This is a genomic window from Pediococcus pentosaceus (assembly GCF_001437285.1).
Classification (GTDB): domain Bacteria; phylum Bacillota; class Bacilli; order Lactobacillales; family Lactobacillaceae; genus Pediococcus; species Pediococcus pentosaceus.
Genome location: NZ_JQBF01000005.1, coordinates 1 through 57,671 on the forward strand (window position 1 = coordinate 1; position 57,671 = coordinate 57,671).

Annotated in this window: 51 protein-coding genes and 1 tRNA gene (1 of these 52 running past the window's edge); 7 read left to right on the forward strand and 45 right to left on the reverse strand. The window is 36.5% G+C overall.

The window, feature by feature from the left end:
• Positions 1-157: 157 nt before the first annotated feature.
• The 3 genes from pyk to dnaE all read right to left on the reverse strand — a co-directional run bounded on the left by pyk (position 158) and on the right by dnaE (position 6,408).
• Positions 158-1,921, reverse strand: coding sequence for a pyruvate kinase (gene pyk / locus IV86_RS06165; RefSeq protein WP_002833398.1), 1,764 nt, complete (start codon positions 1,919-1,921; stop codon positions 158-160).
• Between the two features lie 72 nt (positions 1,922-1,993).
• Positions 1,994-2,962 (reverse strand): 6-phosphofructokinase, encoded by a 969-nt coding sequence (pfkA, locus tag IV86_RS06170; protein ID WP_002833399.1) that lies wholly within the window; start codon positions 2,960-2,962, stop codon positions 1,994-1,996.
• A gap of 122 nt (positions 2,963-3,084) precedes the next feature.
• On the reverse strand, positions 3,085-6,408 hold the full coding sequence (gene dnaE / locus IV86_RS06175; RefSeq protein WP_002833400.1) for a DNA polymerase III subunit alpha: 3,324 nt from the start codon (positions 6,406-6,408) through the stop codon (positions 3,085-3,087).
• A gap of 126 nt (positions 6,409-6,534) precedes the next feature.
• Here dnaE and IV86_RS08615 point away from each other — a divergent pair, with 126 nt between their 5' ends.
• Entirely contained in the window at positions 6,535-6,708 is a 174-nt protein-coding gene (locus tag IV86_RS08615; RefSeq protein ID WP_002833401.1) for a YjzD family protein, read from the forward strand.
• A gap of 44 nt (positions 6,709-6,752) precedes the next feature.
• On the opposite strand, the gene clpB is transcribed toward IV86_RS08615, so the two are convergent.
• The 14 genes from clpB to rpsU all read right to left on the reverse strand — a co-directional run bounded on the left by clpB (position 6,753) and on the right by rpsU (position 21,665).
• Positions 6,753-9,344: an ATP-dependent chaperone ClpB gene (gene clpB, locus IV86_RS06180; protein WP_002833402.1), complete on the reverse strand. Its 2,592-nt coding sequence runs from the start codon at positions 9,342-9,344 to the stop codon at positions 6,753-6,755.
• Between the two features lie 19 nt (positions 9,345-9,363).
• Entirely contained in the window at positions 9,364-10,155 is a 792-nt protein-coding gene (locus IV86_RS06185; RefSeq protein WP_002833403.1) for a Nif3-like dinuclear metal center hexameric protein, read from the reverse strand.
• Positions 10,145-10,843, reverse strand: coding sequence for a tRNA (adenine(22)-N(1))-methyltransferase (locus tag IV86_RS06190; RefSeq protein WP_002833404.1), 699 nt, complete (start codon positions 10,841-10,843; stop codon positions 10,145-10,147). The genes IV86_RS06185 and IV86_RS06190 overlap by 11 nt, the downstream gene beginning before the upstream one ends.
• 95 nt (positions 10,844-10,938) lie before the next feature.
• Positions 10,939-12,078, reverse strand: coding sequence for an RNA polymerase sigma factor RpoD (gene rpoD, locus IV86_RS06195; protein WP_002833405.1), 1,140 nt, complete (start codon positions 12,076-12,078; stop codon positions 10,939-10,941).
• 17 nt (positions 12,079-12,095) lie between these two features.
• Positions 12,096-13,958 carry a DNA primase gene (dnaG, locus tag IV86_RS06200; protein WP_002833406.1) on the reverse strand — a complete coding sequence of 621 codons (1,863 nt, stop codon included), beginning with the start codon at positions 13,956-13,958 and terminating at the stop codon, positions 12,096-12,098.
• A gap of 247 nt (positions 13,959-14,205) precedes the next feature.
• On the reverse strand, positions 14,206-16,278 hold the full coding sequence (glyS, locus tag IV86_RS06205) for a glycine--tRNA ligase subunit beta (RefSeq protein ID WP_029258038.1): 2,073 nt from the start codon (positions 16,276-16,278) through the stop codon (positions 14,206-14,208).
• Positions 16,278-17,177: a glycine--tRNA ligase subunit alpha gene (gene glyQ, locus IV86_RS06210; protein WP_023440492.1), complete on the reverse strand. Its 900-nt coding sequence runs from the start codon at positions 17,175-17,177 to the stop codon at positions 16,278-16,280. The genes glyS and glyQ overlap by 1 nt, the downstream gene beginning before the upstream one ends.
• A gap of 273 nt (positions 17,178-17,450) precedes the next feature.
• Positions 17,451-18,212: a DNA repair protein RecO gene (recO, locus tag IV86_RS06215; RefSeq protein ID WP_002833409.1), complete on the reverse strand. Its 762-nt coding sequence runs from the start codon at positions 18,210-18,212 to the stop codon at positions 17,451-17,453.
• 2 nt (positions 18,213-18,214) lie between these two features.
• Positions 18,215-19,129 carry a GTPase Era gene (gene era, locus IV86_RS06220; RefSeq protein ID WP_002833410.1) on the reverse strand — a complete coding sequence of 305 codons (915 nt, stop codon included), beginning with the start codon at positions 19,127-19,129 and terminating at the stop codon, positions 18,215-18,217.
• A gap of 22 nt (positions 19,130-19,151) precedes the next feature.
• Complete coding sequence (locus tag IV86_RS06225; protein ID WP_036673029.1) at positions 19,152-19,541, reverse strand: diacylglycerol kinase family protein; 390 nt, start codon at positions 19,539-19,541, stop codon at positions 19,152-19,154.
• Positions 19,519-19,989 (reverse strand): rRNA maturation RNase YbeY, encoded by a 471-nt coding sequence (gene ybeY, locus IV86_RS06230; RefSeq protein WP_002833412.1) that lies wholly within the window; start codon positions 19,987-19,989, stop codon positions 19,519-19,521. Before ybeY ends, IV86_RS06225 begins: the two co-directional genes overlap by 23 nt.
• 5 nt (positions 19,990-19,994) lie before the next feature.
• Positions 19,995-20,963 (reverse strand): PhoH family protein, encoded by a 969-nt coding sequence (locus tag IV86_RS06235; protein ID WP_002833413.1) that lies wholly within the window; start codon positions 20,961-20,963, stop codon positions 19,995-19,997.
• An 11-nt stretch (positions 20,964-20,974) separates the two neighbouring features.
• Complete coding sequence (locus IV86_RS06240; RefSeq protein WP_002833414.1) at positions 20,975-21,418, reverse strand: GatB/YqeY domain-containing protein; 444 nt, start codon at positions 21,416-21,418, stop codon at positions 20,975-20,977.
• 61 nt (positions 21,419-21,479) lie between these two features.
• Positions 21,480-21,665, reverse strand: coding sequence for a 30S ribosomal protein S21 (gene rpsU / locus IV86_RS06245; protein WP_002830340.1), 186 nt, complete (start codon positions 21,663-21,665; stop codon positions 21,480-21,482).
• 198 nt (positions 21,666-21,863) lie between these two features.
• Between rpsU and IV86_RS06250 the strand changes: the two genes are divergently transcribed.
• On the forward strand, positions 21,864-22,673 hold the full coding sequence (locus IV86_RS06250; protein WP_002833415.1) for a pyruvate, water dikinase regulatory protein: 810 nt from the start codon (positions 21,864-21,866) through the stop codon (positions 22,671-22,673).
• A 62-nt stretch (positions 22,674-22,735) separates the two neighbouring features.
• Here the strand turns inward: IV86_RS06250 and IV86_RS06255 are convergent, their stop codons facing one another.
• The 6 genes from IV86_RS06255 to hisS all read right to left on the reverse strand — a co-directional run bounded on the left by IV86_RS06255 (position 22,736) and on the right by hisS (position 30,097).
• Positions 22,736-23,626, reverse strand: coding sequence for a deoxyribonuclease IV (locus IV86_RS06255; RefSeq protein ID WP_002833416.1), 891 nt, complete (start codon positions 23,624-23,626; stop codon positions 22,736-22,738).
• The gene (locus IV86_RS06260) at positions 23,623-24,834 is read right to left on the reverse strand and encodes a CDP-glycerol glycerophosphotransferase family protein (RefSeq protein ID WP_002833417.1); all 1,212 of its coding nucleotides are present in this window, start codon (positions 24,832-24,834) and stop codon (positions 23,623-23,625) included. Before IV86_RS06260 ends, IV86_RS06255 begins: the two co-directional genes overlap by 4 nt.
• Positions 24,827-25,984 (reverse strand): CDP-glycerol glycerophosphotransferase family protein, encoded by a 1,158-nt coding sequence (locus tag IV86_RS06265; RefSeq protein ID WP_002833419.1) that lies wholly within the window; start codon positions 25,982-25,984, stop codon positions 24,827-24,829. Before IV86_RS06265 ends, IV86_RS06260 begins: the two co-directional genes overlap by 8 nt.
• Positions 25,985-25,994: 10 nt before the next feature.
• Positions 25,995-26,873, reverse strand: a complete 879-nt coding sequence (locus IV86_RS06270; protein WP_002833420.1) for a YitT family protein — start codon at positions 26,871-26,873, stop codon at positions 25,995-25,997.
• A gap of 154 nt (positions 26,874-27,027) precedes the next feature.
• On the reverse strand, positions 27,028-28,809 hold the full coding sequence (gene aspS, locus IV86_RS06275) for an aspartate--tRNA ligase (protein ID WP_002833421.1): 1,782 nt from the start codon (positions 28,807-28,809) through the stop codon (positions 27,028-27,030).
• Positions 28,810-28,822: 13 nt separating this feature from the next.
• Complete coding sequence (gene hisS, locus IV86_RS06280) at positions 28,823-30,097, reverse strand: histidine--tRNA ligase (RefSeq protein WP_002833422.1); 1,275 nt, start codon at positions 30,095-30,097, stop codon at positions 28,823-28,825.
• Between the two features lie 342 nt (positions 30,098-30,439).
• Here hisS and IV86_RS06285 point away from each other — a divergent pair, with 342 nt between their 5' ends.
• Positions 30,440-31,309, forward strand: a complete 870-nt coding sequence (locus IV86_RS06285) for an N-acetylmuramoyl-L-alanine amidase family protein (RefSeq protein WP_029258041.1) — start codon at positions 30,440-30,442, stop codon at positions 31,307-31,309.
• Here IV86_RS06285 and IV86_RS06290 read toward each other — a convergent pair.
• The 7 genes from IV86_RS06290 to IV86_RS06325 all read right to left on the reverse strand — a co-directional run bounded on the left by IV86_RS06290 (position 31,279) and on the right by IV86_RS06325 (position 38,747).
• Positions 31,279-31,917, reverse strand: a complete 639-nt coding sequence (locus tag IV86_RS06290; RefSeq protein WP_002833424.1) for an HAD-IA family hydrolase — start codon at positions 31,915-31,917, stop codon at positions 31,279-31,281. The two genes, IV86_RS06285 and IV86_RS06290, sit on opposite strands and share 31 nt — an antisense overlap.
• 94 nt (positions 31,918-32,011) lie before the next feature.
• Entirely contained in the window at positions 32,012-32,461 is a 450-nt protein-coding gene (gene dtd, locus IV86_RS06295; protein WP_056979442.1) for a D-aminoacyl-tRNA deacylase, read from the reverse strand.
• Positions 32,462-32,470: 9 nt separating this feature from the next.
• Positions 32,471-34,702, reverse strand: coding sequence for a RelA/SpoT family protein (locus IV86_RS06300; RefSeq protein ID WP_056979443.1), 2,232 nt, complete (start codon positions 34,700-34,702; stop codon positions 32,471-32,473).
• A 451-nt stretch (positions 34,703-35,153) separates the two neighbouring features.
• Positions 35,154-35,891, reverse strand: coding sequence for a 16S rRNA (uracil(1498)-N(3))-methyltransferase (locus tag IV86_RS06310; RefSeq protein ID WP_002833427.1), 738 nt, complete (start codon positions 35,889-35,891; stop codon positions 35,154-35,156).
• Positions 35,892-35,900: 9 nt separating this feature from the next.
• Entirely contained in the window at positions 35,901-36,851 is a 951-nt protein-coding gene (gene prmA / locus IV86_RS06315) for a 50S ribosomal protein L11 methyltransferase (RefSeq protein WP_002833428.1), read from the reverse strand.
• Between the two features lie 73 nt (positions 36,852-36,924).
• On the reverse strand, positions 36,925-38,217 hold the full coding sequence (locus IV86_RS06320; protein ID WP_002833429.1) for a uracil-xanthine permease family protein: 1,293 nt from the start codon (positions 38,215-38,217) through the stop codon (positions 36,925-36,927).
• Between the two features lie 197 nt (positions 38,218-38,414).
• Positions 38,415-38,747, reverse strand: coding sequence for a hypothetical protein (locus IV86_RS06325; RefSeq protein ID WP_171030544.1), 333 nt, complete (start codon positions 38,745-38,747; stop codon positions 38,415-38,417).
• Between the two features lie 355 nt (positions 38,748-39,102).
• Here IV86_RS06325 and IV86_RS06330 point away from each other — a divergent pair, with 355 nt between their 5' ends.
• Positions 39,103-40,002 (forward strand): DMT family transporter, encoded by a 900-nt coding sequence (locus IV86_RS06330; RefSeq protein WP_002833431.1) that lies wholly within the window; start codon positions 39,103-39,105, stop codon positions 40,000-40,002.
• Between the two features lie 40 nt (positions 40,003-40,042).
• Here the strand turns inward: IV86_RS06330 and nfsA are convergent, their stop codons facing one another.
• Complete coding sequence (gene nfsA / locus IV86_RS06335; RefSeq protein WP_056979444.1) at positions 40,043-40,780, reverse strand: oxygen-insensitive NADPH nitroreductase; 738 nt, start codon at positions 40,778-40,780, stop codon at positions 40,043-40,045.
• A 196-nt stretch (positions 40,781-40,976) separates the two neighbouring features.
• Here nfsA and IV86_RS06340 point away from each other — a divergent pair.
• Positions 40,977-41,064 (forward strand) — tRNA-Ser (locus IV86_RS06340).
• Between the two features lie 470 nt (positions 41,065-41,534).
• Here IV86_RS06340 and IV86_RS06345 read toward each other — a convergent pair.
• Genes IV86_RS06345 through rnz form a run of 4 tightly spaced genes read right to left on the reverse strand, consistent with a single transcriptional unit; the run spans position 41,535 to position 46,119 of the window.
• Entirely contained in the window at positions 41,535-42,053 is a 519-nt protein-coding gene (locus IV86_RS06345; protein ID WP_002833433.1) for an adenine phosphoribosyltransferase, read from the reverse strand.
• A gap of 1 nt (position 42,054) precedes the next feature.
• Positions 42,055-44,376 (reverse strand): single-stranded-DNA-specific exonuclease RecJ, encoded by a 2,322-nt coding sequence (gene recJ / locus IV86_RS06350; RefSeq protein WP_002833434.1) that lies wholly within the window; start codon positions 44,374-44,376, stop codon positions 42,055-42,057.
• A gap of 13 nt (positions 44,377-44,389) precedes the next feature.
• Positions 44,390-45,175, reverse strand: coding sequence for an SDR family NAD(P)-dependent oxidoreductase (locus IV86_RS06355; RefSeq protein ID WP_002833435.1), 786 nt, complete (start codon positions 45,173-45,175; stop codon positions 44,390-44,392).
• A 17-nt stretch (positions 45,176-45,192) separates the two neighbouring features.
• Complete coding sequence (gene rnz / locus IV86_RS06360) at positions 45,193-46,119, reverse strand: ribonuclease Z (RefSeq protein ID WP_002833436.1); 927 nt, start codon at positions 46,117-46,119, stop codon at positions 45,193-45,195.
• 124 nt (positions 46,120-46,243) lie between these two features.
• Between rnz and IV86_RS06365 the strand changes: the two genes are divergently transcribed.
• Positions 46,244-46,534 (forward strand): hypothetical protein, encoded by a 291-nt coding sequence (locus IV86_RS06365; protein WP_023440509.1) that lies wholly within the window; start codon positions 46,244-46,246, stop codon positions 46,532-46,534.
• 74 nt (positions 46,535-46,608) lie between these two features.
• On the opposite strand, the gene obgE is transcribed toward IV86_RS06365, so the two are convergent.
• The 4 genes from obgE to IV86_RS06385 all read right to left on the reverse strand — a co-directional run bounded on the left by obgE (position 46,609) and on the right by IV86_RS06385 (position 52,058).
• Complete coding sequence (obgE, locus tag IV86_RS06370) at positions 46,609-47,901, reverse strand: GTPase ObgE (RefSeq protein WP_002833437.1); 1,293 nt, start codon at positions 47,899-47,901, stop codon at positions 46,609-46,611.
• Between the two features lie 58 nt (positions 47,902-47,959).
• The gene (gene uvrC / locus IV86_RS06375; protein ID WP_002833438.1) at positions 47,960-49,744 is read right to left on the reverse strand and encodes an excinuclease ABC subunit UvrC; all 1,785 of its coding nucleotides are present in this window, start codon (positions 49,742-49,744) and stop codon (positions 47,960-47,962) included.
• Positions 49,745-49,855: 111 nt separating this feature from the next.
• On the reverse strand, positions 49,856-50,599 hold the full coding sequence (locus IV86_RS06380; protein ID WP_002833439.1) for an amino acid ABC transporter ATP-binding protein: 744 nt from the start codon (positions 50,597-50,599) through the stop codon (positions 49,856-49,858).
• The gene (locus tag IV86_RS06385; protein ID WP_002833440.1) at positions 50,592-52,058 is read right to left on the reverse strand and encodes an ABC transporter substrate-binding protein/permease; all 1,467 of its coding nucleotides are present in this window, start codon (positions 52,056-52,058) and stop codon (positions 50,592-50,594) included. The genes IV86_RS06380 and IV86_RS06385 overlap by 8 nt, the downstream gene beginning before the upstream one ends.
• Positions 52,059-52,246: 188 nt before the next feature.
• Between IV86_RS06385 and IV86_RS08800 the strand changes: the two genes are divergently transcribed.
• Positions 52,247-52,390, forward strand: a complete 144-nt coding sequence (locus IV86_RS08800) for an SPJ_0845 family protein (RefSeq protein WP_011673516.1) — start codon at positions 52,247-52,249, stop codon at positions 52,388-52,390.
• Positions 52,391-52,433: 43 nt separating this feature from the next.
• Here IV86_RS08800 and IV86_RS06390 read toward each other — a convergent pair whose 3' ends face one another.
• The 6 genes from IV86_RS06390 to IV86_RS06415 all read right to left on the reverse strand — a co-directional run.
• On the reverse strand, positions 52,434-52,724 hold the full coding sequence (locus IV86_RS06390; RefSeq protein WP_002833441.1) for a nucleoside triphosphate pyrophosphohydrolase family protein: 291 nt from the start codon (positions 52,722-52,724) through the stop codon (positions 52,434-52,436).
• A gap of 1 nt (position 52,725) precedes the next feature.
• Positions 52,726-53,313: a ribosome biogenesis GTP-binding protein YihA/YsxC gene (gene yihA, locus IV86_RS06395; protein ID WP_011673517.1), complete on the reverse strand. Its 588-nt coding sequence runs from the start codon at positions 53,311-53,313 to the stop codon at positions 52,726-52,728.
• A 99-nt stretch (positions 53,314-53,412) separates the two neighbouring features.
• Positions 53,413-54,669: an ATP-dependent Clp protease ATP-binding subunit ClpX gene (clpX, locus tag IV86_RS06400; protein WP_056979445.1), complete on the reverse strand. Its 1,257-nt coding sequence runs from the start codon at positions 54,667-54,669 to the stop codon at positions 53,413-53,415.
• Between the two features lie 139 nt (positions 54,670-54,808).
• On the reverse strand, positions 54,809-56,116 hold the full coding sequence (gene tig / locus IV86_RS06405; RefSeq protein ID WP_011673519.1) for a trigger factor: 1,308 nt from the start codon (positions 56,114-56,116) through the stop codon (positions 54,809-54,811).
• 140 nt (positions 56,117-56,256) lie between these two features.
• A complete protein-coding gene (gene tuf, locus IV86_RS06410; RefSeq protein WP_002833446.1) occupies positions 56,257-57,444 on the reverse strand; it encodes an elongation factor Tu in 1,188 nt (395 codons plus the stop codon).
• Between the two features lie 183 nt (positions 57,445-57,627).
• Positions 57,628-57,671 carry the 3' end of a hypothetical protein gene (locus IV86_RS06415; protein WP_232625432.1) on the reverse strand. 832 nt of this gene lie beyond the right edge of the window, so 44 of the gene's 876 nt are visible here — the last part of the coding sequence; its start codon lies off the right edge, out of view; it ends in the stop codon at positions 57,628-57,630.

The window sequence follows — 57,671 nt, forward strand, 5'->3', positions numbered from 1 at the left end:
CTAAAAAGTCTAACTTTTTGGGGTCACTACAAAATTAGTAGTATCCCTTTTTTAGTTAAATCTAGAACCCTAACAGTCTAAATTCAACTTTCATTCTGCCAAACAAAAAACCCCAGAACATTATATGTTCTGGGGTTTAAAAATTTAAATTAAATTTTTATAGTGAGTTTGATGCACCATGGTAGATAATACCACGACGTGAGTCAACTGTAATCAATTCATCATCTGAAAGGATTGAAGTTGCGTTTTGTACACCAACAATAACAGGAATTCCCATTGAAATACCAACTACTGCAGCGTGTGATGTCAAACCACCATTTTCAACTACTAAAGCACTTGATTTTTCAATTGCTGGTAGATAGTCTTTGTCAGTTGTCTTTGTAACAAGTACTCCGCCTTCAACAGCTTTTTTGTTAGCTTCATCAGCTGATGTAGCAACAACTGCTTTACCAATAACTGTTTCATCACCAACACCTTGGCCAGAAGCAAGCTTTGAACCAATTAGTTGTAACTTCATGATGTTTGTTGTTCCACTTTCGCCAACTGGAACACCAGCAACAACAAGAATCAAGTCTCCTTCTTTAGCAAGACCAAGATCTACAGCTTTGTTAGCAGCTAGTTCAAACATTTCATCAGTTGTTGATGGACGGTCAGCGATGATTGGGTGTACACCCCAGTTAACCATCAAACCGCGACGAACACGTTCGTCGAATGTGATTGCAAGAATGTCAGCATCTGGACGATACTTAGAAATCATACGAGCTGTGTAACCTGATTGTGTTGCAGCAACGATAGTCTTAACACCAAGGTTCTTAGCAGCACGAGCAACAGCAGCACTAATTGTTTCTGTAACATCACTTTGATCAAATGTGTTGATTTGAAGATTTCCGTCTTCAGCCATAGCATTTTCAGCTTTTTCGTCAATCTTAGCCATTGTAGCAACAGCTTCAACAGGGTAGTCACCATTAGCACTTTCACCAGAAAGCATAGTAGCATCTGTACCATCCCAAACAGCATTAGCAACGTCAGAAGCTTCAGCACGTGTTGGACGTGGGTTTTCGATCATTGAGTCAAGCATTTGAGTTGCTGTGATAACAGGCAAACCAACTGCATTACACTTCTTGATCAATGTCTTTTGTACCAAAGGAACATTTTCAGCTGGAATTTCAACACCCATGTCACCACGAGCAATCATAATACCATCTGAAACTTTCAAGATTTCGTCTGTGTTGTCGATACCTTCTTGTGATTCGATCTTAGGGAAAATTTGAACATCTTCCATGTTCTTTTCTTCCAACAATTCACGAATTTCAAGAACGTCTTGTGGCTTACGTACGAAACTTGCAGCGATGAAGTTGATGTTCATTGATTCAAGACCAAAACGAATATCATCAGCATCTTTTTCAGTAATACCAGGTAAGTTAATTGAAACACCAGGAGCATTTGTACCCTTACGTGATCCAAGAACACCATTGTTAGTTGCATGAGCAACTAATTCGCGGTTTTCTTCATCTTTTTCGTCAATCTTAAAATCAAGAAGTCCATCATCAAAAAGAACGTGTCCACCAACATGAACGTCATCAAAAAGTCCATCATATGTAACAGCAATCTTTTCTTTTGTTGTTTCCAAAGTGTCATCCATTGAGATGCGAACCTTATCATTTGTGTGATATTCTTGGTTACCATCTTTTTGTGGAGTTGTACGGATTTCAGCACCCTTTGTATCAAGCAAAATACCTACTGACTTGCCAGTAATCTTTTCTGCTTCTTTAACCATGTTATAACGACCTAGATGTTCTTCATGGTCACCATGTGAAAAGTTAAAGCGGAATACATTAGCACCGGCTTCAATTAATTTAACAATTGTGTCAACAGAAGTACTTGCAGGACCAAGTGTTGAAACGATTTTGGTTTTCTTCATTACAGAATCTCTCCCTTGATTTTAAATTATAAAAGACTTCTTAAGTCATTTTATCCAAATATTAATAGAACTCTAGAATGATAAATCTTCACTTAATTGGTAAAGTGAATCATCTGCTTGATGTTTTGCATCAAACAAGTCAAGCATGTTATGAGCTTGAACCTTATTTTCTAAGATTCCAACTGCTAAACCACCCTTACCTTCAAGGAGTAGCTCAACAGCGTAAGCACCCATCTTACTTGCTAAAACGCGATCTTTAGCACTTGGAACACCACCACGTTGGACATGTCCAATTACAGTAGCACGTGCATCAAAATCGCCGTATTGCTTAAGCTGGTCAATGAATTCAGGAGCTGCATCTGAATTAGCATCACCTTCAGCGATGACAATAATTCCGTAGTCCTTACCGTTTGCACGGTTCTTTTTCAACTTGTTGGCAATTGCTTCAACGTCATAATCAAAACCAGGTGCGATAACCGCATCTGCTCCTGAAGCAACACCAGCCCAAAGAGCAATATCAGCAGCATTGCGGCCCATAACTTGGACAGCAAAGACCCGTTGATGACTCTTAGCAGTATCGCGAATTTTATCAATCGCGTCAACTGCAGTGTTTAACGCTGTATCAAAACCAATAGTGAAGTCAGTGAAAGGAATATCATTATCGATTGTTCCTGGAAGACCAATGGTGTTGTATCCATGTTCTGTCAAACGAAGAGCACCATGATATGAACCGTCTCCTCCGATAACAACCAATGCATCGATACCGAACTTCTTAAGTTGTTCAATACCTTTCAATTGGCTTTCTTCTTGTGCAAATTCAGGATAACGAGCTGAATAAAGCATCGTTCCACCTTGTGAAACCATATCGTCTAAATCTGCTGCCTTGAATTCGTGGATATCACCAGCAACTAGACCGGCAAACCCGTAGTTAATTCCGTAAGCTTCAAGACCAGAGCTTAGGGCCTTTCTTGCAACGGCGCGGATAGCCAAGTTCATCCCTGGAGCATCCCCACCACTTGTCATGATACCAATACGTTTCATCTTTTCACCTCAAACAGAAATATTGAGTTTTTTCAAAACTTCATTGTTGATTTTATCACTTTTGAAAACAGTTGTCTGTACCATTTTCTTAATTAATCGAATGTAAGTGCTTTATTCAAAATTTATTTTTTAATTAACGAAATATGTTGACTTCCTAGCAATTCTGCTAATTGCTCTTTTACTTCAGAACTGTCATTTAAATAAAATTTTTCAGACAACTCATTATGTTCATTAGTATCCTCATAAACTAAAATAACTGGAACTTTCCCATGATATTTTCTGAAAATATCAAATAGTTTGGTTTGGAATTCTGATGAATTATTTCGGCTAGGCACTTCTAATTTCCAAATTGCTGCTTGGACCTGTTTGTTTTGAGGGGCGGTAATTTCATTAACAATTAATTGTAAACCGTCGTTTCTTTTCTCAACCTTGCCTCGTAATTGTAGGACTCGTTTGTTTCTCAAAATTTTAGCATGCTGGTATATTCTTGGAAAGATAACTGCTTCGCTTTCTCCAGTAGGGTCCGTGATATTCGCAAAGGCCATTGACTCTCCTTTTTTAGTTCTGATCGTCCGAATACTTCTTATATATACAATCGTAGTCACTTGAGCTTCAACACTAAATTCATCGATTTTTTTAAACCCATTTTGTTCAATCAAGTTTGCATAGCGTTCAACTGGATGCGCAGAAATGTAAGTTCCTAATAATTCTTCTTCCCAATCCAGCTTTTCATCCAAATCCATATCTGGTCGATGTTTAATCGTAGGCATTAACTTTTCAAAAAGATCCACATTTTGCCCGCTAAAAGCAATACCTTTCAACAATTCAGGTAAAAAGTCACCTAATTCCGCTCGGTTATATCCAAAGGAATCTAGAGTTCCCGAAAAGATTAGTTTTTCAATAATCTCTTCTGTAATACCCTTATCCCGCATTCGACGTAAAAGACTGTCAACTGATTTAAATTCTCCATTACTTTGACGTTCTTCAATCAAATTACGGATGAAATCTCGCCTTAATCCTTTAATGGATAGAAAACCCATGATAATTTGTTGTTGATAAAATGCATATTGTAGTTGGCTCAAATTAATATCCGGTGCTTTAACTTTAATCCCTAAACGATTCAATTCTTGAATGTATTCTTTAGTTTTAGCCTCACCACCAATAACTGAATTAAGCAAGGCTGTATAAAAAGGACCTGGAAAGTACGTTTTTAAATAAGCCAGCTGAAAAGCTAGCTTGCTATAAGCTACGGCATGTGACTTATTAAAACCATAATTAGCAAAATTTTCGATATAACTATAAACTTGTTGGGCTAACTTGGCGTTATATCCCTTTTGCAATGCTCCATCAATAAAATTCGTCCGCATTTGTTCAATTACATCATGTTTTTTCTTACTCATCGCTCTCCGCAACAAATCGGCCTGTCCCAAACTCAGGCCCCCCATTGCTGAAGCAACTTCCATAACCTGTTCTTGGTACACTAAGATACCGAAAGTTTCACCTAAGATTTCCGATAAAACGTCATTAGGAAAAGAATAGTGTTCGCGATGTTCTTTTCGTTTTACAAATCGATCAATATTTTCCATTGGTCCTGGACGATAAAGCGCATTTACCGCAACTACTAAACCAAATTGATTAGGTTTCACTTTTCTCAATACATTCCGAATACCAGCCGATTCAAATTGAAAAATGCCACTGGTATCGCCTCGTTGGAAAAGTTCTAAAGTCTTTGTATCATTTAAATTAATGTTCTCGATGTCAAAATCGGGTTTAAGTTGATGGACTTGATCTAAAATATTAGCCATTAATGACAAATTTCTTAAACCTAAAAAGTCCATTTTTAACAACCCTACCCGCTCAACATAATTCTTGGAATACTGACTCATCAGCATTCCTTCATTTCCATCCTGAACAGGAGTGGTTTCGGTTAAATTATTTTCACTTAAAACAATTCCCGCTGCATGCGTAGAGTAATGACGTGGCAATCCTTCTAAGCGCCGCGCCGTTTCAAACATAAATCGATTTTTTTCGGAAGTTCTTATAAACTCTTGTAACTTACTTGAATTTTCTAAAGCACGCTCCAATGTGATATTTAGTTCACTAGGAATTAACGCGCTTATTTGATTAATTTTATTCGGCATTTCCCCAAAAACACGGGCAACATCGCGAATGGCTTGCTTAGCTGCTAAAGTACCAAATGTGATAATTTGCCCCACATGTTGATGTCCATATTTATCATGGACATATTTGAGCATCAATTCTCTTTTATCATCTGGAATATCTAAATCGATATCTGGCATTTGGGCACGTTCTGGATTTAAGAAGCGTTCAAATAGCAGTCCATATTCAATTGGATCCACACTAGTAATCCTGAGTAAATAAGCTACTAACGAGCCTGCAGCTGAACCACGTCCCGGTCCAGTCAAGATGTGATTTTGATGAGCAAATTGGACCACATCGTGAACAATTAAGAAGTAGTCCGCAAAACCCATGGATTCAATGACATTAAGCTCTCGATCCAATCTTTGCTGATATTGCAAATTTTGAGCATTTTTACTTTTTTCTAACTGTTGAAAGCATAATTCCTTTAAATATTGAATAGCCGATTGATTAGCTGGCGTGGGAAATTTTGGTAATTTGGGCTGGACAAACGGAATTTTTAGCTCGATTTGGCTAGTTAGCGTATCTAGTTGGTCTAATAAACCACTCAATCCGGCATCCCGATACTCTTTTTCAAATACATCTCGCGGTTTTAACCAATTATTCCCTTGGTCTTTTGCTAGGATTTCAGGATGCTTGATAACTTCCCCCGAAGCAATATCCTTCAAAACTTGAGTTGCAAAATGGTCTTCACTATTTAAATATTCCACGCTCGGTAAGGGTAAACAACCAAGACTGTGTTTTTCGGCAATTTGCATCAAGGTTTGACGCATAATATTAGTTTGCTTTAAATTAATTCCTAGATAAAGATCTTTATCACCAACAACTTGACGATAATTTTCTAAAAGCTCGGTTGCATCACCGGATAGCCCTCGCTCCAACAATTCAATCATTTCTGATCTTTGTGCTGGAACAATCATGATTAAATCATCTAGCAAATCTTTAATATCATCAAAAGCAAATTTTGGTGTACTACTCGTCATCTTGGCCGAACTAATCTGCATTAAATTACGGTAACCTTTAACACTCTTAGCTATTAAAACTAGCGCAAATTGATTGTCAATTCCCGTCGTGCTATCTAACCAAAGCGTTAAACCCACGATGGGCTTTAAATTGTTTTTAATACAAGCTTGATAAAATTCAACTGTTCCATACATTGTATTATGATCGGTGAGGGTCATCGCTTGATATCCACGATTTTTCGCCGTAGCAATTAAGTCATCAATTTTAATCGGGCTAGATAACAAACTGTAAGAACTTAATACTTGCAGTGGCACGAAAGCCATTCTTATCCCCTCCTGTTTTTTATAATTATACTAAATAAATTCCCCTTCTCCAAAAATATAGAGTTTAATTTATTTCCCCACGTAATTGTGCTAAAATTACTGTTGTTCAGAAAGGGGCCAAACGAAATGAAACAAATCGTAGTTATTTTTTGGGCATTTATCTTTGGTGAAGTTATTGGCTATATCGGAGGACAACTTGATGCCCTTCCATATACACCATTAGAAATTGGTATTGTGGCAGCTGTAGTAGCTCTTATTACTTCTAACATGATCCCACTAATTTCAAAACCTAAAAAATAAGGATGCAAGTCTTTGGTATTTTTACCAAAGATAGCATCCTTTTTTTATTTATTCTGGAAAACCAGTTGATCATTCAAAACGTCGATATTAACTGTTGAATTAGGACGAACACGCCCACTAATAATTTCTTTTGCCAAAGGAGTTTCAACATTTTTAGTAATGTAGCGGCGCAATGGTCGAGCCCCAAACGCTGGATCATATGCCTGTTCAACAATATAATCTTGTGCATCATCCGAAATGCTTAAACTTATTTCTTGATCGCTTAAACGTATAGATAAATTATGAATTAATTTAATCACAATTTGGCGTACATCTTGTTTACTTAATGGAGTAAACATAATGATATCATCAATCCGATTCAAAAATTCTGGTCTAAAGTATCCATGCAAAACATCTTGAACTTGGTCACGGATGTTGTCATCAATTTTATTTTCTGATTGATTCTTCAATAGCAAATCTGAACCTAAGTTAGAAGTCATAATTAAAATTGTATTTCTAAAGTTAACCGTACGCCCTTGCCCATCTGTTAAACGACCGTCATCTAGAACTTGTAAAAGAATATTGAACACTTCTGGATGTGCTTTTTCAATTTCATCAAATAGAACAATGGAATATGGGTTTCGCCGGACCGCTTCGGTTAATTGGCCTCCCTCTTCGTAACCAATATATCCTGGAGCAGCTCCAACCAAACGGGAAACCGATTCTTTTTCCATATATTCAGACATATCGATTCGGACCATATTATCTTCCGAATCAAATAACGCTTCTGCTAAAGCTTTAGACAATTCTGTCTTACCAACCCCTGTCGGACCAAGGAAGAGAAATGAACCAATCGGACGATTAGGATCCTGGAGTCCCGCACGGGAACGTAAAACCGCATCTGAAACGGATTGAACGGCTTCATCTTGACCAATTACTCGATTGTGTAATTTATCAGCTAAATGTAGCAGTTTTTCTCGTTCACCTTCCACCAACCGTGCAACTGGAATGCCTGTCATTTGACTAATAGTTTGGGCAATTTCTTTATCTGTAACGGATTCTTCTACCAACCAATCCCCATGATCACTTTCGGATTGATTTTCTAATTGTTCCAATTCTTTTTCCAAAGCTGGAATGGTTCCATGTTGTAAAATAGCCGCTTGATCGAGATCATAAGAACTTTCAGCTTCTTGTAAGTCATGCTTGGCCTTATCTAATTCATTCTTCTTATCACTGATCTTTTTAATTTCTTCTTTTTGGGCTGACCAACGTGATTCCAGCTTAACTTTTTCTTCTTTGGTTTCAGATAATTCTTTCTGTAAGTCCTTTAAACGTTTAACTGACTCTGCATCACTTTCATTTTTAAGTGCTCGTTCTTCAACTTGCAAACGCATCAACTGTCGTTTGACCTGATCGAGTTCAGTAGGATTGGAATTCATTTCCACTTTAATTTTTGCAGATGCTTCATCGATTAAATCAATCGCCTTATCTGGTAAATAACGATCCGTAATATAACGACTAGAAAGTTTAGCGGCTGCCACAAGAGCATTATCATGGATACGAACGCCATGATGAATTTCAAAGCGTTCCTTTAAACCTCTTAAAATACTGATAGTATCCTCAATGCTAGGCTCCTTAACCAGCACCCGTTGGAAACGGCGCTCAAGTGCCTTGTCTTTTTCAATGTTTTCGCGGTATTCATCTAATGTTGTTGCACCAATCAAATGGAGTTCACCACGAGCTAGCATAGGTTTCAAAAGATTTCCAGCATCCATACTACCTTCAGTCTTACCCGCTCCTACAATCGTGTGAATTTCATCAATGAATAAGATAATTTGACCATCTGACTTTGATACTTCCTTCAAAACTGCTTTAAGTCGTTCTTCAAAGTCGCCTCGATATTTAGCCCCAGCAATTAATGAACCCATATCTAGAGAAACAATGGTTTTATCAACTAAATTGCTAGGAACATCACCTTTAGCAATTCTTTGCGCTAGACCTTCTACAATGGCTGTTTTTCCTACACCAGGTTCACCAATTAGTACTGGATTATTTTTTGTTTTTCGCGATAAAATTCGAATAACTTCTAAAATTTCTTCATCACGTCCAATAACTGGATCTGGGTTTTCACTGTGGGCCCTTTTAACTAAATCTGTCCCATATTTTTCTAGCGCTTTATATCCACTTTCTTGTTCCTTTGATGTCACTCTTTCACCCCCACGAAATTCATCTACTTTGGCTAAAACCTGTTTTTGAGTTAGACCTTGTTGATTCAGGAATTTTTTAAACTGATTCTGATCTAAATTAAATAAAGCAATTAAAATAGTATCAATTGCAACATACTCATCCTGTAATTTTTTACGCTGTTGTTCTGCTTGAACTAATAATTGATTTAGTTCTGCTGAAATCGATTGACCGTAACTAACCTGGCTACCACTAACCACGCTAATTTGTTCAAGTTCTTGGTCTAACTCGGTTTGGACAAGGTTGTTATCAATCTTTAAGTCTGTTAATAGTGTCCCGACCAGTTGGTCTGGTTGTGTTAAAAATTTAAATAATTCTGGCACACCAATTTCTTGATGTTGACGATTTACAGCAATCTGCTGTGCTTCGCTAATTGCTTCTTGAAGTGCCGTAGTCATTTTCTCTGGATTCATTTAAATCGCCTCCCAATTTTTAGATAAATTGATAAGGATTGGTATTAACCGTCGATTCTATAATTTCAACTTCCCAATCATTATTAGCCTTCCATTCGTTGAATAAGGAAGCTAATTTAGGAATACATATTTTTTCAACGTTATGTCCTACATCGACTACATTAATACCATCTGCTAACATATCATGTCCTGTATGATAATAAACATCACCGGTTACAAACACATCTGCTCCCGCCTTGAGCATTTCAGGATAAAATTTACCACCATCACCACCTATAACTGCAACGTTTTTTACCATAGCTTTATTGTCATTTGCTACCAAGCGTAACCCCTCTAAGTTAAAAATTTTTTTCAAGGTTTTGGCAAATTCTTCAACAGTTACAGGAGTTGGTAATACTCCAATGCGACCAATATTGGTATCGTAATGGTTAGAATACACCATTTGGACATGATTTAACCCCATTGCTTCCGTCAACCAATCGTTCATGCCACCTTTAGCGACGTCCAAATTTGTGTGAGCTGAATAAACCAAAATCGAATTTTGGATTAGTTTAGCATACATTTGATTTTGCGGGTTGCTTAAATCTAAATTTTTAATAGGTCGAAAAATCAAGGGGTGGTGCGAAAAAATCATATCACAATTTTGTTTAATTGCTTCGTCAACCACTTCAGGTCGAACATCTAAAGTCACCATTACTCGTTTAATATCGTTATTAACATTTCCGATTTGTAAACCCACAGGATCATTAGTAAAAGCAATGGTTTTAGGCGCGAAGCTTTCAAAACGGTCAATTAATTTTTTAGCTAACATGTGAAAACATCTCCTCAATATCGCTAATTTGCTTAGTAACTTGGTCTAGTTTAGCTTGTCCATGGCTAGGATGAGCATTTAGATTTGCTTCAATTTTTCTCAACCGGTTTAATTCGCGCTGCCACTTACGTGTATATACCTCATTATGACTTTTCATTAAAATTGGTCCAAACATTTGCTCTTTCTCGGATAAAGTCATCTGTCCAGGTTCCGCCATGATAATTTCGTACAAGTGATGGTCCTCCGCCACGATATCTTCATGGGTAATTTTGAAATTATTACTAATTAACCATTCTCTTAATTCCAACTCTCCGACATTGGGTTGAAGAATTAATTTCTTAACCCCATTTAATTTTGTTTTTCCGTCATTTAAAATTTTTCGAATTAATTGGCCACCCATTCCAGCAATACAAATCACATCGACGGTGTCGGTATCTTGAATAACAGCTAATCCATCACCTAAACGTGCTTCAATTTGATCAACTACTCCATTCTTTTCGATTTCTTCTTTCGAATTAGAGAGCGGTCCAGGAGCGACTTCTCCGGCTATTGCATGGTTAGCAATCTTATTTTTAATTAAATTAATCGCTAGATACGCATGATCCGATCCAATATCCGCAATTCTTGAACCTTGTGGTACTAAACTAGCAACTATTTTTAGTCTTGGTGACAAATTATTCGAATTCATAAAATAAACCCCTACTATCTTTCGTAATTATAGTTATATCTTTCAAAAAAAGGTCCTGCACAAATCTACGACCTGCACGGAACCTCTTGGGTTAACTAATCTAGAAAATCTTTTAGTTGTTTTGATCTTGATGGATGGCGGAGTTTACGTAAAGCTTTGGCTTCAATTTGACGAATACGTTCTCTTGTAACTCCAAATACTTTACCAACTTCTTCAAGAGTTCTAGTACGTCCATCATCTAATCCAAAGCGCAAACGTAGTACGTTTTCTTCACGATCAGTTAGCGTATCGAGAACACCTTCAAGTTGTTCCTTTAGCAATTCGTATGCAGCATGGTCAGCAGGACTAGTTGCTTCTTGATCTTCAATGAAATCACCAAGATGTGAGTCATCTTCTTCACCAATTGGTGTTTCTAATGAAACTGGTTCTTGAGCAATTTTTAGAATTTCACGAACTTTATCAGATGGCATATCCATTTCAGCACCAATTTCTTCAGGCATTGGTTCACGACCTAAATCTTGGAGCAATTGACGTTGAATTCGAATCAATTTATTGATGGTTTCCACCATGTGAACAGGAATTCGAATTGTACGCGCTTGATCGGCAATCGCACGTGTAATGGCTTGTCGAATCCACCATGTAGCATACGTAGAAAATTTAAATCCTTTTTGATAGTCAAATTTTTCAACAGCTTTCATCAAGCCCATGTTACCTTCTTGAATTAAATCAAGGAATTGCATTCCACGACCCACATAACGTTTAGCAATTGATACTACCAAACGAAGGTTAGCTTCTGCTAATTCTTGACGGGCACGGGGATCACCCTTTTCAATTCTTAAAGCTAATTCGACTTCTTGATCAGCAGTAAGAAGTGATACACGACCAATTTCCTTAAGGTACATACGAACTGGGTCATTAATTTTTACTCCAGCAGGAGCCTTTGTATCATCTAATTCTTCCTTAGAAATTTCTTGAGCTTTCAAAGCTTTTTCACTTGGATCACCATTTTCATCGACAACACTAATTCCAGCATCTTCAATGCGTTGAATAAGATCATCAACATCTTCGTCAGTTAATTTAAACTTAGTAATCAAATCTTTAGTTAATTGTGTATATTTAACTTTCTTTTCACTCTTACGAGCTTTAATGATTTGATTGACAGCTTTTTTAAACTCAGGTGAAGAAATGATACTTTCACTCTTTTTCTTTTTTGTTTCAGTTTTTTTGTTTGCCATTTATGCTGATCCCCCTATTATTTTTGAAGCTGTTGTTGTTTTTGATATAGCGCGATAAGTTTTAAAGTTAGTTGTTGTTGTAATTCTTTGTTACCTAATCTAGTAGCTTCATCTAAATCCGATTTAACATTTGAAATTTGTTCACTTAAAGGAGCAAAATTTTCAATCACGCTAAGATAATCTTGAATTTCTTCTTCAGTAAATTCAGGGCTTAGGTTAATTGATTCAATATCAGCAACGACTGCTTGTAGCTCATCTTCTTTAAGATAATCCATAAAATCTGCAACATTATATTCATGATTTTTTTCTAAATATCCACTAGCCAAGACATAAATTGTTTCAAGCTTTTCATTTGGAAAATAAAAATTGGGTAGGCTCTGTAATTTTAGCCAAACATCATGATTATTTAATGCACGAGCTAGCAAACGATATTCCGAAATATCTATCTTAGATAACTTTTTTTGAATATTTTGATTGAATACGGGTTGATCTCCCATTTCCTCCGGTGGAGGTGGAGGCGTCGACGCTTCCAATTCAAACTGTTTGGGTGCATGCGCGATTCGATCTGCTACACTTTCTCTTAACTGGTCTTTTAAATCACGCTTATCAATCTTAAATTCATCTGATAATTGATTTAAATACAAATCTTGTTCTAGGGCATCTTTCAGACTACTAATTCGTTTTAAAGCTCGTTTTAAGTATTCTAATTGATCATTTTCATTAGCTAGATTTAGACCGGTTCGATCATATTTCAAAAGAAATGAAGTACTTGATTCTCCAGTCTGCTGCATCAAATTTTGAAATGCAGCTGTCCCTCTTTGATTCACATACTCATCCGGATCTAAATTATCAGGAATAAAAACCACACTAATTTGTAAATCACTAGATTGCCTCAATAACTCAATTGCTCTAGCAATTGCCTTTTGTCCAGGCGCATCCCCATCAAAACAGATTATTACGCGATCAGCCACCCGCTTGATAGCATTAATATGATCCTCAGTCAAACTGGTTCCCATCGTCGCAATTCCATTCTTTACAGCCGCTCGATGAGCAGCAATGACATCCATAAAACCTTCATATAATATGACTGTTTTCTGTTGGATAATTTCTGAACGAGCTTGAGAAAAATTGTAAAGCACCTTTCCTTTATTAAAAATGCTTGTTTCAGGGCTATTTAAATATTTAGGATGGTTCTTATCCTTAACCAAACTACGGCCCGAAAATGCAACGATTTTTCCATTTGTATCTTTAATCGGAAAAATAATACGGTTAAAAAATCGATCTCTTAATGTTTGATTTTCGGATTCAATAAACAATCCTGATTCAGCCATTAAATGTTGGTCAATCTTATGTTCTTTAAAAAAACTTAGCAGGAGATTGTCTTCCGGGGCGGCAAATCCAATATCAAAATTCTTGATATCATCCTCGGTCATTCCTCGTTTTTTCAAATACTGTAATGCATCTTCACCTAATTTGGTGTTCAATAGAATATGACTAAATAGCTCAGAAGCTTTCTCATATAAATCAATCAATGCACTTTGTTCAGACGTATACGACGACTTTTTAGTTGACTTGAAATAACTCTGATCTAACGGAATATTGCCAAATTCCGCTACTCTACGAACTGACTCAGGGAAACTAAGATTCTCTAAATCCATCAAAAATTTAAAAACATTTCCACCGCGTCCGCAACTAAAACAATGAAAAATTTGTTTACTCTCCGAAACCGAAAAAGACGGTGTCTTCTCATCATGAAATGGACAAACACCAAATAGGTTTTTACCCGCCTTTCTTAACTGGACATATCTACCAACAACATCAGCGATGTCAACAGATGTTCTAACATCATCAATTACATCTTCTGGAATCATTCCAGCCATACTCTCACCAGCTTTCGTAAGATAAACTCATACGTTAGTATGATACAGCAGTCAAGCAATAGAATCAATTAAAACGCCCTTGTTTTTAACACTTTTGTCAAGTCTGTACATTTTAATTTGCTGCTGTATCATTTTTATTACTTAATTTAGATATAGGAAGAAACAAGCCATTTAATCTCGTTAGACTAAATGGCTTGTTTTATTTATTAACTTTAAGCAGATCCAAATCATCCTTATAAAAACATTTTTATTTTACAAGTACGTTAGTTAGGTCCCCAATTTTTAGAATTAAATTAGCTAACCGACTCATCATATTCAAACGATTACGCTTAATATTTTCGTCTTTGTCCATGACCATCGTTGCGTCAAAGTACTTACTAATCGCAGGAGTTAACTCGCATAATCTAGCAAATAGTTGGCTCATTGTCAAATTATTTGCAGCTTCAATTTTAATAATTTGATCAAAAAGTTCGCCTTCAGAAGCATTATTAAATAATTGTGGATCTACATTAAGTTCTCCACTTTCTTCATTCTTTGTAGCAATTCTTTGAACTCGTGTTAAAGCTTCAATATCATCTTTAAATGTAGAGCTCGCTTTAGCATCTGCTAGTACTTGGGCAGCTTCGATAATTTCCGTAACATCATGATTATTACCTGTAAGCACCGTTTCAACGATATCATGACTAATCTTTTGATGATCAAGCAATTGTTTAATACGGTCATTAAAGAAGTTAAGTACTTGGTCAAAGTTTTGATCGACATCCACACCAAACGCTGTGCCATTCTCCGCTAATTCAGTCTTAACTTGTGATTTGAATTGATTTAAATCTAATTGCCAATCACGGCTATTTAAGATTCTAACAATTCCATATGCATGTCGGCGTAATGCATATGGATCGTTTGAACCACTTGGAATCATACCAGCTGAGAAAAAACTAAAGATGTTATCAAACTTATCAGCTAATGCGACTACCGCGCCCGTTACACTTTCAGGCAAATCACCTTCTGCGCTATTTGGCATGTAATGTTCGCGAATGGCTTGGGCTACTGCTTGGTTTTCACCATTAAGTTGAGCATATTTTTCACCCATCACCCCTTGTAATTCTGAGAATTCACCAACCATACCAGTTACCAAATCAAATTTATAAATCATTGTAGCGCGATCGATATCATCAAGTTCCGTTTGATTAAGATTTAAGGTGTTTCCAATAACTTTAGCAATAGAATTAACTCGTTGCATTTTTTCGTACATTGAACCAATCTTATCATGGAAACTAACCTTTTTAAGTCGGTCAACATAATAATTAATATCATGTTTTTGATCTTCTTCGTAGAAGAAAGCAGCGTCTTCTAAACGCGCAGTTAAAACTTTTTCATTTCCACGAACAACATTTTCAATAAATTCTTCATTCCCATTTCGTACGGAAATGAAGTTTGGCAATAGCTTTCCAGCTTGGTCGCGGACAAAGAAGAAGCGTTGGTGGTCACGCATTGATGTTATCAATACCTCTTCTGGAATAGCTAAATACTTTTCATCAAATCCCCCATTAAAAGCGGTTGGCCACTCAACCAAATTGTTAACCTCTTCTAAAAGACCTGGATTAGGGGTAACGTTCCAACGATTGCTTTCAGCAATTGCTTTAATTTGGTTTGAAATTAATTGTTTACGCTCGTCGGCATCAACAATCACAAATTGATCGTGTAATTTTGCTTCATATTCTTCAGCATTAGCCAGTTCGACAGCTTCACCTAAGAAACGATGTCCTTCTGTTCGGCGTCCCGCAGTTACGTCTAAGATACTAAAAGGAAGGACTTCTTCATCTAGAATAGAAACCAGCCAACGAATTGGGCGTACATATTTAAAATCAAAGTTAGCCCACTTCATCATTGTTGGGAAATTAATTGATTCAACAACTTCTTTTATCCCCGTAAGGATTTCCTTAGTCATCTTTCCTTTGATTAACTTATGGACGTATACATAGTCCGTACCTTTGATTGTTTTAAAAGTAATATCTTCAACCGTAAGACCTTGTCCACGTGTAAAGCCAATTGCAGCCTTAGTCCAGTTTCCATCAGCATCTTGAGCAATTTTACGAGCAGGGCCTTTAGCATCTTCTTCAATATCAGGTTGTTGGTCGCCTAACCCATTGATTCGAATTGCCAAACGACGAGGAGTTGAAAAATGATCAATTGAGTCGTATGTTAAGCGATTTTCTTTTAAGAAGGCTGTTACTTTTTGTACTAACTGTTTGATACTTGGAGTTACAACATGGGCCGGAATTTCTTCCAATCCAATTTCTAGTAAATAATTATGTGCCATTATTTTGCCTCCTCTTCGTTATTTTTTAATAATGGGAATCCTAATTTTTCACGTTCTTCCACAAATGCCCGTGCTACCTTCCGAGCCATATTACGAATACGGGATAAGAAACCAGCACGTTCTGTAACTGAAACTGTTCCTCGAGCATCTAATAAATTGAAGGTATGGCTACATTTTAGAATGTAATCATAGGCTGGATGTACTAGACCTTCTTCAATTAAACGATTAGCTTCAGCTTCAAAATCGTTAAACATTTTTTCCAGCATTGCTTGGTTAGATTCTTCAAATGAATATTTTGAATGTTCAAATTCAGGTTCTCTGAAAATATCACCATATGAAACTCCGTTACCCCATTCTAGATCGAAAACCGATTCCACGTCTTGAATGTATGATGACAAACGTTCCAATCCATAGGTAACTTCACTAGTTACAGGATTTACTTCTAAACCACCAACTTGTTGGAAATATGTAAATTGAGTAACTTCCATTCCGTCAAGCCAAACTTCCCAACCAACACCGGCACAACCCATTGAGGGATTTTCCCAGTTATCTTCAACGAAGCGGATATCATGTTCCAATGGATCAATTCCAAGGGCTTTTAAGCTACCTAAATAAAGCTCTTGGATGTTTTCAGGAGAAGGTTTCATTACTACTTGGAACTGGTGATGTTGGTATAAACGGTTAGGGTTTTCTCCATAACGTCCGTCCGCTGGACGACGTGATGGTTCAACATAAGCAGCATTCCAAGGTTCTGGACCAATTGCTCGTAAAAATGTGTATGGGCTCATTGTCCCGGCACCCTTTTCTGTATCATATGCTTCCATGAGCATACATCCTTGGTCTGCCCAATATTTTTGTAATGTTAAAATAATTTCTTGGACTGAAAGTTTCTTATTCATAAGTTCCTCCTTTTAATTTAGCGGACAAAAAAATCCCTACGCAGTGTACTAAAAATACACTACGTAGGGACGACAAGAGTCGCGGTTCCACCCTACTTCCAGCAATCGCTGGCAACTTAGTTTTACACGGACTCCAAATGCCCTGTAGACTTGTTTTAATCAGCTCCCACCATTCTGATCTCGCTTTGAAAACTTATAAGGCCTACTTCGTTCTTCACTGTCCTCTATTAACTACAATGATGATAGAAGAAATTTAGTTAATTGTCAAATCACTTAAATTTCCCATTTTTTCATTTGATCAATAAAGCTTCGACTTTTCAAATTAATTCCAACTTGATTTTTATAAATATCAGCTGTTAAATTCCAAATTTCTTGTTTGGTCTCTTTTGAAATGGAGATTTGTCCTAACTTAAAAATACTAACCGCACTTAAAATTCCGATTATTCGCGCACTCTTAGGTTTTAAATGCCAACGATGCTCATCTCGTTCCCAATGACTTTGACATAGCATTCCACCGAACGCTTCTGAATAGTCTAGAGGCAAATCGGTTCGCCCACAAATCACACAGTGATCCCAAGTGATTGATATCCCAAACGAATTTAATAATTGAATTTGGATTAAATCAGTTATAATTTCAGCATCATTTCCAGCATCAATTAAAATTAATGCGCGATTAATCCGCTCAAACCATGATGTGATTTTGACATTATCATCAAAAGCCGCATCAACTAAATTAAGAACAAAGGTTGCGTAAGCATTTAACGTGATATCTTGAAAAATATTTTCAAATTGCTGAACATCTAGTGCAGCATTAATATACGACAAACCGTTACTACGAATTAGCCCCGTATACTGACCATGACTAAATGGTAAAATCGCTGATCTTAACTTAAAATCTACTTTTTTGGCATTTCTAATGAAAAACATTCGCTTACCATGCTCTTTAGTTAGAAACTTAACTAACAAATCATTTTCGCGATGGCTTCGTTCAAACATTACAATGCCATTAAAATCAGCATTGGCGACTGTGTTCACTTTTAATACTCATCCTTTTTGTAACCAAATGATTGCAAAATTCCTTGTTTATCACGCCAACCTTCAGAAACTTTAACCCATAGTTCAAGATAAACACGGCTACCTAGTAAGTGTTCAATATCTAAACGGGCACGGCTACCAATTTCTTTAAGCATTTTTCCGCCTTTACCAATTACAATTCCCTTTTGTGAAGAACGGTCAACAATAATCGTTGCTTGAATGTTAACCAATCCCTCATCATTAGATTTCATCGTTTCAATTACCACCGCAACTGAATGTGGAACTTCCTGACGGGTCAATTGAAGTACTTTTTCACGAATTAACTCTGAAACAACAAAGCGTTCTGGATGATCAGTAACCTGATCATCAGGATAATACTTAGGTCCTTCAGGCATGTGCTGACTTAAAGTTGTCACCAATTCGTTAATATTATTACCTTGAAGCGCCGAAATCGGGAAAACTTCTGTCCAATCCATAGCATCTTTATATGAATCAACAATCGGTAATAATTCGTCCGGGTGCACTAAATCGATTTTATTGATCACAAGATAGACTGGTCGATCGGTAATTTTCTTTAGCCGTTCGATAATGTAATTATCACCAGCTCCTCGAGGTTCGTCAGCGTTAACCATAAACATAATTGCGTCTACTTCATTTAATGAAGACATCGCTGATTGCACCATAAAGTCTCCCAATTTATTATGAGATTTATGGATACCCGGCGTATCAATAAAAACAATTTGTTCTCGATCAGTCGTATAGATGCCTTGGATTTTATTCCGAGTTGTTTGAGGAACGTTACTCATAATAGCAACTTTCTGCCCGATCACGTAGTTTAAAAATGTTGATTTTCCTACATTAGGACGCCCTACAATAGCAACAAATCCTGAGTGAAATGCTTGATTGTTTTCTTCCATATTTTATATCCGTTTCTTTAATTTAGAATAACTTACTACCAAAAATTAATAACCCAGTTATGGCCGCAAATAGCGCTGTGACAAGCACACCACTAGCTGCAATATCTTTTGCTTGCTTAATTAACGGGTGGAATTTACCGTCAGCAGCTAAATCTGCTAATCGTTCAATGGCTGAATTTAAAATCTCAGCAACCAAAACTGCTGCAATGCATCCTAAAATCATAATCCATTCCAACAAATTCAACGCAAAAATAAATCCCGCAATAATAATGACAACCATAATCATCAAGTGATAACGGAAATTACGTTCAGTATTAAACACTTCCCTCAATCCATGGCCCGCGTGGCCTACAGATTGGAAGATTGAACGATTTTTTTTCGTTTGATGCTTATCGCTTGAGGCCATAGGCATTCATAATTTCTTTTTGAAGGGGGAACATCTTTTCTTGGTCTTCTTTTTCCATATGGTCATATCCATTTAAATGAAGGAAACCATGAACACATAAAAAGCCTAATTCACGCTCATAAGAATGACCTAAAAATTCAGCTTGTTCAGCAACTTTATCAACTGAAATCATCAAATCTCCGATGTTTGCCGGAATTTCCTCCGCCATTTCAGGATCCATAATAATATCCTCATCTGCATCGTTGATTGCAAAGCTAATTACATCAGTTGGACGATCAACGTTTCGATACTCTTTATTAATTTGATGTATTTCATCATTATGCATTAATGTTACTGAAATTTCCGTTTCTTCATCTAAATGCAAATAATTTCCAGCAAATTCAAGAATATCGGTAATTAATTCGAGATTTTTAGGATTTTCTTCCTTAGTATGATCAAATGTTTGAATATCCATCAGATTTATCCTTTCGCTTCTTTGTCATCGTAGGCTTGTACAATCTTAGCCACTACCGGATGACGAATAACGTCGTTAGCTGTAAAGTTAACGAATTCAATTTTATTGATTCCTTGTAAAACCAATTGTGCTTCTTTTAATCCACTTCGCGTACCACGTGGTAAATCAATTTGAGTAACATCCCCATTAACAATCATTTTAGAACCAAATCCTAAACGGGTCAGGAACATTTTCATTTGTTGATTAGTGGTATTTTGAGCTTCATCCAAAATTACAAAAGCATTATCTAACGTCCGACCACGCATATAAGCCAATGGAGCAATCTCAATGACTCCTCGATCTAACAAGCGTGTGGTATGCTCTGCACCAATAATTTGATACAAGGCATCATATACTGGCCGTAAGTAAGGATCCACCTTCTCTTTTAAATCCCCAGGTAAAAATCCCAGACTTTCACCCGCTTCAACCGCAGGACGTGTTAAGATAATTCGTTCTACTTCACCTTTCTTCAAGGCTGCAATGGCCATAACCACCGCTAAGTATGTTTTACCAGTACCCGCAGGGCCAATACCAAAGGTCACATCATTATCGTTAACGGATTGAACGTACTGCCTTTGACCAAAGTTTTTGATTCGAACTGGTTTTCCTTTAGCATCTTTAATCAAAATTGTAGAATACAAATCTGGAAGATAATCCAAAGTTCCCTTTTCAACCATTTTCATTGCACTTACAAAATCAGCGCTGTTTAATTGGACACCCGACCTTAAAATTTTTAATAAAGTCTTCAGTACTTCGTAAGTTTGTTCGACTGCTTTTTTGGAACCTTTAATTGTGATTCGTTCACCAAATGGTAATACTTTTACATTCATCCCTTCTTCAAGCACCGGGATGAAACGTTCCTGATTTCCCAATAGTGAAACTTCTAAATTTGGATCAGATAATATTAGATTTTTTTCAAATACTTCTTCGGTCACGTAAACGTCCCCTAACTTAAGGTATTTTTTACGATTTCATTGACTTTAGAACCGTCTGCTTTTCCCTTAACTTTTGGCATTAATTTAGACATTACTTTACCAAAATCAGCTTTAGAAGTAGCACCCGTTTCAGCAATCACATCACTGATAATCGTTTGGAGTTCTTCGTCAGATAATTGTTCTGGCATATACTTTTCAACAACTTTTAATTCTGCTTCAGTTTCTTGAACAAGGTCATCACGTCCACCCTTTTGAAACTCATTGATAGACTCTTTGCGCTGCTTGTAAGCACGATTGATAACCGCAGCAAAGTCTTCATCATTCAATTCGTGGCCAACTCGTCCTTGTTCATTTAAAATTTCAGATTTAATCATTCTAATCACGCTTAAACTAAGTTTATCATGCGCTTTCATAGCTGTTTTTAAATCATTATTAAGTTGTTCAGTAAAATTCATGTTTAAATCTCCCTTTTAAGTATACAAAAAAAGCTCCTGAAATTCAGGAGCAATGATCGGATTAGAAACGCTTCTTGTTCTTACGTTTTCTAGCAGCTTCCGATTTCAACTTGCGTTTTACGCTAGGTTTTTCGTAAAATTCACGTTTACGATATTCTTGTAGAGTACCGGACTTTGACACCGTACGTTTAAAGCGACGAAGAGCGTCATCAAGTGACTCGTTTTTGCGAACAACTGTTTTTGACAATGTGATTCCCTCCCTCCGAGCTTCGAAATAACAATTCGTACTAAGTACTCATGTTTCTTAAATATTATAACTGAATAAGTTATGACCGTCAACATAAAATAAATAACTGTGGCGATAATTATTTATTTATCAGAAAACGTTTTCTAACTTAAAGCAACTATGTTAATATCATACCAAAAGACTGAGGAGTTAAACAATATGGAAAAACAAAAAAAATCAATTAATATTTACATTCTTTCAGATTCTGTCGGTGATACGGGTGATCAAGTCGCTCATGCAGCAGCCGCTCAATTTCTAGATGTGGAATTTAATTTTGCTCGTCATCCGTTTATTCATACAATCTCTTTACTAGATAGTATTTTGAATAAAGCCGTCCGTGAAGATGCAATGGTTTTTTCCACCTTTGTAAATCCGGAATTGAATCAATATGCTGCCGATTTTTGTAACCAAAACACTTTAAAATATTTGGACGTATTGACTCCAGCAGTGAATTTATTTGCTGAAAAAACTAATCTCGCCCCTGAAAATAAACCTGGACGCACCCACTCACTAAATGCAAAATACTTCGATAAGATTTCGGCAATGGAGTTTGCGGTTACCTATGATGATGGAAAAGACCCTGCTGGCTTCTTAAAAGCTGATATTGTCCTCTTAGGGGTGTCTCGAACCTCTAAGACACCTCTTTCACTCTACCTTGCTAACAAGGGCTACAAGGTCGCTAATTTGCCTCTGGTACCTCAAACTCAAATTCCAGATGAAATTTGGCAGGTAGACTCTAATAAGATTTTTGGACTAACTACCACTAAAGAAGTTTTAAATAATATTCGTCGGCAGCGCATGATTGCTTACGGTTTAAATCCAGAATCGTCCTATTCTAATATGGATAGTATCAATAAGGAACTTCAATCTGCAGACGAACTCTTTAAAAAAATTGGTTGTTTAGTAATTAATACTGCTAATAAATCTATCGAGGAGACCGCCACAATTATTATGGAAAGTCTCGTATAAAACCAAAAAATGTCATAAGGCACCGAGATAAATATCTCGTTATCATTGCCCTATGACATTTTTTAATTATTGATGATTTTTTCAATCAATGTATCATAAAATTTACCACTCTTAAGCATTGCAAGCTCTAGTTGATATGGAGAATGCTTTTTAGCATCTGGATCTTTTACCCATGGTGTCTCTAAAATTTTAGGAACGTTTTGAAATTTATCAAAATTAGCAATATAATGTAGCGCCTCAAAGCCAATGGTTCCAAATCCAAGATTTTCATGGCGGTCTTTGTGACTGCCCATTTCATTTTTAGAATCATTTAAATGAATTACGCCAATTTTCTGCAAACCAATAATTTGGTCGAATTCATCCATTACATCATCGAAATGGTTTTTAACATCATATCCCGCATCATTCGTATGACATGTATCAAAACATACGGATAATTTTTCGTTGTGCTCTACTCCAGTAATAATTTGCTGAATTTGTTCAAAGTTAGTTGCAACTTCAGTTCCTTTTCCCGCCATGGTTTCTAACGCAATCTTCACATTTTGCTCTGGTGTAATAATTTGATTTAATCCCTCAGTAATTGACGCAATCGCAGCGTCGGGACCTGCTCCTACATGCGCTCCTGGATGTAAGACTAACTGGCTAGCCCCTAAAGCATCAGCCCGTTTAACCTCTTCTTTTAAGAATTCCACGGCGAATTTGAAACTTTCGGGTTTAAAAGTATTTCCTAAATTAACAATGTATGGGGCATGAACCACGACGTCTTTAAAATCATGTTCTGTAAGTAAGGCGCGTCCTTCAGGAATACGTAAATCTTCAATTGCTTTGCGGCGTGTATTTTGGGGAGCTCCTGTATAAATCATCAAAGCATTTGCCCCATTTTCAATACTCGTTTCAACGGAGCCTAAAAACATTTTCTTTCCACTCATACTGACGTGTGAACCAATAATCATTTTTCATCCCTCCGATAGTTAATTTTTTCTATGACTTGTTGAGCAGCTGTCCCTCTTTCCCAACTTACAAAACGCTTGGCAAATTTGTTAAAGCGCTCTGGATCAAGCTCCGCAAAATTATTTTGAAGAAGTTGATCAATTTCAGCTAATAAATGTGTTTCATCGGTAACAATGGGACCTGGTAGCTCAGTATAATAATCAAAATAAAACCCTCTCAAATCATCTCGGTAATATTCCAGGTCATACGCAAAAAATAACATTGGTCGTTTTAAAATAGCAAAATCAAACATTACAGATGAATAATCCGTCACCATTAAATCTGTAATCAGATAAATTTCATTCATATCAGTTGTTGAATCAATAACTACGCGATCTTCAAATCCCTTAATATCAATTCGATCTGTTACAAGGTAATGTGGTCGAATTAATAACATCACATCTTCAGGAAGTAATCCCATCATTTTTTTTAGACTAAAATGCCATCTAAAATGATAATGTCCAACACTGATAAAATCGTCTTCTCGCCATGTTGGCGCATATGTCACGACTCTTTTTTCTCCATTGCCAATGATTTTTTGCTTTAGTGCCCTAATCTCAGTTGGTTGATTTTTTTGAACTAATATATCATTACGCGGATAACCCGTTTCTAGAAATTGGTTTTTGAATCGAAAAGCTCGTTTGAAAATATCCTCTGAATATTGGTTTGCAGCTACTAGGTAGTCCCATCGTTTAGCTTCACTAACAAATTCTTTTAGGTACTTTTCTCGCGTGCTTCCGGGTAATTTCACCTGATCCATGTCTATCGCTAAATGTTTTAAAGGTGTACCATGCCATGTTTGAACGTATTTAGTATTCCGATTTTTTTTCCACCAAGTGGGCATTCTTGAATTAAAAATCCAATAATTTGCTCTTGCTGAAATCCAAATCCATTTTAATGACCATCTTTTTAAGATTTGAGCATTCGGATATTGTTGTACAATTTCATCATAAAATTGACCTTTAATTCCCCAATAAAGTAGTTTAGCAGTTTGATTATCCATCTCCAAAAGCTGATCGTAAATTGCCTTAGGGTTATCGGTTAATCCCTTACCATTAAAACTTTCAAATAAAACTACTCCTTTTTTAATGGGTAATAAAGTTAAAATATCGTTGATAACAATCAATACGTAGCGAATGATAATTTTTAGTTGTTTTTTTAAATTACTCATCTGTACATCTCTCTTTAACTTGCTTAATTAATCGGGCACTAGAATGACCATCATTCAATGTATTCCATTGTTGATTTAATTTATGAATCACATTCTTATCTGAATTGCCAAACAAAATTGCGTCATTAAGTTGTTCCACAGTATTTACCATTTGGTTTAGAAAGGCTGCCTTAAAGCTAGCCTGAATTCCTACCGTTCGTTCAAACTCTTCTAAGTCATAAGTGAAGAAAATTACAGAACGCGCATTATCTAATAGGCTAAAATCAAAAGCTATAGACGAATAATCAGTAATCAGAGTATCAGCAACACAGAGTAACTCCTGAGTTGAAATAAAATGGTCCACCATTATCACTCGATCAGGAGATGCATCAACAATTTGACGTTCCACATTAGCTAGGTGGGGATGTAAACGTACTATCAATACTGCATCCTGAGGTACCTTAATTTTGCGCCAGTCATCTGGAAGGCTAAATGAAACATCTTTGCGATAAGTTGGTGCGTACAAAATCACTCTTTTTTGGGTTAATTCTGGAAGTTTTGTTTGAATTTTTTTTCGTGCTTTTTCTATCCAACTTTCTTCAAAATATTTATCGGTTCGTGGATATCCAATTCGATCAATTTTGTTGGAAGCTACATGCCAACTTCGCTGAAAAACATCAGCCATTTTTTCAGAACCAACTACAATTTGGTCAAAACTATCATAAACTCGCTGAAAACGTTGTTGATCTTCCACCGAACGATGATATGTACTCGGATCTTCCCAACCAAAAGCTTTAATAGCTCCGTTAGCATGCCACATTTGAATGAAATAATCTTTTTTGGTTTTATTGATAGCACTTAATTCTGGATAATAATTGTCAAAAAGTGTCACTCGGGCCAACTTGATGCCTTTAACAAAGCTCGTAACTTGAAACTTTTTAAACTCGATGGCATGTTTTATGATGTGCCCCTGTTGCAACTGTAAAACATTTTCTTTGACGTTTGTTTTATAGACGATTAAAACTTCGTCTGAACCAAACTGTTTTACTAACTCTCTAATAAAAGTTTCGTTACCAGCAAAGCTCATAAAATAGGCTACTTGGTACTGTGCCTTCTTGGCGCCAAACGCCAAACGAGCTAATCTAACTAGTAATAAATATATTTTTTTCAAAATAAACTCCTTACAAAGTAGGCTCGTAAAAATGTCCTAATATTTTAATCGTATCGGTGATACTTACAAAGGCATGGGGATCAGAGACCTCCATCGCCGCTTCCAATTCCGGCATTTCATAACGCGATACAATGGTGAAAAGGACGGTTTTATCCTTATGATTATAAGCTCCTTCCGCCCCATGGACGATTGTAATACCGCGCCGCATATTATTTTGGATACTATCGATCACACTCTTAGGACGGTCCGTAATAATCATCACTTGCATCCGTTGCTGTCGTGTATATGTCATATCCATTACTTTAGCGTTAACAATTAATCCAATTGTTGAATAAAAAGCGTATGGCCAGCCATATAGAAACCCAGCAGCTACAACGATCAAAATGTTAAAGGCAATGTTGATACTTCCAATACTATGCCCTGTTTTACGCAAAATTGTAATTCCTAAAATGTCTAAACCACCGGTCGATATACCACTTTTGAGTGCTAAACCTGTCCCATAACCATTGACTGCACCACCAAAAATTGCACAAATTATAGGGTCTGTTGTCAAAGTCATTGGATGTAAAAATTTAATCATCACACTGGCTAAACCAACGGAAATAACCGTAAAAACGGTAAAACGTGGACTAATCGCAATCCAAGCTAAGATGAACAACGGTACATTTAGAGCGAAAAGTAAAATGGCAACTGAAACGTCCATTGACAAAAATCTTTTTAGAACCGTTGATACTACCTGAGCTGCACCGGTAATACCTGAAGCATAAATATGGCCCGGCGTCCAAAAAAAGTTCATCGCGATCGAAACCAAGATCGCATAGATAAACGATGTTGAAATTCTAGCCACGTATTGGTGACGTTTTGCAATTTTTTTGATTTGATGATCCATTATATATATCAATCACTTTCTTAGTTTATTTAACTCTAGTTTAATATAACATTTTCAGTCACTTGAAATGAAGACTGATACTCATTTAATAATTTTTTATATATAATCCAATAAAAAAAGAGGATTTAACCATCCTCTTTTTTCTAGTTTCTTATTAGTCTTCTGGTTTACGAACATCAACATCTAATGATAATTCAGCTAATTGTTCTTCTGAAACCATTGTTGGAGCTTCTGTCATTGGTTCTGATGCCTTAGAATTCTTAGGGAATGCAATAACATCACGAATATTATCACGTTTAGCTAATAATCTAGCAAAACGATCTAAACCAATTGCTAAACCGCCATGTGGTGGGAAACCATAATCGAGCGCTGTTAGTAAGTAACCGAATTGTTCATTGGCACTTTCTAGACTGAAGCCAAGTGCTTTCAGCATCTTTTCTTGAAGTTCACGTGTGTTAATACGAATTGAACCACCGCCTAATTCAAGTCCATTTAAAATGATGTCATAACTTTGAGCATGGGCTTGATGAGGGTCTTCGCCTTCATCTAGATAATGAATATCTTCTTCATTTGGCATTGTAAATGGATGATGAGCAGCAACCCAGCGTTGGTCACCTTCATCATAATCAAATAACGGCCAATCTACTACCCAAAGGAAAGCAAATTGATCCTCATCGATCATATCAAAACGTTTAGCAAGTTCAACACGGAGATAACCCAATGTATCACCAACAACCTTGGCACGATCCGCAGCAAACAATAGTAAGTCTCCTACTCGAGCCCCTGTTTGTTCCATAATTTGTTTTTCAGTTTCTGCATTAAAGAACTTAGCAACTGGACCACTGAAACCATCATCTGTAATCTTCAACCAAGCTAATCCCTTAGCACCAAAGCGTTCTACGTATTTACCCAGTTTATCAATGTCTTTTCTAGATAAGTTGTTAGCTCCATCAGGAACAGCAATCGCCTTAACTACTCCGCCGTTAGCAACTGCCCCACTGAAAACTTTAAATTCTGAGTCAGCCACAATTGAACTAATATCTTTTAATTCCATCCCAAAACGAACATCAGGTTGATCTGTACCGAAGCGGTCCATCGATTCTTTCCAAGAAATTCGATCAAATGGTAATTTAACATCAATATCCAAAGTATCCTTCATTACGCGAGCAATTAAGCCTTCCGTAATATCTTGAATTTCTTCAGCAGTTAAAAAACTAGTTTCTAAATCGATTTGCGTAAATTCAGGTTGACGATCTCCACGTAAATCTTCATCTCGGAAACAACGTGCTAATTGGTAGTAGCGGTCAATTCCAGCTCCCATTAAAAGTTGCTTAAACAACTGTGGTGATTGAGGTAAGGCATAGAAATGTCCTGGGTAAACCCGAGAAGGTACTAAATAATCACGAGCTCCTTCGGGGGTCGACTTTGTTAAGTCAGGTGTTTCAATATCTAAGAAACCCTGTTCATCAAGATAACTATGAACAGCTTGCGTAATTCGATTACGGATTTTAAGACCTTTAAGCATTTCTGGACGACGAAGATCCAAATAACGATATTTCATCTTCAATTCATCAGAGGCACTTACTCCATCCTCAATATCAAATGGAGGTGTCTTAGCTGAGTTCAAAATCTTAGCTTGTTGAACTTCCACTTCAATTTGTCCCGTCTTCATTTTAGGATTAACGTCTTTTTCCTTACGTTGTTTGACAATCCCAGTTACTTCAAGGACATATTCATTTCTTAATTGATCAGCAATTTTCAATGCATCAGCCGAAAATTCTGAACTAAATACTAATTGAACGATCCCTTCACGATCGCGAAGGTCAATAAAAATTAGTTGTCCCAAATCACGACGTTTTTGAACCCATCCTTTTAAAGTTACTGTTTGGCCAGTATACTGTTCATTTACTAAACCAGCGTATGTTGTTCTTTTCATTAGTCTTCCTCGCTTATTTTAAAAGATCTTTTAATGTATTAATTTCGCTTAATGCTACGGTACGTTCTTCTCCAGAATGCATGTCCTTTAATTTAAAGACTCGATCATTCATTTCAGATTCGCCAATGGTAACCACATACTTAGCGTTCAGCTTATCCGCTGATTTAAATTGAGCTTTCGGTTTACGATCAAGATAATCTTGTTCAGTTACAAAATTCATTTGACGGAGTTCATGGACAACCTTAAGAACATCATTTTGAACAAGATCGCCAATTCCAACAACATAAAAATCAAGTTGTTTACTTTGAAGAGTGGTTTGTGTTTCAGCATTTAATAATAAGAGCAGACGTTCAACTCCTAGTCCAAAACCAACTCCAGAAACTTCAGGTCCTCCTAATTCTTCAACCAAACCATTATAACGACCTCCAGCACAGATAGTAACATCTCCCTTTCCTAAAGGAGAATCTGCAATCATAATTTCAAAAATAGTATGGTTATAATAGTCCAACCCACGAACCATGGATGAATCCACAACGTAGTCTACTCCTAATGTATCAAGTTCTTCTTTAACACTTGTAAAGTGCTTTTGAGCATCTTCAGTTAAGAAGTCTAAAATCTCCGGAGCATTTTCAACAATCTTTTGATCGTTTTTATCTTTGCTATCTAGAACACGTAAAGGATTTTTATGGAGACGAGCTTTAGAATCATCACTCAATTCTTCAAAATGAGGTTCCAAATAATCAATCAATGCTTGGCGGTAACGATCACGACTCTCTTTATCACCTAGCGTATTGATAACTAATTTTAGTCCCGAAACCTTCAACTTTTTAAGAAAATCCATCCCCATCATGATTGTTTCAACGTCAATTTTAGGGCTATCACTACCGAATGCTTCTACCCCGATTTGGTGAAATTCACGTAGTCGGCCAGATTGTGGACGTTCATAACGGAACATTGGTCCCATGTAGTAAACTTTTACCGGTTTCTGGTGTTCTGGTCCATATAACTTATTTTCAACAAATGCCCGAACCACTCCGGCTGTTCCTTCTGGACGTAACGCAATGTGGCGTCCACCTTTATCATCAAAATCATACATTTCTTTGGTAACAATATCAGATGTATCCCCAGCACTTCTTGAAAAGACTTCAAACTTTTCAAAAATTGGTGTACGGATTTCTTCGTAGTTATAAAGTGCAAATGTTTCGCGAGCATTCTGTTCAACAAATTGCCATTCTTTTGAAAATGGCGGTAATATGTCTGCTGTTCCTTTTGGTTTTTGATACTTCATTTATATTCACCTCAAATATTTTTCAAAGAAAATAAAAAACGCCCTTGATTTAACAAGGGCGTCTTGACGCGGTACCACCTTAGATTTGTACTCTACGGCATATATAATGGGTGCCGACCAAATCTCCAAGGTGTCTTCAATATGACGCATGCACTCTTTTTCAGCAACCGAGCTCTCTTAGCCATGTCGTCAATATTTAATAGTCCTTTTCATCGATTTATATTAACTTTAGTTATAAAAGTACTAGAAAAAACCATATTAGTCAAGGCGAATTCTTCAAGTAAGTACCCTTAAAAATTTGCTATAATGGATACTAATAATAATAAATTAAGTGAGATTAGCATGAATAAAGAAATTATTTTTAACTTTATTAAAAGAAACCTTGTTCAAATTGGTCTATCAATTGCGTTTGGAGCTGTAGCAATTTTTTTGATTCTACCACTTTTTAATTCTAAAACCGTATACGTAGGTTTGGATCAAGTTGCAATCCGAAGTTCTAATAGCCGAACGTCAAAAAAAATTGGAACCCTCAATCAATATCAAACGGTAAGCGTACTTTCCAAATCTAACCACTGGTATCATATTCGTTATGATGACACTAAAATGGGCTGGATTCCCGATTGGATTACCAACCGTTCTTTTCCTAAAGGTCAGAAAGAAACTCCTTTAGCAGAATCAATTATTGTCATTGATGCCGGACATGGTGGGGTTGATTCAGGTGCTTTAGGAATCGATCAATCCCATGAAGAAAAGAAATATACCCTACGTGTATCTAAGGCCATTCAAAGTAAATTAGATCACAGTGGAGCTAAAGTAATTATGACCCGTGATAATGATAGTTTTATCGAATTAGCTGAACGTCCCCAAATTGCTAACCGAAATCATGCGGATGCCTTTATCAGTATCCATTTTGATTCTTCTGGTGAAAATAATGCCGGAACTGGAGACACTACCTACTATTATCACGATAACGGTTCGATTGAATTAGGCAAAGCCATTAATAAACAATTGATTAATGATGTTCCTCTTTACAACCGAGGCGTTAAATTCGCTAATTATCAGGTCTTACGTGATAACAAACGTCCAGCAATTTTAATTGAGGGTGGATACATCAACACCGACTCTGATTTCAAAAAATTGTCTAGTGCTTCTTATCCAAAAAAGGTCGCCAAAGCTGTTCATCAAGGATTAATCAATTTTTTATCTAGATAAGTCTGAATATCTTTAAAATTATTGGTTATTAATTCTGGGTGGCTGGTTACATTAATAATTTGGTCATGATCAAATAAAATTCCCTTTATATCAGCATTATGTGCAGCGTCGATATCTAAGTTTCGATCGCCAATCATATATGCTGTTTTTTTGTTTACTTGATTTCGCTCAATTAGATAATTTAATGAAGCTGGATTGGGTTTTCTTGGGAAAGTCATGTCTCCAGTAACAAAGTCTTCAAACCAAGTTTTCATTTCAAATTTTTCTAGTAAAGTAATTGCCGCCTGATTTCGATGAGTTAGCAAATAATTTTTACCACCATGGTTTACTACCGACTCTAGCGTTGCCTTTACACCTTCAAATGGTTGACTATTTTTTAATTCCTCGTTTTCAATTGCTCGAAAATGATGTTCAATTGTAGTACTTTCAACCTTAGCTACACGAGCTAAAACTTTAATCGCATCCCCCAAGGATCCTTGACGCATTTGCTGATAGGCTTGATTTCGGTCAATCTTAACCTGGTAATCAACGGCTGTTTGTACCAAAGCAGCTACCATCGCTGGGTATGTGTCAAATAACGTTCCGTCAAAATCATAAAAAATATCCATAATTTTCTCCTTAAAAAAGAGCTTATCTTAGGAGCTAAACTATGTTTGCTCTACGCCAACAATAGTCTAAGACTTCTAATTTAAGCTCTTTCAATCATTCTTTATTTTGTGTATCTAAAACAATCGTAACCGGTCCATTGTTAACCAATTCCACCTGCATATCCGCCCCAAATTGACCAGTTTGTACTTCAATTCCTGTAGCACGTAACTTAGCATTGAACTGATCATACAGTTTACTAGCCAACTCTGGGTTACCCGATTTAGTAAAGCTCGGCCGATTTCCCTTTTTAGTGGAAGCAAATAAGGTGAATTGAGAAACAGAAAGAATCGCTCCTTTTACATCGTTAATAGACAGATTCATCTTAGCTTGCTCGTCTTCAAAAATACGCATATTAACAATTTTGCGTACTGCAAAGTTGAGATCAGCGTCCGTATCTTCATCGTTGAAAGCCACTAATAGCATGAATCCCGGCCCGACCTTTCCAACTACATTCTCTTCAATTGTAACGCTTGCTTTTGATACTCTCTGAATTACAACTCTCATACATTACTCCTAATGGGTTGGACGTTTAACCACATAAACGTCCTTAACATTTTTTAAGCTTTCCATAACTCGTTGTAAATGTAATAAATTTCGCACTCCGATAGTCATACTAATTACTACCATCCGATTATGATCTAATTTTCCATTCACTGATGAAAGATTTCTAGTAGAGTTATTAACTGATTTCAAAACATCATTTAACATGCCATTACGGTTGTAGCCTTCTACTTCCAAGTCAGCAGAGTAATTTCCTGATTCATCATTAGGATTTTCCCAACTAACTTCAATAATGCGTTCACCATTTTCTTCAGCTTGACGGACGTTGGGACATTCGACCCGATGAACGGAAACTCCTCGTCCCTTAGTAATATATCCCACGATTTCATCCCCAGGAACTGGACTACAACAGTGGCTTAAGCGAACTAATAAATTATCCGCACCCTCAATTACAATGCCTTCAGAAGAAGATTTCTTTTTCTTACGATCGTCATTACTTTCATTAGAGATTGTTTGATGACTTTCTAACAATTGTTTTTGTTCTTCTCGTTGGCGATCTTCTTCTGCTTGCTTACGTAAATCCTTGGTTAACCGATTAGCAATTCCCGCCGGAGCTAAATCACCGAATCCAACTGCAGCAAACAAATCATTAATTTGGGAGAAGTTCATTTGGTTAGCAACATCTTTTAAATGTTCATCGTCCATCAAATCAGAAACATCGTACCCTGTTTGTTCCAATTGCTTAGCAAGGATGTCCCGTCCTTTTTCAACATTTTCTTCGTGATCAACTTGGCGGAAAAATTGTTTAATCTTATTCCGTCCACGTCGAGTAGAAACTAGATTAATCCAGTCACGACTCGGCCCAGCAGAATTTTTGGAAGTTAAAATTTCAACAATATCACCATTTTTAATGGTGTAATCTAAAGGAACGATTTTGCCATTAACTTTAGCTCCGGTAGCATGATTACCAACTTCAGTATGGATGATATAAGCCAGGTCTAGTGGACCAGCTCCCTTTGGTAACTCATACACATCCCCCTTAGGCGTAAATGCATAAACGCGATCACCAAACAGATCCCCTTTAACACCTTCCATAAAATCGGCTGCATCATTACTTTCATCCTGAAGTTCGACAATTTCTTTAAACCAGTTTAACTTCGCATCTGTTGTATTTTGAGCCAACTCATCTTTAATGCCTTCTTTATAAGCCCAATGAGCAGCAACCCCATACTCGGCAACACGATGCATCGCTTGAGTACGAATTTGGATCTCCAATGGTCGCCCTTCTGGACCTACCACCGTCGTATGCAAAGATTGGTACATATTAGCCTTAGGCATTGCAATATAATCTTTAAAACGACCTGGGATTGGTTTCCATTTAGCATGGATAGCACCTAACACAGCGTAACAATCACGAACTGACACCGTAATTACTCGAATTGCTAGTAAGTCATAAATTTGACTAAATTGCTTGTGTTGATCGACCATCTTACGGTAGATGGAATAGATGTGTTTTGGTCTTCCATAAATTTCAGTATGCTTTAATTGTAAATCTTCGACCGCTGATTTTAGTTCTGAAATCGCGGAATTAATGTATTCTTCACGTTGATTTCGCCTTGAATTCATTAAATGAACAATTCGATAATATTGTTGAGGATTTAGATACCGCAGTGAAATATCTTCAAGTTCCCATTTAATTGTGCTAATTCCTAAGCGTTCGGCTAGTGGTGCGTAAATTTCCAACGTTTCATTCGATATTCGTCGTTGTTTATCAGGGCGTAAGTGTTGTAGAGTTCGCATATTATGCAAGCGATCCGCCAGCTTAACAATAATAACTCGGATATCTTGTGACATAGCTAAAAGCAACTTCCGATGATTTTCAGCTAACTGTTCTTGATTTGATTTATATTTGATTTTACTGATTTTAGAAACACCATCGACAATTACTGCCACATCTTTACCAAAAAGTTCTTCGATATCACCTAAGGTAATCAGTGTATCTTCGACTGTGTCATGTAAAAATCCAGCTGCAACCGTTTCAGGATCCATTTTTAGATTGGCTAAAATCCCTGCAACTTGAATCGGATGCATAATATATGGTTCGCCCGATTGACGATATTGTTCCTTATGGACATATGACGCAAAATCACAGGCTTTTTGAACAAATGCTGCATGTTCTTCGTTCATGTACTCCTGGCACATTTTAATTACTTCATTTGCCGTTAACACTGGTTCTTTAGACATTAATATCACCACCAACCTCAAAATACAATAAAAGCACGGAATCAAATGACTACGTGCTTCGCTTTTATTGAATTAAGTATACGTTTATTGATAATAAATTGCAATATTCAGCCGTTAGAAAGGTTATACGACAGTAATTCTACGCATAAATATACGATGGTAAAATAATATGAATAATGAGGCAAAATAATAAAGGCCCCTATTAAATATAAAATAGGAAAAACAAACAGAAAAATGAAATGTAATCCATTTGATTTTATTAGATTTCCAAACGTGTAACTTGCCAAAACATTAAATACAATTAATAGCCATAAAACAATCATCACCGATGGCGTATGGCAAAGTTTTAAAATTATTGGAAGGACAATTCCAATTAAGAAAGCGAAAAGTATGTATCGCCAATGAATAGAAAGTCCCCATTTATTAATTTTTTTCATTGTCTTTCTCCTTATTACTTAAGCTCGAATTGATAAGATACAGCTGATAATAAATACATCGGAGCTGTTTCCGCTCTTAAAATTCTTGGCCCTAAACCTGCTAAAACAAATTGATGCTCAGTAAATTCTTGAATTTCTTCTTCTGCAAATCCACCTTCAGGACCGAAGACGGCTAAAAGCTGGTCTCCAGCCTTTAGTTGCAATAGAAGCGATTTAAAATTAGCATGTTCATCTTGTTTAGCCGATTCTTCATAAGCTACCATTCGATGCTCAATGGTTGTTTCAAATAGTGCAGGCGCTTTAATAAATGCCACCGTAGGAATAAGCTGGCGATGTGATTGCTCAGACGCACCTTTGGCAATTTCACGTAGTCTTTTTAATTTTTTCTCCACTTTAGGTTCTGACCAACGAGCTACCGAGTAACGCGATTCAAAAAATATAAAGTGCTTAGCTCCCATTTCAGTTCCGCGTTTAATAATTTGTTCGTTTTTGTCACCCTTAGAAATTCCACACGCAATCGTAATATCAACTGGTAGTTCAACTGACTTAGTAATATCTTCTTTAGTTCTTAAAGTTGCAATTGATCCACTCTTCAAAACTTCCGCAATGAAAACTTTACCATCTAGATCTACAACTTCCACATCTCGACCAATATCAGTACGCATTACTCGAATCAGATGATGAGAATCTTCTTTCGAAAGTTGAAGTTCAGTTTGGATCTTAAGGGGCTGTTTTACAAAATACCTTTGCATAGTTTCTCCTTAATCATCTTTCCGATTAGTAGCAATCACGCCACGCCACTCACCGTAATGTAGAACTTCTTCAATTTTAAAATCATTGGCTATCAATGTATCTATCACTAACTCTAGTTTATCATCAATAATCCCTGATAATATGAAATATCCATTGGAATTAAGCAATTGCTTAGCTTGCGGAATCAATGGTACTAAAATATCGGATAAAATATTAGCAACAATTGTATCTACAGGGCGATTAATCCCTTTCAATAAATCATTAGCACTAACTTTAATATCCTTAGCAATTGGATTTAAATCGAAGTTTTCTTGAGCGGCTGCGACTGCAATATCATCGACATCAAAAGCTTCTACATCACTTGCTCCTAAGTGTTTAGCAGCAATACTTAAAACTCCTGAACCAGTTCCGACATCATAAAGTGTCTCGCCGCCACGCATCGTCATTTCTAAAGCTTGGAGACAAAGACGAGTTGTGGGATGAGTTCCCGTGCCAAAAGCCATTCCTGGATCTAAGCTAATTACCTTTTCATCGCTGAAACTTGCTTGGTAATCACTCCAACTTGGTTTTACCGTTAAATAACGGGTAATACGGACTGGATGATAATACTTCTTCCATGCTGTAGCCCAGTTGTCATCCTGCACTTCAACCGTCGTAATGCTGGCTTCTCCAATATCAAGTCCAAAGTCAACTAATGCATTCACCTTAGTACGTAATTGACTTAAAATTACGTCAATATTTGTTGTATCGTCTGGATAGTATGCTGATACGATTGCACCTTCAGTAATATGTGGAATATCTTTTAATTCCATTAATTCTGCAGGATTACTAGCTCGATAATTCTCAAAATCTAGTGCATTTTCAATTTTCACTCCAACAGCATTGAGGCCATCGAAAATGCTGCTAACAGCTTCGACGGCCTCGTTTGTTGTTTTGACGTTTACTTCAGTCCATTTCAAACAAAATCAGCTCCTATAATATCTCGTGTTTAGATACTATGATACCATTTTGCTTAAATATACGAAAAGTAAATTATTTTTCACTTAAAGCTTGTTTAGGAAGGACTAGGTTAAGAATGACTCCTAAAACGGTTGCCACTGCTAATCCTGAGAAACTTAGATTACCAATATTAAAACTAGCATTACCAATACCGATTACTAAAATTGATGCAGCAATCATTAGATTACGTTTCTGATTAAAGTCGATTTTATTATCAATTAAAATCCGTAGACCATTAGCAGCAATCGTTCCAAATAGTAGAAAACTAATTCCACCAATTACTGGATTAGGAATACTTTGAATCAATGCGCTTAACTTTCCAACGAAACTAAAGATGATTGCACTCACCGCTGCACCCATCAAAACATAGACACTGTGAACTTTTGTAACTGCAAGTACTCCAATATTCTCACCATAACTAGTTACGGGAGGTCCCCCAATAAAACCAGCTACAATCGATGCCACACCATCACCTGAAAGTGTGCAGTGTAGTCCTGGATCCTTAAAGAAATTACGATGGGTTAAAGTATTCAAAACCATGATGTGGCCAGTATGCTCTGTCATCGTTACGAATGCCAGTGGCATCATACTTAATACGGCCCCGATGTTGAAGTGCATCTGATAATTTACAAATGGAATTTCAAAATTTGGAGCAACTAACCATTTAGCTTGTTGAACAGTAGATAAATCGACCACTCCCATGACAAGCGCGATAAGGTAACCAGCAATTAAACCTAACAAAATAGGAATTAAACTAATAAAGCCTTTGAGATACATATTAAATACAATGGTGATTAACAGTGTTGCCAGTGCGATAATGAAGTATTTGATATCATACACGCTTTGACTGCCAACGGTTCGCATAGTTGCATCTGTAGCAGCAGTTCCTGCTAATGATAAACCAATCACCATAATAATTGGACCAACAACAATCGGTGGTAATATCTTATCCAACCAATCCGAACCCATCCAACTAATCAACAAAGCCACAATCAGATACACTACCCCAACTGAGATAGTTCCTTGGGCAATGCCTTGATAGCCAGTTGTTTTCATTAACGCCAGCATTGGAACGATAAATGTAAAACTAGAACCCATGTAAGCTGGTATTTTAGCTCTGGTTATCAAGATATATAACAACGTTCCCACCCCTGAACTAAAAAGAGCGATTCCTGGGTTTAAACCCACTAAGATTGGAACTAAAACGGTCGAACCAAACATTGCAAACATATGTTGAATAGATAGGCCTACCAACTGAGGAAACTTTACTTTATCATGGATATCCAAAATTGCCTCAGGATTGTGATATTCTTCTTTCTTTGCCATAACCACGTACTTCCTTTCATAGAAAAAGCCTCTTAGATCGATGTGATCCAAGAGGCTTCAGTAAATTCTATGATTCCCCGTTAAGTGCGAGGTTCTACCGAACAAATTGAGCCTTTTGGCCTCACAGGACCAAATTAAGGTTTCTTTTCTTTAATTGACTATACTACACATAAAACTTAATGGCGTCAATAGTCAATCTACTTTTTTATTTTTTTGGAATGATGTTTTTTACGGCGTGTTATGTTAGTAACTCCATCAGTTTCCGTTAGATGTTTCTTTAAATAAGCTAATAAATCACTTTCTCGACGAAAGATACGAGGATGCTTTTGTTCATGCAGACGTAAATCAATCTCAGTAATTTTAATTCGACCCGTCCACGTATGGGTGTAATTAATAATTGCTCGATTATTAAGTTCGTCTTTGCCAAATTTAAAAACATAAACACTTCCTGGCGTCATCATCGGCCGGATATATTTCTTACTATATTGTAGATTATTGCTTCTCAAAAATTGTTTTGTTTTCTTTAGAATTGTTGATCACCTCGACTAATTTTTCTTTTAACTTCCGTATGTATGATTATTCATTCTATCCCATTCCTAGGCAAAAGTAAAATAATTAGGTTGCTTTCGAATGTCTATTATCGGCGTTTTAATAACTTTTAAAGCGTTTCAAGAATCGTTTTTTATTCTATTATTATTTTTACAGATTAGCGCCATTCTAAATTCACCCATCTTTTCCTTATTAGTTTAAAAGTACACACCTTAAACATTTTATAGTAATACTTTTTAAGCAGGGTTGATTCTTTTATGAAAAAAGGCTTTGTTTTAACGGAAAATCCACGTATGATAGATATTATTGAATTTGAGTATACGGATAGGTGTTCTTATGAATCAAAATAAAACAAAAGGTTTGTTATTTGCAATCTTAGGTAGCGTGCTCTGGGGTGGCTCCGGAACAGCCGCTCAATTTGTTTTTCATCATCAGTCAATTGACCCCATTTGGTTGGTCGGAGTTCGACTACTTACGGCTGGTAGTCTGTTAATCGTTTATAGTTTTTTAAAAAATGGTAGGAAGATTTTTACCATTTTTTATACTAAAAGTAATATTTTATGGTTGATACTCTTTGCCCTACTTGGTATGGTTCCATCTCAATTAACTTATTTTCTAGCTATCAAATTTGGAAATGCAGCTACTGCGACAATCCTTCAATTTATGGGTCCTTTATTCATCATTCTTGCTTTGGCAGTTGGAAGTCGAACTTTGCCACGACGAATTGATGTTATTTCCATTCTTGTGGCCCTAATAGGAACTTTACTACTAGTTACTAAAGGTAACCTTGGTAGTCTTGCTTTAGCACCTTTAGCAGTATTCTGGGGACTAATGGCGGGTGTTGGACAAGCTAACTATACTTTGATTCCTCGTCGCTTACTTAAGAATTTTGATGCAGCTTTAGTTACTGGTTGGGCCATGCTGATTGGAAGCATTCCATTTGCTAAGATAATCATAACTAATCGCCCTGCCTCCATTGATCCTGCTTCTATCTTATTGATTGTATACATTATTGTTGGTGGAACTATGTTATCTTACCTATTCTATTTAAGTAGTTTAAATTATTTGAAGCCCGATACAACTGGGATGCTTAGCTCTTTTGAGCCTTTAACTGCCACATTACTTTCAATCCTTTTATTGGGAGTTCATTTGGGGTTAGCTGAAACAATCGGCGGGTTATTAATTTTAACTACGGCATTTCTACAAGCCTTACCTACTAGAAAAAAGATTGTTTAATAAAAATGCACTACTAGTTTTAAAACTAGTAATGCATTTTTTATTCCAGTGAAAATCCTTGTTTTTTAAGAAATTCAGCAACTGCTGGTCTTTTGGGTTCGGCAAAAAAATGAAGCATTTTATGAGACCAATCCGTATTTTGGGGAGCAGTTGAACGATTAGCATAATACACACGAGTTTGTTGATTATAACTATCCAGATTTACTGCAACCGATGGTTCATATCGGTTTTTAAAAGAAATATTCTTTTTAGGTAGACGTGGCTTAATTTCATTTTTTTGAACTGGAATACCCACAGTCATTCCAAAAAGTGGCACTGTATATTTAGGTAAACCAAGTAGTTCCTTAATGCTATCCATTTCATTTCGGATTCCACCAATAAAACAGATTCCTAAGTCTAGGGACTCAGCAGCAATCGCCATGTTCTCACCTGCAATGGCCGTATCAACAACTCCTACTAGAAGAGATTCCATATTTTGAATCCCGTCTAATGGTAATTGGGCTTGCTTTAGGATATTAGCTTGTCGATATAAATCTGCTATAAAAACAAAAAAGGCCCCACTTTGTTTTACGTATGCATCACTATTGGAAATTTTGGCGATTTTTTCACGAGTTTTAAGATCAGTCACTTCAATAATAGAAGTTGCTTGAATAAAGTTCGAAGATGAACCACTTTGAGCGGCCGAAACTAATTGATTTTTTACACTTTCAGGAAGTGGTTCCGGCATAAAGTTACGCACGGATGTATGATGTTGCATTAAATTAATTGTATCTCGCATTATTAAATCCTTCTTTTTAAACTTAAATAATCTTTTTAGGCAATTCAAAAATAATATTTAATTCTAGCACACTTTTAAAAAGTTAGTTTAAGCTCATTTGAATTAACTTTTAGAATATTACCCCACAAGCGTTTGAACCATTACGTCTAAACTCTATTGCACTACCTTTTTATTTTTGATAGAATTATAGTGTTATGGAGAGTTGGCAGAGTGGTAATGCATCGGACTCGAAATCCGACGACCCGGCTAATACCGGCGCGCAGGTTCAAATCCTGTACTCTCCTTATTAGTATCTATTAGACCCTAACGAGAATTACCGCTTGTTAGAAATAAAATAGCTTAAAGCCTTTCATATCAAGGCATTAAGCTATTTTTTTGTTTTTGTAGTTCCGATTAGAAAACCACTAGAAATTAAGAAGTTGGTTCCCATTTTAAGAGCATTTTTCGAAAAATTTCATTTTATCTAATTCACCAAAAAACATTCCAATCATAAAGAATTAGTAGATTAATAAATTTAATGAGTATAGAATTTTTATATCCTGATCTAACTGTTATCAAGACCCAGAGTTGTTTATTCTAAATTTACATTAGTCGATTTTGTCACTTTATAATGTCTAACTACAATAAGCACATTGATGAATAAACGCTTAAATTATCAAGAAAAAGACTTGTACGACTTTGTACCATTTTAAATAAAAAAGCTCCCTAGTCATTGGACTAGCAAGCTAAAATAAGTAGATATTTGAGAATATAATTAATATTCCATCAAACTTAATGTATCATAGTCTTTAATTTTTTCACGGCCATTGAGGTCTTTTAATTCGATAAAGAAGGCAGTTCCCACAACTATACCACCTAATTTTTCAACTAATTCAATCGTAGCAGCGATTGTTCCACCCGTTGCTAGTAAATCATCAGTAATTAAAACCTTTTGTCCGGGTTTGATCGCATCCTTTTGAAGATACAATTCTGATTTTCCATATTCTAGACCGTAAGTAGCTTTAACGGTTTCTCGGGGAAGTTTTCCTTTTTTACGTGCTGGTGCAAAACCAATTCCCATTTCATAGGCAACCGGGCATCCCACGATAAATCCTCGTGCTTCAGGTCCCACAATCATTTCAACGCCTTTATCTCTAGCAAATTTAATGATTGCATTTGTTGCTTGACGATACGCCTCACCATTTTCCATTAAAGGAGAAATATCACGGAATGTTACACCTTTTTCTGGGAAATCTTGAATACTTGCAACGTAGTCATGTAAGTCTAATGTCATTTTACGACACTCCTTTGTTATCAACATTCATCAGTCTTTCAACTATAGCTGATAGTTCATCACCACTACTATAGAGTAATTTTTCCTGAGTTTGAATTAATTCTTCACGCTTCTTATACGCCGGTGCCTCAGTAAGTTGGTGCTGTTCTGCTTCAGCATTGATGAAAAGAAGTCCGTTTTCTATTTTAACAAAATTCAACTCAAAAAACACTTTTATCATGAAGTTGATCTTCTCTTGATCTATTTTTAATTTTGGTCCAAGTTGCATGATATCTGTTTTAGTTAATTTTTGAGTTTTAACAATACCGAACATCTGCTTAAATTCAATCCGACTGGGCATACCACTAGCGTAGAAATCGACGTTATGAAAGAAATAAGTAATGATTCTTTGTGGCTGCGTAGCCTTGATAAGTTCGGCCATTTCGGCTAGATTATCAGGACAATCTACTAATACAATCGTGTCATTTTTCTCAATTGCTGACGAACTGTAATAATAGAATTTACGATTAAGATTTTGACTTTGAATCAAATCCATTAACTTTTGGTTAAAAAAGACATATTGCATGTCACTCTTAAATAAGTTTTTATTCAAATTTGAGGTTCGTTGATCAATAACTTGCAAACCATCGATCTTGATATCATCCGTCATAAATTGAACCGAAACATTACCACGCCACTCGTTAGTATTGATGGTTCCCACCAAACTAATGGGATTTGCAACATTATTTAAGACATCAGCTAACTCACCCCGTTTAAACGCAATGGCATTGATATTTTGATTACCATCATCAAGCGTGAACTTTAAATGTGCCCCATCTTTACCAATTGCCTTTGCTTCTTTAACACGAACGTCTTCAAGTTCAAACTTCGGTACTGGGTTATTCATCCCAAACGGTCCTAAAATTTTCATTTCTGAAACTAACTTTTCAGTTAATTCTTCAATATTTACTTTTAAATCAATTTGTAATTGCGGCTGTTGCTTAAAATCTAAATTAGCTAATTGACCCGCCTTTTCTAACTGGTCAGTTAGAGTTGCAAGCTGGTCAGCCTCTACGGTAACCCCAATAGCCATATGATGTCCACCGAACCCAATACACTGTTCTCGGATAGGATTAATAGCTTCAAATAAATTTAGAGCTGCAACACTACGTCCAGACCCCTTATAAATTCCATTACCACCTTGATCACTAAGAACAATCGTCGGTTTATTAGTTCGTTCGACAATTCGACTAGCAACAATCCCCAAGACTCCTTGATGCCAGTCGTGTCCAGCAATAACTAGCGTTTGGCGGCTAGCATGCTCATCATCAAGGGCAATTTCTTCAGCTTCAGTGTAAATATCACTAACTAATCCCTGACGCTTCGAATTAATCTTATTAATCTCTTGTGCAATTGTTGTGGCTTCTTCTTCATCAAAAGTTGTTAACAATTCTACTGCTCGGCTGGCATTTTCTAATCTACCAACAGCATTAATTCTCGGAGCCACAGTAAAACCAATGTCTTGCTCGTCGAAATGACTTACATCAACACCTGATATTTCGATTAACTTCTGTAAGCCAATTCTCTGGGTGTTTGGTATCATTTCTAATCCCATCTTTACCAAAAAACGATTTTCATCGGTCATTGAAACCAAATCAGCGGTCGTTCCAATTGCATACAAGTCAAGGAATTCTTCGGGAATTTCTTCAAGTAAAGCTGTTGCCACCTTAAAAGCTACCCCGACTCCAGACAAATCACCAAATGGATAGGCTCCCTCTGGGTGACGTGGATGGATAATTGCATATGCCTCCGGTAATACTTCTGGTATTTCATGATGATCCGTGACAATAACATTCGTACCCTGATCTTCAGCAAATTTGATTGCTTCATTTCCGGCAACTCCATTATCCACGGTAATGATTAACTGAACCCCTTCATCATTAATGAAGTGTTGGTACTCCTTCAAATTAGGACCATAACCATCCTTAAAACGGTCTGGAACAAAGTATTGCACGTTAGCCCCTAACTGATCTAACGTTTCATACATAATGGTCGTACTTGTAACCCCATCTGCATCATAATCACCGTATACAAGAATTTTTTCGTTGCTTTCAATCGCCACAAAAATTCGGTCAAGGGCTTTTTGCATATCGTGCAGTAGCATCGGATCATGTACAATCGACATATCCTCATCAATAAAACTGAGAATATCCTCGCCTGTTTTAAAACCTCTAGCGACCATGATTTTAACCATCGTCTGGCTAAGTTTGGTTTCCGATGCCAGTTGATCGATATCAACATCATCTAACTTGCTAACTTGCCAATTAAATCTATTATCTTTCATTAATTAACTCCAACTACTTTCGATTAATCAAGGGACTATTAACGATTAAATCACCCATTTTAGGAAATAAGGTGTACATAATCGCTCCCACTCCCATTATTTTAGGTACATTAACTTCCCTAAGATTTTCAATAATGGCCTTATTCACCAATTCAGCCACTTGATTCGCGTTAATCACGAATTGTTGAACACCTTTTAAATATTTACCACTAGGATCAGCAATACTAAAGAAATTAGTATCCATTGGTCCTGGGTTAATTGTGTGGACACGGATGTTGCGGTCATACATTTCTAGACGAAGGGCGTTAGAAAAGCCGATCACGCCGAATTTAGCACTAGCGTACGTAGTTGTTTTAGCCGTCGCAATTTTACCAGCAATAGAAGCAATATTAACAATATCTGCAGCTTCTCCAACGTGATCCACCATTAATGGCAACATTAAGCGTGTGAACTTAATCATCCCCGTCAAGTCTGTTGCAAACGTTCGTTCAATTTGTTCAAAGCTTTGATTTAATAAGTTTTCAAAATATCCTAGCCCAGCGTTATTAACTAATAAATCGACTGTTCCAAGGTGTGAATCAATCCATGCTCCCGTTTGACGGATCTGGTCCTCTTTCGTTAAATCACATGCCAAACAGAATATTCTATTTTCACCTTTAACAATACATTTTTCAGCCGTTGCATTTAACTTTTCTGAATTTCTTCCAATTAAAACTAAATTATCATAGTGAGTGCTATTCAAAATCGCAATCTTTTGCCCTAAACCGCTGCCTGCTCCAGTAATTACTGCCGTTGTCATTAAAATCACTCCTACTTTCAAGGTAATGGAATATCAATTATGTCAAAATCACGAACAACTTTACTATTACTAAAAATTTCCTTTGCATCACTTTCAAGTTGCTTACTGAGCTTTCCCGTATAACGAGCTGAAATATGGGTTAGCAATAATTGCCGAGCATTAGCTTGCTTAGCAATTTTCGCAGCTTGAATATTAGTTGAATGATAATAATTACGTGCCAAGCTTCCCTCTTGTTTTCCAAAAGTACTTTCGTGGACCAAGGCATCCGCATCTTTAGCTAAAAGTTCGATATTAGGCGTTTGTCGTGTGTCGCCCAAAACTGTGACTACTCGACCTGGTTGAGGTTTTCCAATGAAATCTTGCCCGTTAATAACTCTACCGTCATCTAAAGTAACTTCTTTACCTTGCTTAATCTGACCATAAATAGGTCCTGAAGGTATCGCTAATTCTTTTAGCTTATCGACTAAAAGTTCACCTGAATGGTCTTTTTCCTTTACCCGAAAACCGTAACTTTTAATTCGATGATCTAACTCAGCAACGTTAACAATATAATTTTGATCTTCAAATAAAACGCCCTCTTGAGCTATTTCAACAAATTTTATTCGATATGAAAGTTTTGACTCTGAAATGCGCAATGAGGTCATCACAAAGTCTTTAATGCCAGTTGGCCCGAAGATGGTAAGTTCTTCGCTACCACCCTGATTAGAACGACTACTTAAGAAACCTGGCAAACCAAAAATATGATCACCATGAAGATGGGTAATAAATATTTTATCAATTTTACGGGGTTTTATATTAGTTTTTAAGATTTGATGCTGGGTTGCTTCACCACAGTCAAAAAGCCAAACTTCATTACTTTCATCTAATAATTTTAATGCTACACTAGTAACATTACGGAATTTACCGGGACTTCCGGCTCCAGTTCCTAAAAATTCAAGTTGCATATTTTCACCTATATCTATTGACTTAACAATCCATTTTACAATACTTTTAATTGTATCACTAGCATCGACTATAATTCTAAGATATCCTTGCTATATAAGTATTATTAAATAAGGAGGTTTCTTTTTGAATTTAAATAATTTCATAAAATCAACGGCCGAATTACGTTCCCACTTAATTCTTAAGGGGGATCAAGAACAATTATTTTTTGTTTCAGGGATCATCGTTAATACCCTTCAAAAAGAAATATTGCTTACATTAACTTTAAATCCTCATCAGTTTCCCCTTAGTCAATTTCGAACCAAAACTATTGAAGCACCAAGAGAAGCTAAAATATTATTGTTCAACCCCGAAACCAAACTAAAAACTCATACATTTGGATATTATCTACGTGATCAATATCTAGTAATCAAGTAAAAAGTCAGTGATGAGAACAGAATTGTTTAAGATTAAACATTCCTTTCTGTACTTACCACTGACTTTAATAATTTTTATTCTACAAATTCAAATACAAAGTCCAAAATTTGAACACTATCTCCATTACGTGCACCTAAGCGACGTAATTCATCATCAATTCCCATGCCACGCATTTGACGAGCAAAGCGTAAAAGACTTTCATCATGCGTTGTATCAGTCATCTTAAAGAGTTTTTCAATCTTTTCACCCTCAATAACCCAAACGTCATCAATATTTTCAATGGTAAAGTCTTTTTCTGAACTAAATTCATATGTCTTTTCAGTTTCTTCGTCAGAAGTAGCAATTAATGAATGCTGTGGAATTTCTTCCAATACATCTGCAGTTCGAGCAACTAGTTTTTCAAGTCCATTATGGGTGATAGAAGAAATTGGGAAAATTTCAAAATCAGCATAACGTTCATCAGCTCGAACTTGTTTTTCAAATTTCTTAAGCTCTTCATCGGATCCAGGTAAATCCATTTTAGTCGGAACAATAATTTGCCGACGTTCCAACAATTCAGGATTATATTTTTTTAGCTCTTCATTGATTTGACGGAAATTAGTGAATGGATCTTCTTCCGTCATTCCACTCATGTCTACTAAATGAAGTAAGACCCGTGTTCGTTCAACGTGACGTAGGAATTCAAAACCTAATCCCACACCTTGAGAAGCTCCTTCAATCAAACCAGGAATGTCAGCAATAACAAAATCACGACCATCATCCAATTGGACCATCCCTAAGTTAGGTACTAAGGTCGTAAAATGATATTCCGCAATTTTAGGCTTCGCACTCGTTACTACTGAAAGTAGTGTTGATTTACCGACAGATGGAAATCCTAATAATCCAACATCCGCTAAAACCTTAAGTTCTAATTGTAATTCAATTTCTTCTCCAGGTTCCCCATTTTCAGAAATTTCGGGAGCAGGATTTCGAGGGCTAGCAAAACGCATATTTCCACGGCCTCCACGACCACCTTTAGCCACCACTAATTCTTGCCCGTTATCGGTTAAATCACCAATTACACGTCCTGTGGTTAAATCGCGGACAATCGTTCCACCTGGTACGGAAATCACGAGATCTTGAGAACTACGTCCCGTCATTTGTTTATTCATCCCATTTTTCCCAGAATCCGCCTTGAACTTATGACGATACCTGAAATCCATCAAGGTTCTAAGACCTGGGTCAACTTTTAAGACGACGTTACCACCACGGCCTCCATCGCCACCAGCTGGTCCACCGTTGGGAACATATTTTTCACGACGGAAAGCTACAATCCCATTCCCACCGTTACCAGCTTTAACATTAATTTTAACTTGATCTACAAACATTATTTTCTCCTAAATATTTTATTTCACCGAGAAATTCCTATCCATTTGTTAGTGTACCCTATTTTCCGTGCACTGATAAGGACACTTTGATAGTTTTAGCTACTTTTTCTGGAATTCCGAGTTCTTCAATTTCTTTCAAATTAGCATCCCTAATTTTATTCAATGAACCAAACGACTTCAACAGCTTGTTCCGCGTTTTAGGTCCAACACCTTGAATTAAATCTAATTGGGAAGCCAACGAATTTTTGGCGTGCAACTGACGATGGAAAGTAATCGCAAAACGATGCACTTCATCTTGGATTCTTTGAACTAAATAAAAGCCCTGACTTTTAGGATCCAACTGTACTCGTTGGTCTTGGCTACCAAAAATCAAATCCGAAGTTTTATGTTTATCATTTTTAACCATTCCAGCAACTGGAATATGCAAACTTAATTCATTTACCAAAACATCCTTTGCTGCATTAAGCTGAATATCGCCACCGTCCATTAAAATCAAATCAGGCAAAGATTGTTTCTCTTTTAATAGTCTAACATATCGGCGACGAATTACCTCTCTCGTACTGGCAGCTTCATCAGCATGATCGACCGTATTTAGCTTAAATTTGCGATACATCTTTTTATCTGGCTTTCCATCCGTAAAAACAACCATTGCTGAAACTAATTCAGAACCTTGGATATGAGAATGGTCAAAGGCTTCAATCCGATGACCTTCGGGGATTCCAAGCGCATCAGTAATTTCCTTCATTGCGCCTGTTGTTTTACTTTCATCTAACTCCATTAATCGGAACTTTTCCTCAAGAGTAATTTGTGCATTTTCTTTAGCTAACTCTAACAAGTTTTTCTTTTCTCCACGCTGTGGAGTGCGAACTGGGATACCTAAAATTTCGGCCATAATTTTATTATCTAAGCCACTCGGTACTAAAATTTCATTTGGCAAAACCTTATTTTTATTATTATAAAATTGAAGAATAAAAGACGAAAGCTCATCACTCACATCTGTTGCGATTGGAAATAGTCTCTTCTCTCGTTTAATCAAGCGTGATTGCCGGATAAAGAAGATTTGAATAGAAAGCCACCCCTTATCAAGATAGAAATTAAACAAATCACGTGGCGTGCTATCATTTGAAATAATCTTCTGCTTCTCAACCGTTACTTCAATATAATGAATTTGATCTCGTATGTCGGCTGCCCGTTCAAATTCCATTGCTTCAGAAGCTTTTTGCATTTTTGTTTGAAGGGACTGCTTAATCTTTGCGACATTTCCTCGTAAAAATGATTTAATTTTAGCGATTTGTTGGTCGTATTCTTCTTTAGGTACCTCTTGGAAACAAGCTCCCAAGCATTGCCCCATATGATAGTACAAGCAAGGACGACCTTGAAATCCATTGCATCGGCGTAGTGGATAAACCTTTTCCAAAAAATGGAGTGTTTCTTCAGCAGCATACACGTTTGGATAAGGTCCAAAGTAAAAGCCCCCATCTCGACGAACACTTGAAACAATTTCCATTCGTGGATCTTTTTCATTCGTAATTTTAATATAAGGATAGCCAGTCCCTTTTTTCAATTTTATATTGTAATAAGGTTGGAACTTTTGAATTAAAGTAATTTCTAGTAAAAAAGCTTCTTTATCGCTAGAGGTAACAATATAGTCAAAATCGGCTATTTCACTCACTAGTTTCGCCGTTTTTCCCTCATGGCTACTTTTAAAGTAAGAGCGAACACGGTTTTTCAAGTTTTTGGCTTTTCCAACGTAAATAATTTGGCTATTAAGATTTTTCATCTGGTAACAGCCTGGTTTATCTGGTAACAATGCCAACTTATGTTCAATGTGTTCTGATGCCAATTTGACCCCTCCTAGTTTACATAATAACTCATAACATTATACTCTGTTTTTACCATATTCAGCAACTAAAACGAAAAAACAGGTAGTAGTATTACACTCTACCTGCTTTTCCTATTTGACTAAAATTTTAGATAAGAATTCCTTGGCCCGATCCGTCTTAGGATTGCTAAAAAATTCTTCTGGAGTTGATTTTTCTTGAATACCTGCATTTTCCATAAACCAAATTTGATTGGAAACTGACTGGGCAAATCCCATTTCATGAGTTACCACAACCATTGTCATCCCTGATTTAGCTAATTGACGCATAACATCCAGTACCTCTCCAACCATTTCAGGATCTAACGCAGAAGTCGGTTCATCAAAAAGCATAACATCTGGTTTCATTGCTAATGCCCTAGCAATCGCCACCCGCTGTCTTTGTCCCCCAGATAGATTATCTGGATAGGCCTCCGCCTTATCTGATAATCCGACTTGGTCCAACAGACTAAGGGCTTGTTGATTGGCTTTTGCTTCACTTAATCCCTTAACTCGGATGGGAGCTAAGGTAATATTTTTAAGAACGGTCATATTCGGAAATAAATTAAAATTCTGAAAGACCATGCCGACTTTTTCACGAACATGTTCAATTTCCTTTTGAGTTTTTTTAGTTAAATCTTCACCTTCTAACGAAACCACCCCTGCCGTAGGTTTTTCTAGAAGTGTTAAGCATCGAAGAAATGTACTTTTACCAGCTCCTGAAGGACCAATGACACTAATGATGTCTCCATCCTTCACTTCTGCTGAAATATCCTTTAATATTGTATTTTTTCCATATTTTTTGGTCAAATTTTCAATTTTGATGATTTCTTTAGCCATTGTTAAACTTCCTTTCATAGAACTTAAGTAAACGTGATAGTGAGAAGGTCATTACAAAGTATAAAATCATCGCAACAACGATTGGAGCTACCCCTCGATAAGTATCTGATTGAACAATCTTTAATTGGTAAATTAAGTCGGTTACACCAATAATTGAAACGATTGAACTTTCCTTAATTAGAGAAATAAATTCATTCCCCAAAGCTGGCCAAATATTCTTTAAAGCTTGAGGCATAATTACAAAACGCATCCGATCTCGCTTATTCAAACCTAGACTTTCAGCTGCTTCACGTTGTCCATCATCAACGGAATTAATGCCCCCACGGATTACTTCGGCAACATAAGCTCCACTATTTAAAGATACAGCGATAATTCCTGCGGTAAGGGCTGGTAAATTAACAAATAATCCAAGTCCAAAGTAAACGAACATCAATTGAACCATCAACGGCGTTCCACGTACAAATTCAACATACGCTGCTGATAAACCACGTAAAACTTTATTGTCACTCAAGCGTAGTAATGCTAGTAATGTTCCGGTGATAAAACCAAAAATAACCCCCAAAATTGAAATAAGGATTGTATAACCCACTCCCATGGCAAAGTACTTCCAATAATGAATCATAGAGGTATTAACGGTGTTTCCTTTTAAATACGTCCCTGCTTCTTTAAGATATTGTGGTAATAAATTTTTAGCTTTTATCTTACTAATTGTAGTATTTATTTTCTTTCTCAGGACTGGCGAATTTTTAGGCATTGCAACCGCTGTGCTAGTTTCATCATCATTTAACGTGAATCCGCCTTGGATAACTTTAATACCACTATTATTAGCAGCATATGCTTCAGCAGTAGGTTTTTCCATGACAACCCCTTCAACTTTATTAGTTTGAAGAGCTAGAATTAAATCTGCCCCTTTTTGAATACCACTCACTTTGGCTCCATCAATTTGTTTTTTGGCTAAATTGTACTGAATTGAGCCAGTTTGAGCTGCAATCTTTTTATGTTTAAAAGAATCTTTATTTTTATAAATACCTGCATCCTTTTTATTAATTAGAATGCTTTGTCCACCTTTATAGTAAACATCTGAAAAATCAACTGATTTACGCCGAGCAGCACTAGGATTCATCCCGGAAAGAACCATGTCAACCTTACCGGTTTGTAGTGCAACTAATAAAGAATCAAAATCCATATTTTTGATCTTCAATTTTACACCCAAATCATCAGCAATGTCCTTAGCCACACTAATATCCATTCCCACATCTTTACTCTTATTATTAGATGTTGTTTGAAATTCGTACGGGGCATAATCTGGACTGGTACCAAGTACAATATAACCGCGCTTCATAATCCGATCATAAGTAACATCCTTTTGATCTGCCTTAATACTAGTTGTAAAACCCGAAGTTGCAAAAACTGTTATAGCTAATAACGCTAACATGATAAATTTATATATTTTTTTCATCGCCATCATCCTTTATTCAATATAATGTTACTAATATACATCTATACCCTTTGATATAAAAGAATTTTATTTAAAATATGAATTTTTATACATTAAAATATATAATATTCACTATAAATATGAATAATTTTTATTTTCTGACAAATGAAATTTTTTTTGGTATTATGGTCGGAAAGAGGTGATTAGAAATGGGACTCACTGTTAAAAGAAATGATAATCTCGAAAAAATGTTCGATCAATTAACAACTCAAACTAAAACTTCCGTAGAGGAAAAAGAAAAGAAAAATAAATTTCTTGCTAAAGGTACTAATAAAAAAGATTCAAAAAAATAAACCACAATCATCAGCATTAATGCTGTTAATTGTGGTTTTTTATTTACTTAAAGTTGCCGGGATAACGCTTTTCAAGTGTGGCAATATTTTGTTTGGCCACCTCATCGAAAGGAATATCAGCCCATTCAGCAACTTGAGAAAGATACCATAGAACATCGCCCATTTCTTTGGTAAGTTGTTCTTTATCAAGATCAGCTCCACGGAACGTATAGTTTTTAACTAAATTCACAACCTGTCCGCTTTCTCCGGCTAGTCCTAAAGCACAATTCGTTAAAACTTGTTCATTGCCAAATAGGGTTTTATTTGCAGTACGTTGGTATTCATTAAATTCCATGCTATTCTCCCATCCTATCTTCAATCCATTTCCAAACTTCTTCTTTTCCCATTTTAGTTTGAGCAGAGAACATTTGGAAAGCACTACTTCCATCAAAATCTAGTGCCTTTTTAATTTTACTTTCGTGTTGATTCCATTTTCCTCGAGCAATCTTATCACTCTTAGTAGCAACGACTAGAACGGGAATATCATAATAACGTAGATATTGATACATGGTGATATCATCGTCAGTTGGTTCATGGCGTGCATCAACCAGTGAAATTACGCCTTTAAGCTCTTTACGGGAGGTGATATACTTTTCAATCATCTTCCCCCATTTTTCACGTTCTTTCTGAGAAACTTTTGCATAACCATAGCCTGGGACATCAACAAAGAATAATTGATCTTCAACCCGGTAAAAATTTAAAGTTTGTGTTTTACCTGGTTGAGATGATGTCCTTGCATATGATTTACGGTTAATTAACGTATTAGTTAGAGACGATTTCCCGACGTTAGAGCGTCCTACCAAAGCAATCTCAGGATAACCTTGTTCTGGATATTGATCGGGTCTCACTGCACTAATCTGTAATTCTACATTATGGACTTCCATTACTTCTCCACCTTCCAATTTCTGCTTTTAATGATAACATGAATCAACAAAAAAAGAACCAGACTAAAGGAACTTATAGCCTGATTCTTAAAACTTAGACTACGATGCTTGTTCGTCGATTAACTCAACTTCAGGTTCCACACCTTCAATAACAGTCTTTTTATTTACCGTAACTTTTGCAACATCATTGCGAGAAGGAATTTCAAACATGATATCTCGCATGACATTTTCAATAATTGATCTTAACCCACGAGCACCAGTATTACGACTAATAGCTTGGTTAGCAATCGCATGCAAGGCCTGTGGTGTAAATTTAAGTTCTACGCCATCTAGACCTAATAACGTCTTATATTGCTTAACTAACGCATTCTTAGGCTCTGTTAAGATATGAACAAGATCTTCCTCAGTTAGTTTTTCCAACGCTGAAAGAATTGGTAAACGTCCAATAAATTCTGGGATTAAACCAAAGTTAAGCAAATCTTCTGGAATAACTTGTTGCATCAAACTCTTATCTTCTTCAACAGTGGTACTTGCATTTGTACCAAAGCCAATGGTCTTATCACCTAAACGATTTTTAACAATTGTCTCGATGCCATCGAAAGCACCACCAACAATGAATAAGATGTTCGTCGTATTAATTTGGATAAACTCTTGTTGTGGATGTTTTCTTCCTCCTTGAGGTGGAACATTAGCAATCGTTCCTTCTAGGATTTTTAAAAGGGCTTGTTGCACACCTTCACCGGAAACATCACGAGTAATTGACACATTTTCGCTTTTCTTAGCGATTTTATCAATTTCATCAATGTAAATTATTCCACGTTCTGCAGCTTCAACATTGTAGTCCGCATTTTGCAATAACTTAAGTAGAATATTTTCGACATCTTCACCAACATACCCTGCTTCCGTCAATGTGGTTGCATCGGCAATCGCAAAAGGTACATTTAAAATTTTAGCCAAACTTTGAGCCAAGAAAGTTTTTCCTGAACCAGTAGGTCCAATTAAACTAATATTACTTTTCTGGAGTTCTGGTTCATCTTCGTCAGCTTTAGTTTCAGCCATTTTATTGATTCGTTTGTAATGATTATATACAGCAACCGATAATGTCTTTTTAGCTTCTTCTTGTCCAATAACATATTGGTTAAGATAATCTACAATCTCTGCAGGAGTTGGAACATCCGTGATTTCAGTTGGTACGTTTTCTGAAGCCAACTCTTCATCAATGATTTCCTTGCAAAGATCAACACATTCGTTACAAATATAAACATCTGGGCCAGCAATAATTTTCTTTACTTGATCTTGGGTCTTACCACAAAAAGAACAAGTAACTGGTTCATTCGTTTGTTGATCATCAAACAATTCTGTCACCTCTCAAATGATTTTTACCACTATCATCATAGCAAAATAAACGACTATAAGCCAATTTCTATAACTTTAGTGGTTAATAAACAAAAACGATTTTGAGATAAAACCTCAAAATCGTTAAAAATAGTTTTAATTATTTTTTAGCAGCCTTTGATTTTGGTTCTTCAATTGCTGAGTCTTTGATAAGTTCAACAGCTGATTTAATAGCAACATCATGCTTGATCATATCTTCTGAAAGAGCTGAGCGAACAGCTTTTTCTTCCATGCCGTATTGTTCTGCTAAATCTTTGATTTCAGCAGCAACTTCGTCATCTGAAGGATCAATCTTTTCAGCTTCAACGATTGCTTCTAAAACAAGAGTTGTCTTAACACGGTTTTCAGCACCTTCACGTAATTGGTCACGTAATTGGTCTTCTGATGAACCAGTTAATTGGAAGTACATTTCAGGGCTAATTCCTTGTTGTTGCATGTTTGCAAGATATTGGTTAACTTGACGATCAACATCTTCATTTAACATTGCTTCTGGAATTTCTGCAATTTCAGCATTGTCAACAGCAGCTTGAACAGCTTCTGTCTCTTTAGCATCACTAGCAGCTTGGATCTTACGTGATTTAATTTCTTCTTTTGTCTTAACTTTTAAATCTTCAAGAGAATCAACATCTTCGTCAACATCCTTAGCGAATTCATCATCAAGTTCAGGTAATTCCTTAGTCTTGATTTCATGAATCTTAACCTTAAACAAGGCATCCTTACCTTGTAAGTCTTCAGCTTGGTAGTCGTCAGGGAATGTAACGTTAACATCTACATCTTCATCAGTATTATGACCAATCAATTGATCTTCAAATCCTGGAATGAATGAGTTTGAACCTAATACAAGGTCGTAATTGTCAGCTTTACCGCCATCAAAAGCAACGCCATCAACAGAACCATCAAAATCGATTGTTACTGTATCGCCGTTTTCTGCTGGTTTGCCTTCCTTAAGAACTAATTCAGCTTGTTGTTCACGTTTCTTTTCAATTTCTTCGTCAACTTCTTTTGAAGTTACACGTGTGCTTTGCTTGATAACTTTAACGCCTTTGTATTCGCCAAGCTTAACTTCTGGCTTAACTGTAACAATTGCACTTAGGACCCAAGCTTCGCCTTTTTCCATGCTTTCAACATCAACTTGTGGTTGATCAACTGGTTCAATACCAGCTTCTTTGATAGCAGCTTCATAAGCCTCTGGTAACACGATGTTCAAAGCATCTTGGTACAATGCTTCTTCACCATACATCTTATTGAAGATTTGGCGTGGAACGTGTCCCTTACGGAATCCAGGTACGTTCAATTGTTTTTTAGTACGATCGAACGCCTTATCAACGCCTTCTTTAATTTTGTCAGTACCTACTTCGAAAGTTAATTTACCTTCGTTAGTACCTGTTTTTTCCCATTTTGCAGTCATTGTGTTCCCTCCGACAGATGATTTATTTCATTACAATTCTGGATTGCATACGCTTATAATCTTAACGTATATGGTTTGAAAAGTAAATAAAAATACAACAAAAAAACCCGCAAAAGCGGGTTTTTATTAAGCAATTAAGCTTAGTCGTCGATTTCTGATACAACACCAGCACCAACAGTGTGTCCACCTTCACGAACAGTGAACTTAGTACCTTTTTCAATAGCAACTGGTTCGATAAGTTCTACAGTAAATGTAACGTTATCACCAGGCATAACCATTTCAACGTTGTCAGGTAATTCAATAACACCTGTTACATCAGTTGTATGGAAGTAGAATTGAGGACGGTAGTTTGAGAAGAATGGAGTATGACGTCCACCTTCATCCTTAGAAAGGATATAAACTTCACCCTTGAACTTCTTGTGTGTTTGGATTGAGCCAGGAGCAGCCAAAACTTGTCCACGGACAACATCTTCACGGTTAACACCACGTAGAAGTGCACCAATGTTATCACCAGCTTCACCAACATCAAGAGTCTTACGGAACATTTCAATTCCTGTAACAGTTGTCTTTGTTACGTCTTCTTTAAGACCAACGATTTCAACTTCGTCACCGACTTTGATTTCACCACGATCGATACGACCAGAAGCAACAGTACCACGACCAGTAATTGTAAATACGTCTTCAACAGGCATCAAGAATGGCTTGTCTGTAGAACGTTCTGGTGTTGGAATGTATTCGTCGATTGTATCCATAAGATCCATGATAACTTTTTCTTGTTCTGCATCGCCTTCAAGAGCTTTCAAAGCTGAACCGCGAAGTACAGGAACATCGTCACCAGGGAAATCATATTCAGATAGAAGTTCACGAACTTCCATCTCAACAAGGTCAACTAATTCATCATCATCAACAAGATCAGTCTTGTTTAAGAAGACAACGATGTAGTCAACACCAACTTGGTGAGCAAGAAGGATATGTTCACGTGTTTGTGGCATAGGACCATCAGTTGCAGCAACAACTAAGATAGCACCATCCATTTGTGCAGCACCAGTGATCATGTTCTTAACGTAATCAGCATGTCCTGGAGCATCGATATGAGCGTAATGACGCTTTTCTGTTTCATATTCAACGTGGGCTGTGTTGATTGTGATACCACGTTCCTTTTCTTCTGGAGCAGCATCAATATCAGCGTAATCTGAAGCTTTAGCTAGTCCTTTTTCTGACAACACTTTTGTAATAGCAGCTGTCAAAGTAGTTTTCCCATGGTCAACGTGGCCAATTGTACCAATATTTACATGGGGTTTTGTTCTTTCGTAATGTTCTTTTGCCATTAATACGAACCTCCTGTATGTCGTAAGAATCACTCAGCATTCAAAATGAATAACTAGATCCTTTAAAAAATATTATACTACATCCTCCACGAAAGGCAAAGCACCGTCAGAGAATCCTCTAGTATTGTATAATAATCGAGTTTATTTTGTAAACTAAAATATTTTATTAATTCGATTTTTTTCTTACTCTTCAAATAAGTTAATCATGATTTGATTCAATTCTTTGA

Coding starts and splice junctions, on each gene's coding strand:
- pyk (WP_002833398.1), bottom strand. CDS start 1,921: ATGAAGAAAACCAAAATCGTTTCAACACTTGGTCCTGCAAGTACTTCT.
- pfkA (WP_002833399.1), bottom strand. CDS start 2,962: ATGAAACGTATTGGTATCATGACAAGTGGTGGGGATGCTCCAGGGATG.
- dnaE (WP_002833400.1), bottom strand. CDS start 6,408: ATGGCTTTCGTGCCACTGCAAGTATTAAGTTCTTACAGTTTGTTATCT.
- IV86_RS08615 (WP_002833401.1), top strand. CDS start 6,535: ATGAAACAAATCGTAGTTATTTTTTGGGCATTTATCTTTGGTGAAGTT.
- clpB (WP_002833402.1), bottom strand. CDS start 9,344: ATGAATCCAGAGAAAATGACTACGGCACTTCAAGAAGCAATTAGCGAA.
- IV86_RS06185 (WP_002833403.1), bottom strand. CDS start 10,155: ATGTTAGCTAAAAAATTAATTGACCGTTTTGAAAGCTTCGCGCCTAAA.
- IV86_RS06190 (WP_002833404.1), bottom strand. CDS start 10,843: ATGAATTCGAATAATTTGTCACCAAGACTAAAAATAGTTGCTAGTTTA.
- rpoD (WP_002833405.1), bottom strand. CDS start 12,078: ATGGCAAACAAAAAAACTGAAACAAAAAAGAAAAAGAGTGAAAGTATC.
- dnaG (WP_002833406.1), bottom strand. CDS start 13,958: ATGGCTGGAATGATTCCAGAAGATGTAATTGATGATGTTAGAACATCT.
- glyS (WP_029258038.1), bottom strand. CDS start 16,278: ATGGCACATAATTATTTACTAGAAATTGGATTGGAAGAAATTCCGGCC.
- glyQ (WP_023440492.1), bottom strand. CDS start 17,177: ATGAATAAGAAACTTTCAGTCCAAGAAATTATTTTAACATTACAAAAA.
- era (WP_002833410.1), bottom strand. CDS start 19,129: ATGGAAGAAAACAATCAAGCATTTCACTCAGGATTTGTTGCTATTGTA.
- IV86_RS06225 (WP_036673029.1), bottom strand. CDS start 19,541: ATGCCTATGGCCTCAAGCGATAAGCATCAAACGAAAAAAAATCGTTCA.
- ybeY (WP_002833412.1), bottom strand. CDS start 19,989: ATGGATATTCAAACATTTGATCATACTAAGGAAGAAAATCCTAAAAAT.
- IV86_RS06240 (WP_002833414.1), bottom strand. CDS start 21,418: ATGAATTTTACTGAACAACTTAATAATGATTTAAAAACAGCTATGAAA.
- IV86_RS06250 (WP_002833415.1), top strand. CDS start 21,864: ATGGAAAAACAAAAAAAATCAATTAATATTTACATTCTTTCAGATTCT.
- IV86_RS06255 (WP_002833416.1), bottom strand. CDS start 23,626: ATGATTATTGGTTCACACGTCAGTATGAGTGGAAAGAAAATGTTTTTA.
- IV86_RS06260 (WP_002833417.1), bottom strand. CDS start 24,834: ATGAGTAATTTAAAAAAACAACTAAAAATTATCATTCGCTACGTATTG.
- IV86_RS06270 (WP_002833420.1), bottom strand. CDS start 26,873: ATGGATCATCAAATCAAAAAAATTGCAAAACGTCACCAATACGTGGCT.
- aspS (WP_002833421.1), bottom strand. CDS start 28,809: ATGAAAAGAACAACATACGCTGGTTTAGTAAATGAACAGTATACTGGC.
- hisS (WP_002833422.1), bottom strand. CDS start 30,097: ATGAAGTATCAAAAACCAAAAGGAACAGCAGACATATTACCGCCATTT.
- IV86_RS06285 (WP_029258041.1), top strand. CDS start 30,440: ATGAATAAAGAAATTATTTTTAACTTTATTAAAAGAAACCTTGTTCAA.
- IV86_RS06290 (WP_002833424.1), bottom strand. CDS start 31,917: ATGGATATTTTTTATGATTTTGACGGAACGTTATTTGACACATACCCA.
- dtd (WP_056979442.1), bottom strand. CDS start 32,461: ATGAGAGTTGTAATTCAGAGAGTATCAAAAGCAAGCGTTACAATTGAA.
- IV86_RS06300 (WP_056979443.1), bottom strand. CDS start 34,702: ATGTCTAAAGAACCAGTGTTAACGGCAAATGAAGTAATTAAAATGTGC.
- IV86_RS06310 (WP_002833427.1), bottom strand. CDS start 35,891: ATGCAAAGGTATTTTGTAAAACAGCCCCTTAAGATCCAAACTGAACTT.
- IV86_RS06320 (WP_002833429.1), bottom strand. CDS start 38,217: ATGGCAAAGAAAGAAGAATATCACAATCCTGAGGCAATTTTGGATATC.
- IV86_RS06330 (WP_002833431.1), top strand. CDS start 39,103: ATGAATCAAAATAAAACAAAAGGTTTGTTATTTGCAATCTTAGGTAGC.
- nfsA (WP_056979444.1), bottom strand. CDS start 40,780: ATGCGAGATACAATTAATTTAATGCAACATCATACATCCGTGCGTAAC.
- IV86_RS06345 (WP_002833433.1), bottom strand. CDS start 42,053: ATGACATTAGACTTACATGACTACGTTGCAAGTATTCAAGATTTCCCA.
- recJ (WP_002833434.1), bottom strand. CDS start 44,376: ATGAAAGATAATAGATTTAATTGGCAAGTTAGCAAGTTAGATGATGTT.
- IV86_RS06355 (WP_002833435.1), bottom strand. CDS start 45,175: ATGACAACGGCAGTAATTACTGGAGCAGGCAGCGGTTTAGGGCAAAAG.
- rnz (WP_002833436.1), bottom strand. CDS start 46,119: ATGCAACTTGAATTTTTAGGAACTGGAGCCGGAAGTCCCGGTAAATTC.
- obgE (WP_002833437.1), bottom strand. CDS start 47,901: ATGTTTGTAGATCAAGTTAAAATTAATGTTAAAGCTGGTAACGGTGGG.
- IV86_RS06380 (WP_002833439.1), bottom strand. CDS start 50,599: ATGGCTAAAGAAATCATCAAAATTGAAAATTTGACCAAAAAATATGGA.
- IV86_RS06385 (WP_002833440.1), bottom strand. CDS start 52,058: ATGAAAAAAATATATAAATTTATCATGTTAGCGTTATTAGCTATAACA.
- IV86_RS08800 (WP_011673516.1), top strand. CDS start 52,247: ATGGGACTCACTGTTAAAAGAAATGATAATCTCGAAAAAATGTTCGAT.
- IV86_RS06390 (WP_002833441.1), bottom strand. CDS start 52,724: ATGGAATTTAATGAATACCAACGTACTGCAAATAAAACCCTATTTGGC.
- yihA (WP_011673517.1), bottom strand. CDS start 53,313: ATGGAAGTCCATAATGTAGAATTACAGATTAGTGCAGTGAGACCCGAT.
- tig (WP_011673519.1), bottom strand. CDS start 56,116: ATGACTGCAAAATGGGAAAAAACAGGTACTAACGAAGGTAAATTAACT.
- tuf (WP_002833446.1), bottom strand. CDS start 57,444: ATGGCAAAAGAACATTACGAAAGAACAAAACCCCATGTAAATATTGGT.